We start from the raw sequence: 57671 nt of genomic DNA, 5'->3' as shown, positions 1-57671 counted from the left end.
CCTGTTTATTTTTGGAAGATCGATCGGAGATATTCACATAGACAGCTCTCCAAACATCCAGAGGTCCGTCCCTCCTCACTTCTTCTGCACCCCAAACTGTGCATTCAGCTGGCCTTTGATCATTTTTTTCTTCGCTTCTTTTCTCTCTTTTATGGTGAGTTCATGTTTGATTTCTTTCGTCGTGACCCCTTCTTCACGCTGGTCGGCGATATCCATCAATCGTTCCACATCGGAAAAGGAGTATTTGCGATATCCCCTGTTGGAGCGCTGTGGAAAGATCAGATTCTTCTCTTCGTAATAGCGGATCTTTCTTTCGGTCAACCCGGTCAGTTCGCTCACGACTCCGATTGATATCACTTTTTTATCTTTATAGGAAGGTTCATTATCCACGGCTGACTCATCCTCCTAAGCAGGGAATATCTAGATTATACATGTCCTGCCAGGGGATTTGGACTATTATGTTAGAAAACCTTACAAAGAATTCTAAATTGTAAGAAAAAGGAGAAGAACGAATTATTGGGTTGTCTCCAGTTGATCAGTATCACTCCAAATGTTTCTCATTCTGTCCGTTACTTGCCTTCCTTCACCTACCACCTCTGAAATGATTTCTTTTACAGTTTGAATTTCCCGGATTCTTGCTACGGATTGGCCACATGAAAAGACACCCCCATCGAGGTCTCCTTCGTTGAACACCTTTGCAGACCTCTGGCCAGAAATGAAAGGTAAGAGTTCCTCCAATGTAGCTCCTCTACTTTCCGCTTCCAGCACTTTAAGAGCAACCGAATTTCTGCCCACTCTCGAAGTGGAACCGATTGATTTCTGAATCAATGCCGTATCTATTTCTGAAGCTTGTACCATCCACCTCTTCACATTGTCGTGGACCATTGCTTCTTGTGAAGCCAAGAATCTCGTACCCATTACGATGCCTTCTGCTCCTAAAGCAAGCATCGCAGCCAAGCCGCGGCCATCTGCAATCCCACCACCTGCAAGAACAGGAATAGATACTGCATCCACTGTCTGGGGAACTAAAACGATATTCCCCACATCCTCCATCCCTGGATGACCCCCGGCTTCAAACCCCACTACAGTTACAGCGTCACATCCCACTCTCTCGGCAGTCTTGGCATATTTTACTCCTGCTACTTTATGAATAACTGTTACGTCATTATCTTTTAATATCTTCATATATGGTTCAGGATTTCTTCCAGAGGTTTCCACAATACGTATCCCTTCATCCAGCAATACATCTATGTATGCCTCGTTCGGCATTTTCTTCACGCTGGGAAATAAGTTGATATTTATGCCAATCGGCTTTTCTGTTAATTCTCTTGCTTTTCTTATTTCTTGACGCAGTTCCTCCGCTGTTTCAAAAGTGGCAGAGGTCATGATCCCGAGTCCTCCCGCCTCTGAAACAGCAGCTGCTAATGGAGCACGGCCAATTCTGTATAACCCTCCGCAAATAACAGGGTATTGAATGTTCAGTAGTTCTGTTATACGTGTTTTCATCTTTTTTCCTCCTCTTAAAATTCAATTCTACCTGTCAGCTTTCATAGATCTTTTTACATTAGTCTGTCTTAAAAAGAAGAAGCATGCCCTCATATGGGGCATACTTCCAGGGTACACAGCTGAATCGAGAAACGTTTAAGGGAAAGTTTAAGCCTTCCACGTGTTCATCCGGACGAATCCTTGTTCACGAATACTTAATATTAGAATTTTCTGATAAATTATTATGCAGTTCAACCTTATTTTTGGCTATTGACGGTTTAACAAAAAGTGCAAACAATATTCCAAAAAGCAGAACAAGAACGGCCATAGACATGATTGATAAGTTATAACCTGCAATTTTATTTGCTCCAGCCAGTCCGACTATATAACCAGTCAACATTGGAGCGATGATCCCTGCGATATTGCCTGAAGACGTTAAGATGCTGGTCATCAGTGCACCACGCTCCGGCCACTCATTAATCATAACGGTTGGTCCAATAGGTAAAATCGAATAGGTCAGCCCTTTGGCTAAACACATAGCAACGATGACCCATACCGGATTTTGAAAAATGGTGATCGACGCCAGCAACACGGCTCCAAAGATCATTGCTCCGGCAACGACAAATACCCTTGATACCCGCCAGTTTTCGCTTTTCTTGAATAAATAATCCGACAACATTGACACTCCTGTATAAATAAGGACAGAAACAATTCCAATTACGGCTACGCTGTATCCCATTTCTGCCGGAGACATTTTTACCGCTTCTACTAGATAAATGGGTAACCAAACCGAAAACCAGACCACGAGGATATAAGTTGAAAAATAAGCCAGTGTTGTAAATAAAGCAGAAGGAGAACCAAGAAGCTTTAAAAAATCCTTTACGTTTATTTTACCAAGTTTTTCTTTCTTTTTCTGTTGAACATCCTGATATTTTTTCACAGGACTTTCTTTAGTGAAAAATTGAAATAAGAAGAACCATACGATACTCGCCACCCCAAGGCATGCGAAGGCTGATTTCCATCCTAATTGGGTAATCAAGAAAACGAGCAAGGGTGCTGCAATCATAGCTCCCACAGTTCCACCAGCCACAACAACAGAATTGGCAAATCCCCTTTGTCTTGGTGGAAACCATTTATCCGCGTGATTGTAGGCCACTGGACTGAATGGGCCTTCGAATGCCCCCAATAATACCCGGTATATAACGAGTAGTGGTAAAGCAGCAATCGCTAACACGCCAAACTGAAGGATGGCCCATGTTAACATTAATAATCCAAGGACCTTTTTGGCCCCAATTCGATCGGCCCAAGCAGCTCCAAAGATACCTGTGACAGGATAAAGCCAGTAATAACTGCTCCCAACAAGTCCCCATTCCGCATAGGATAAATCCAGTTCTTTCATAATGGGAAGAGCCGCAAGCCCGATGATTGATTTATCAGCGAAATTTATCACTGCACCGAAAAATAACATTAGAAGAACAAACCACCGCATATGAATCCCTCTTTTCTTCGTTATTATTTATATAGTTCAAAAAAGGAGCTAGCTTTGTAAACGCTTACTGAAAAAAAACCAAAAAAATCACTTATCACGGACAAGCTTGAACGTGCCAATTCCCTTTGCCAGAATATTACCTTGACTATCCTTAATTTCCCCTTCAGTGAAAGCCAGTTTATATCCTTGCTGAAGAACTTTGGCCTCTGCGAAGATTTCACCTTCTGAAATACTGGAAAGATAATGAACGGTTAAATTCGTTGTCACTACTTTTGCCTTCGTAACGGACCGCGTGACCATGCCAAGAATATAATCCAGCATGGTTGCATGAACACCTCCATGAAGGGTTCCATTTATATTTAGTAAATATTCTTTAATATCCAGTTTGATTTTCACATTTCCTTCTTCAAAATGCACGATTTCAAACCCTATATGCGAAAAAAACGGGTTATCTTTAAATTTTTCTCGGATGTCTTCTATTGTATTTGGCAACGTTCGCCTCCCCCTTTTTATCTGCCTTGATACTCTGGTTTTCGTTTTTCCAGAAATGCCGTCGTTCCCTCTCTTTTGTCTTCTGAAGAAAAGAGGACAGCCTGAGCAAGCTTTTCAATCATCAATCCTGTCTTCATATCCACGTCGGATCCCAGATTCACCGCAATTTTAGCTAACTTTACAGCTAAAGGGCCTTTTGACAGGATTTGACCCGCCACTTCTTCTACCTTTTCTTCAAGGTCTTCAGGATTGGATACTTCTGATACAAGACCGATTCGATGCGCCTCTTCCGCATCTATCAACTTGCCCATCAATATCATTTCCAGGGCCTTTCCTTTGCCGACGATCCTGACCAGGCGCTGCGTTCCTCCCGCACTGGGGATGATGGATAGATTAAGTTCCGGCAAACCAAGCTTGGCAGTGGTTGAGGCGACCCGTATGTCACATGCCATCGCTAATTCACATCCGCCTCCCAAAGCATAGCCATTAATCATGGCAATAGTAGGCTTCTCGAAAGACTCTATTAAATTGTACACATCTTGCATTCCGCTTGGACTTAACGCATCAAGCGCCGATTTTTCACGCAGCTGGCCAATATCAGCTCCTGCAGCGAACGATTTATTTCCTTGCCCTGTAAAGATCAAGCATGCTATCGATTCATCTTTCCTTATATCTTCTAAAGCCTCTGTTATTTCTCCTAATGTTTCTTTTGTCAGAGCATTTCTCTGTTCAGGACGATTGATTACGATATAAGCGAGCTGTCCTTTTTTGATCATGTCTATATTTGCAAATGTAATCATACCTATATCCCTCCATTCTTCATTTCTTTATCGTTCAAGTATTAACGCGATCCCTTGCCCTCCGCCTATACAAGCAGCTGCAAGCGCACGTTTTGCGTCACGTCTTTCCATTTCATATACTAACTTTGTAATGAGCATGGATCCTGTTGCTGCGATCGGATGACCGTGAGCAATGGCCCCTCCATTTACATTCACTTTCTTCATGTCCATAGACAGTTCCCTCTGACAGGCAAGCACCTGAGCAGCGAACGCCTCATTAAATTCAATCAAATCGAAATCTTCAAGGGAGAGACCTGTTCTCTGAAGCACTTTTTGAACAGCGGGGACTGGCCCGATCCCCATTATATTTGGATCTACTCCTGCAACTGCCCACTCCTTTACTTTCGCCAATACGTCAATTCCCTTTTCAATAGCTCGATCTTCTGACATAAGAACAACAGCTGATGCCCCGTCATTGACACCGGAAGAATTCCCAGCCGTTACACTTCCCCCTTTTTTAAATACGGGAGAAAGCTTTGATAAATCTTCTAATGTCGTATTCGGACGAACATGTTCATCTTGATTGAAAGAATAGGATTCTCCTTTTCTATTCGTAATCGAAATTGGGACAATCTGTTCCTTGAAATATCCACTATTGATTGCATTGGCCATCTTTTGTTGGCTTTCGTATGCAAATGAATCCTGTTCCTCCCTGGTTACTTCATACTTTTCAGCTAAGTTTTCCGCTGTTATTCCCATAGGAGGGTCACCGATACGTTCTGGCGATAGTTTTCTTTTTACAAATTGAGGAGGCATTCGATCATAGGGTCTGCTTTGGGGTGCAAGTAAATATGGTGATCGTGACATGCTTTCCGTTCCACCTGCAAGAAAGACCTCTCCGCGCCCTGCCCGGATTTGATCAGCTGCAAGACCAATACTGTTAAGTCCTGAACCACATTGACGATCGATGGTCATGCCGGGAATGGACAGAGGTAAACCGGCTTCAAGCAGAGTCAGTCTGGCCATATTCCCTCCCCCGGCAAGACAGTTCCCGAAGATGACATCCTCAATATCCTCTGCCCTTATATGGGCACGCTGAATCGCTTCTTTCATCACAGCAGCTCCATACATGGAAGGATCCATATTAGCAAGAGTCCCTCCTTGTTTGGCAATGGCGGTCCGAACGGCGGATACAATAACAGGTTGCTTCATAACATCCTCTCCTTGTTTAAAATCTATAAAATGGTTTCTAGCATAATCGCCATACCCTGGCCGCCGCCTACACAAAGCGTCGCGATCCCATATCTTTCTTGTCTCTTGATCATTTCATGCAATAGGGTGGTGACGATCCTGGCCCCGGTCGCTCCCACAGGATGACCAAGGGCAATCGCCCCTCCATTTACATTCACTTTGTTCACATCAAGTTTCAGCTCCCGAATGACGGCCAACGCTTGAGAAGCAAAGGCTTCATTGAGCTCAAAAAGCCCGATATCTTCTACTTTCTTACCTGTCCTTTGCAGAAGTTTCCTCACAGCCGGTACCGGACCGATCCCCATCACTTCGGGAGAAACTCCTGTCGTTGCCCAATCTACTACCTTTACAAGCGGTTTAATGTTCAATCGTGAGGCTTCGCTTCTCTTCATTAACACCAATGCCGAAGCCCCGTCATTTCGACCGCAGGCATTACCTGCTGTAACCGTTCCATTTTCTTTGAAAGCGGGCTTTAAACCAGACAACTTCTCAATCGTTGTTTCCGGTCGGGGATGCTCGTCGCGATCGATTGTGAAAGTTCCCTTTTTATGCTGGGTCGTAACCGGGACAATTTCCTCTTCAAACTCTCCTCTTTCCATCGCTTTAGCCGTTCTTTTTTGACTTTCTACTGCAAAGGCATCCTGATCTTCTCTTGAAACATGATATCTTTCCGCAACATTTTCGGCGGTGATTCCCATCCCGAGTCTGTGTCCATAGATATCTTGTGGCTGCTGTCCATTTTCTTTATTTGAATCTACCAAGATGGACCGGTCTCCTCCGAAGCGGGTATTTCTTAGATATAGAGGTGCACGACTCATACTCTCTGTGCCACCTGCTACAACGATTGTCCCCTGGTTGGATTCAAGCTGTTGGACAGCCGAGGCGACGGCCTGCATGCCTGATGCACATAACCGGTTGACGGTAAAGGCTGGTGAAGTCTCAGGTACCCCTACCCTCAATGCCGCTACTCTCGCAACATTCGATGATTCCGTTGATTGTCTTACTTCTCCTAAAATGACTTCACTAACTTGTTCAGCCGCTATGTCCGCTTTCTTTACTGCCTCTTCTATAACAAGACTCGCTAGATGACCGGAGCTGATTTCTTTTAAAGCACCTCCATAGCGGCCAATCGGCGTCCGGACAGCGCTCACAATGACGATTTCCTCTCGCATCTTTTTTCTCCCCCCTGCACTCGTCAGCTATACTCTTTCTTTAATTGCCCAGCTATGATGTTTTTCTGAATTTCAGATGTTCCTTCATATATCCTTGTGATTCTGGCATCCCTGAAAAAACGCTCAATTGGATAATCTGCAATATACCCGATCCCTCCGTGGACTTGAACAGCTTTATCTGCCACGCGGTTGTATACTTCTGAGCCAAAGAGTTTCAGCATGGCCGCTTCCTTAATCACTTTCATTCCTTCATCGACCATCCATGCTACCCGATATGTAAATGATCGCAGTGACTCAACATCCACCGCCATTTCAGCTATCATATGAGATACGGCCTGATGTTCGAAAATCGGAACATCAAATTGAATACGTTCCTGCGCATACGTTGCAGTTAAATCCAGAAGTTTCTGACACGAACCAAGATTGCGGGCTGCCAATCCGGCACGTCCGTTTGCCAGGATCTTTAGTGCGTTAACATATCCCTGTCCTTCTTCTCCCAATACGTTTTCAACAGGTACTTCACAATCTTCTAAAATGATTTCAGCAGAATGTGATCCCCTGAGCCCCATCTTCCGCTCCACTGCCCCGACATGAAACCCCGGGAATTCTTTTTCTATAATGAAGGATGTAATGCCCTTTGCACCCTTATCCGGATCTGTCACAGCCATCACCGTGAATATATCCGCTTCTGTCGCGTTTGTAATATAATGCTTCGTACCGTTTAAGATGTACTTGTCTCCCTTTTTTACAGCCGATGTTTTTAGATTCGTGGCATGAGAACCTGCACCTGGCTCAGTCAGCGCAAACGCCCCGATTTTTTCACCCCTTGCCATGGCAGGCAAATACTTACGCTTTTGTTCCTCGGTGCCCATTTCTACAATACCAACCGTCCCTATCCCCGTATGCGCCCCAATCAGAGTGGTATAACCGTTGTGAGTAGCTCCGATTTCCTCATACAGTGCACATTTTCCCACCATCCCGATCCCAAGCCCATCATAGGCTTCCGGAATGCTTAATCCGAACAGGCCCAGTTCTTTTGACATTTCTTTGATCCGGTCGGGGATTTTATCCTCTTGTTCGATTTGCATTGCCACAGCCTCTACTTCTGTTTGGACAAAATCACGTACACCTTTTTTCAAAAATTGAATGTCTTCGCTAAGACGAAAGTCCATCCTTTTCACCTCTTTCACGATTGTTTGCTATATTCGTAGAAACCTCTGCCCGTTTTCCTGCCTAATCTTCCCGCTTTCACGTACTTTGTAAGGATAGGGCAGGGACGATAGGTTTCACCGAGTGTCTTATAGAGATACTCCATATTACGGAGCCTCGTATCCAATCCGACTAAATCGGCTAACTCCAAAGGCCCCATGGGATGATTCAGTCCCAGTTTCATCGCTTTATCGATATCCCCGATACTCCCTACGCCTTCCATGACCATCTTCATCGCTTCGTTGCCGATCAGGCAATTCATTCGGCTGACGGCAAAACCGGGAAATTCGTTGATCCTGACACATTCTTTTTCGATGGTTTCTCCGAACTGAAAACTTTTAGCCACCGTTTCTTCGGAAGTTTCTAATCCACAGATCACTTCAATTAATTTCATTTTTGGAACGGGGTTAAAAAAGTGAAGGGCGATACATTGGGGAGGTCTGTTCGTTTGAGCTCCAATCTCTGTTGGACTCATGGTAGAAGTATTGGTTGCCAGGATGGCATGCTTAGGCGCGTATTTATCCAATTGCTTAAAAATGCCGACCTTCAGTTCCATTACTTCAAGAACCGCTTCAATGACTAAATCAGCTTGCTCTGCCGCTTCCTGAAGATGTGTCGTATATTTTATTTTTTGGCCATAAGCGTTTGCCTGTTCGGCTGTCAGGAATTCTTTTTGTACTGCTATTTGAAATTGGCTGTCTATATACTCTTTGCATGTTTCAAGGGTATGAGAATGAATATCCTGTACGGTAACCGATAATCCGGCTGCTGCGCAGGTGTAAGCTATCCCCCGCCCCATCGTTCCCGCACCGATGATGGCTATTTGCTTGATCATGTTAACGCCTCCTTTCCGTTTTTGAATTCTTCTGGCCTATACCCGGACTTTAGAATGATCGTAGGTGTAAAATCCTTTTCCTGTTTTCCGTCCCAATTCCCCTTTTTGGACTTTATCTTGCACGATTTGAGCCGGCTTGTCCGCTTCATCTCCACTTTCTTGATATCGTTGCATCCGCACAAAATAATTGACATCAATGCCTGTCAAATCCATGAGGGCAAAAGGGCCAATCGGATGGTTTAACGCTTTTGTACATACCAGATCGATTTCTTCATGATCTGCATATCCGTTTTCCAATAAATACACGGCTTCATCCATTAATTTCCCCAGGATCCGGTTGGCAATGAAGCCTGAAATCTCTTTTTTCAGAAGAACAGGTACTTTTTGAATTTTTTTGACTACCTCCACTGCAAGCTCTGCTGTCTCATCAGAAGTATGAGGTCCCCGTACCACTTCGACCAGTTCCATCACAAGGGCCGGATTAAAAAAATGTACGTTGCATACTTTTTCAGGTCTGTCCGTCACATCGGCGATCTTCGAACTGACAATGGTGGAGCTGTTCGTTGCCAGGATCGCATGCTTCGGAACGATCCCATCCAGTTTTGCAAAGAGTTCCCTTTTAGCCTCTAATTTCTCTACGATTGCTTCAATCACAAAATCCGCCTGCTGAAGATCTTCCAAAGAAGAGGAAAACATCATCCGGCTAAAGGCGTCCGCCACCTCATTTTCTGTTAATCTACCTTTTTGGATCCTTCTATCCATATGACCTTGCAGAGAATGTTTGGCCTTTGTAAGACTCTCATCACTTACGTCATGGAGAATAACCGAATATCCGCCCAAGGCACACACCATGGCAATTTGTGATCCCATTGCGCCAGACCCGACGACACCTATTGTTTTAATCCCGCTCATTTCCACGCTTATTCTCCTCCCTATTCCGTTCCTCTTGAACCAACAACCTCTTTAACAGTTTCCCGACTGTATTCCGAGGGAGCGACTCCCTTATTTCAAACTCCTTTGGCACTTTATAACGTGTCAGCTTCATATAACAATGACCTTTGATTTCTTCTAAATCCACCTGACAATCATCTTTGGGAACAATGTATGCCTTTACAACTTCTCCGTTTGCTTGATCAGGAATTCCGACAACAGCCGCTTCCTTCACATGAGGATGTTCATACAGGATACTCTCTACTTCCTGGGGATAAATGTTGAACCCGCCTACAATCACCATTTCTTTCTTTCTGCCGACAATGTAAAAGTAACCCTCTTCATCCATCGTTGCCAGATCCCCTGTGAAGAGCCACCCATCCCGTAAGGAGCGACTCGTTTCCTTCTCATTGTTCCAATAGCCTTTCATGATTTGGGGTCCTTTAATGAGCAATTCCCCCACACAATTGGTCGGCAATTCCTGCCCATTCTGATCCACGATCATACAATCCGTACCCGGCACCGGGATTCCGATACTCCCTATCTTCCTTACACCGGTAGTGGGGTTGCGATGAGTGGATGGAGACGCTTCAGATAAGCCAAATCCTTCTAATATGGCTGATCCTGTTAAATACTCAAAACGTTTAATAATTTCAATGGGAAGAGGGGCCGACCCACAGGAACACATTTTTATACAATCCAGTCCGTAGTCCTCTACTCCAGGATGATTGACAAATGCACTGTACATTTTAGGAACCCCGGGAAAGTATGTAGGGCGGTATTCACGAATATTGTCCAATACATCCTCTATTTCAAATTTCTTGATCAGGAGCACCGTCCCCCCGATGTACAACCCAAGGTTCATGGCGCTTGTCATGGCATACACATGATACAGTGGTGTCGCAGTCAATACGACTTCCTCTCCCAGGAGCATGTTTCCACCATACATATATTGACTTTGAACGACATTGGCAATCAGGTTGTAGTGGGTCAGAACCGCTCCCTTCATCTTACCGGTCGTCCCTCCCGTGTACTGGATAACCGCCACATCCTCATGTACAGATACAGGTGCGGGCTTATCCAGGGAATGGGAGGAATGTTTTAACTCTTCTAAGCTGTGAAACCCAGATCCTTCACTACTTTTTTCCGCTTGTGAGACAAAGATATGCCGGAATGTATAGATTCCGGATACTTCCTTAACAGCTTGGATTGCCCCCGGATCCACGACTAGATAGGTTACATGAGAATCGCTTGCCAGCTGAAGGAGTTCCCTGGCCGTATACATTGGATTAATCTGCACGACGACCAGCCCAAGTGCCTGAGCAGCATAATAAGAAATGATATAATCTGGATGATTCGAGAGCATGAGACCGATCCGTTCCCCTTTGCTTGCACCGAGACTTCTCCAGGATGCCGCCAAGCGATCCACTCCATCCTTTAATTCACGATAGGTCATCTTTTGATGTTCATAGATGATGGCTGTACGATCTCCGTATTGTTCCGCCGACCTCTCCAAAATGCTATACAGGGGAATTTCCGGCACTTGAAACTCCTTATTCGTTGGATAAAATTTACTCCACGGCCGATCTAACAAGTTTTCCAAAGATTTCACCTTCCTCTTTCATTCAGCCCTATACTTATAGAGACTGGCTTTTTTAACACTCCTGTAAAACATTCCGCGCAATGATCAAACGTTGAATTTCATTTGTTCCTTCATAAATCTTTGTAATCCTTGCATCTCTATAAAAACGTTCCACCGGATAGTCGGATACATATCCCATCCCACCGTGAATCTGTACGGCTTTGTCGGCTACTCTGTTAAATACGTCCGACGCAAATAATTTCGCCATCGAGGCCTCTTTCACCACTTTTTTGCCCTCATCGATCTTTTGTGCTGCCATCATGGTCAACGTCCTTGCAGCTTCCGTTTCTGTTGCCATGTCTGCGAGCATCCATTGAATCGCTTGATTATCAGCAATCGGCTTACCGAACTGAATACGCTCTTTGGCATATCCCGCCGATAATTCAATTAACTTATCACATGATCCGACTGCTCTGGCAGCTAAACCAACACGGCCTTCTCCCAATATTTTAAGCGCGGACATATATCCCATTCCGACTTCGCCGATGACATTTTCTTCGGGGATGATACAATCTTCAAAGATGATTTGAGACGTATATGAACCTCTCAAACCCATCTTTTTGTCTTTTTTCCCAATGATCAACCCAGGGAAGTCCTTTTCCAACAAGAAAGCGGTGATTCCGCCTTTCGCTCCCTTATCTTTGTCCGTTAGAGCAAATACGGTAAATACATCGGCAATCGGACCGTTGGTAATGAAATGTTTGGTGCCGTTCATTACCCAATAATCGCCTTTCTTCTCTGCCCTCGTCGCCAAATTCGTCGCATCGGATCCCGCACCGGGTTCTGATAAGGCAAATGCACCGATCTTATTGCCCGCAGCCATATCAGGTAAATATTTATTCTTCAAATATTCTGATGCTAATTTTACAAGTCCCGTGCTTCCGATACCTGTATGCGCGCTTATTAAGGAAACAAACCCGTTATGAGTCCTTCCCAATTGCTCAAGTACATTGGCCTTTTCTACTGTATTTAATCCGATTCCACCGTACTCCTCGGGAATACTGATCCCAAACAGGCCCAATTCCTTTGCCTTTTCTACTAAATGATCGGGAATCGCGTCTTCTTCTTCGATTTGCTGTGCATAAGGTTCCACTTCTTTTTCTACAAAATTACGAATCATACTTTTCATTTGCTGCATTTCTTCTGTTAATGCTACCGTCATTGGTCATCTTCCTTCCTCAACAAGTTTTCACTAAATGTTATTGCAAGAAGTGTGCCAACTCTTAGAATCGTTGCTTTAAGCGGACTCTTTCAACCGTAAAACCGAAAAAGATTCATTTTTGAATCGAAATAAATCGTTTAGAGGAAAAGTTGCTGTTTCCTTGATTCAATTGTGTATCGTTTGATTTATTTTTGAATCGAAAGATGATTATGTCTATATCTTTTTATCAAAAAAGGCCAATTCAAAGAACTTACTAATCTTTGAATTGCCCTATATCTTTTAAAAGAGTTGGAGCACCTAAAACGATTTCTACTCTTTTATTTTCAATCTATACTTTTTCAATTTTCTAACTATTGTAGGCTGACTTGTTCCTAAAGCCTCTGCTATTTCATATGTGGTATGACATGTATTAACAGCAAGCGAAAGCACTTTTTCTTCTGCTATTTCCACCGCTTCTTTGAGTGTCATCAGCTCTGTAAACACCAAACTTGAATTGTTGGATTCTTTATATTCTATAGGAAGATCCCGTATGGTTAATTCCTTTCCTTGAGTGGTGATTACCATTCGTTCAATCAGATTAGAAAGTTCCCTGACATTCCCCGGCCAATTGTAGCGGTAAAAGAAATCGTTCAGTTTTACATCGATTATTTTATCTTTCCCGTACTTGTGATTCGTCTGCTGTAAAAATAATTGAATCAGTGGCAGAATATCATCTCTTCTCCCCTTCAGCGGAGGGATCGCTATAGGGATCACGTTTAATCGATAATACAAGTCTTCCCGAAACTCACCATTGTGCACCATCTCTTTCAAATTACGATTTGTGGCGGCAATGATCCGTACGTTTACTTTCTTTGATTTGGTGGCCCCCACACGACGTATCTCTTTTTCCTGAAGCGTCCTTAAGAGTTTCACTTGCAATGCCAGCGATAATTCACCCACTTCATCCAGAAATAGAATCCCGTTATCTGCAAGCTCGAGCATTCCCGGCTTTCCATTGGAATTCGCCCCTGTAAACGCTCCAGCTTCATATCCGAATAGCTCTGACTCTAATAGATCTGGCGGAATGGCTCCACAATTAAGTTTAATGAACTCCCCCTGCTTAGCCCGTATACTTTGGCTATAAATAAATTTAGCCAATACATCTTTCCCTACACCCGTTTCACCTAAAATCAATACTGTGGCATCCACATCGGCAATGCGTTCTGCCATCTCATAAATCAGTTTCATTTGATGACTTGCAATCACGACGTCCCCGTCTCTTTTAGTAACGCCTTTTAATCGTTCAATTTCCTTTTTGTAGCTATTGTTTAATTCATTCGCTTTTTTTAAGGCCGTTTGCAACTCATTCAGTTCAGATAAATCCCGTATGTTGGTGACTACTTTTTCTATTTCGCCATCATCATTAATGACTGGATTACCCGTGATCAGAGTTTCTTTCCCTGAGTAATTATATTGAACCGTAGAAACAGACCTCTTTTGTTCGATTACCTTCTGTGTGACGGAACTCTTTAGAATTCCCCTTTTCATCAAAGCATCCACACTTTTGCCTATGTAATATTCTTTTGGGATACCTGTAATCCGTTCTATTGCAGAGTTCGTTTTAAGGGTCACTCCATTTTTATCCGTTATGTAGATGACATCGTACGAGCTTTCAATAATCGCCTCTAGTTCACGATTCAACGTCCTTAGCTCTTTTACTTCCTGTGTGACTTGTTCTAATTCGGATAATTCGGTATTCACGACAACCCCCACCTCTCAATTAACAAGTGAATTTCGATAAATTTAGTTGTATTTCTTCTTATTTCTCCAAAAATCCCAAAATACCTCCCGTATCGATCAATCTATGAGAAATGGCATATAAGAAGAAAAGATGAGGGAGGGAACCAAAAACGGGACCCTGTTATATAAATAGGGCCCTGCGTTTAGGAGTCTCGGATTAAGAATGGATAAATACCCTTGGACTCATTTCAAGTTCAGGGACTTTATCAGCAATGGCTTTCCCTATAGGGAAACATGCTGTAGCTGCAGGTGAGGGGGCATTGCAGACGTGAATGCTTCGTTTACCCGGAACAATGAAGAAATCGTCGACCAATGTTCCATCTGATTGAAGGGCCTGCGCCCTTACACCCGAAGAAGCCGGTACAAGATCTTCTTCCTGAACGGAAGGAATCAGTTCCTGAAGACTTTTGACAAAGGCCTTCTTACTATAGGATCGCCACATTTCCTTGGCGCCTTCTTTCCAATACTTTGAGGCCAGCTTCCAGAATCCTTTATATGTCATCACTTCTGAAAGGTCCTTCACATCAAAATCCGTCTTTTTGTATCCTTCCCTTTTCAAACTGAGCACGGCGTTCGGACCGGCTTCGACCCCTCCCCCGATCATTCTTGTGAAATGGACGCCCAGGAATGGAAAATCCGGATTTGGCACAGGGTATATCAGATTTTTCACAAGATGATGCTTTTCAGGTATTAATTCGTAATACTCCCCTCGAAAAGGAATGATCTGTAAATCGATTTCTACCCCGGCCATCTTTGTCACCCGGTCGCTTTGCAGTCCCGTGCAATTGACTACAAATTTTGTCTGAAAAGTCTTTTTGTCTGTTACGATCTCAACGTTGTGGTCATGCTCCATCACTTGTTTGACTTCTGTATTTAGATGCAGCTCTGCTCCTCGCTTCGTTAAATCATGCACCATCCTCTCACAGACTTGTTTATAATCAACAATACCGGCTTGGGGTACCTTTATCGCTTTTATCCCTTTCACATAAGGTTCTTCTTCCTTAATTTGTTCCTCACCAATCAGCGAAAGGTCCAGCCCATTCGCCCTCCCCCGTTGGAACAAATTCTCAAGCTGCGGAAGTTCAGATGGTTTCGTAGCCACAATCACCTTTCCACATTGATCATAATCCACCCCATGTTCACGGCAGAACTGAATCATTTGTCTGCTTCCCTCCGTTGCAAACTTTGCTTTTAAACTGCCTGGTTTGTAATAGATCCCGGAATGGATGACGCCGCTGTTATTTCCGGTTTGATGCCTGGCCCAGGCGCTTTCCTTTTCTAATACAGCAAGATTCGCATGAGGGAAACGCCTGCTTAATGAGAAAGCCGTTGATAAACCAACAATGCCTCCCCCAATGACAATGATATCTTTCATTCTTTTCCCTCCTAATGGCAACCACTCTTAAACTTTCGCAAAATATCCTCTTTGTCTTAATAATTCACGGTATAAGCTTGGATTTTTTTCAAATGCGGCCCTTCCGTGGAGCCAGAAATGATTGTTGATCATCACGATGTCACCTATCGGTAGAGGCAGGGCGATAGTAGCGGCACTGTTCTCCATGGAATCGGAAAGCTCTTTTAAATACGTTGCTTGTTCTAACGTTGCAGGGTAAGCGAATTGGTCAATGAAGCAGATGCAGGGCTTGCCGTTTTGTTCATAGAAGGTTTGATTGTAGACCGTTTGACTCACGTTTTTACTTGAAGGTGCTTTGTATTCAATACGTGCCGTCGCCAAGGGATGGTTTGAGAATCTCTCTAAGTCCTCCCAATCGTCTAAATGAAGCAACCGGGATTCTCCTCCAACGGCATTCTCTTCAGCGAATTTCATCATCAACAGCCAGTCCGTCGGCTCATCCACAAACGTACCATCTGTATGCAATGTGAATAAACGATAAGCCTGGCGCAGGTATGAATCGCTGCTATCCGTGTCTTTCACGTTGAACCTTGCGTAGTAGGTGCTGGACATGGCATCGAAGTTGACTCCCCCTACAAGATGGGTCAGGGCTGTGGAGAATTTGACATAATCTTGATCAGACACCGTTTGGTTCTGCATCCCAATGGTAAAACCTCCGGACGTTCGATCATGTAAAATGGATCGGATCGTCTCCACAAAGGTTTCCCCTGCAATTTTCTGCAGCCGTTCTGCCAACACCAATCTCATATATGGGACATATTCCAACTGCTGTGCATTTACATCCTGATTCTGTTCCAAAAATGTGCGAAGTACCCCGTTACTCACTTCGATGGAGTAAAGTCGATGATGATAAGGATGCTCCTTCACCTCAAATGTATCGTATTTACCCGTAAACGATTTTAAACCCTCTTGAATCACGTTCATGTTTTCTCCTCCTTTTTATTTAAGCAATAAAAATAGCCAGCTATATCAATCCTTGCACACATGTATGCAAAGAATATGATACAACTGGCTACGGCCTACTTACGGCTTCTGGCAGGAAGTCCGATAGGCTTAACAGTTTATTTTAGTTATGGCTAGTGAAATAAATTACTGATCATGGAAGGGGAACCTTCCTAGGAGTAATCTGATAACTATAGTGTATTAAATCATCAGGGCTTTGTCAATTATTTATTAGAAAATTCTAATTTTTCACTCTGGTTGATGTAAAGATATTGTTTATAAGCATCTTTTACCGCAGCAACCAATGCCGATTGGGCTTTCCCGTGGTAATGTCCCTCAATCTCTTCAATGATAGGTTGGAGACCATCAAGCAAACTATGTCCTTTCAGTAATTGATCCAAGAACTTTTGGGCATGACCGGTCGCTAGTGTACAGGATGCATCGAGAATTACCCAGTATTTTAAATCCGTCTCTAGTGTAATCGTTAATGTTTGATGAATATCACTTGCTGCCATCCCCTGCGGCAGCTTGGCATGACCAGCCAGCATGACTGTTTTTTTCAATGTGAGACCTCCCTGTTGGTATGCTACTCAACTTGAATAAGTATCTTTTATATATGGATTCGTCATTGTACTCTGAATCCCTTTATCTCTGGAAGGAAACTTTACAAAGTAAATGATTTCCTATTCCATCCCCTTTACACTACCCTTAAGAATCCAAAAGGAGTGAACACGCATGCCATTTTTACGTGAAGCCGTTGAACGACAGAGACAGCAGTTTATCCGTCGGTTGGTAGAAGCTGGTGTTTACAAGCCATGTGATGAAGGATTGAAGAAATTGACCCTGTCGGAGTTGGTGTATGTGTTTAACAAGCATAAGAAGAATTGACCCATAAAAAAAGCCTGACGAGAGGGATCCCCTTCCGTCAGGCTTCGTTACATTAACCGTTTTTGACTTTTTCTTTCAGCTCTTCGATGTAGTGCTGAGCGGTTTGCGCGGCGATGCTGCCGTCGCCTGTTGCTGTTACGATTTGGCGAAGTTGTTTTTCACGGACATCGCCTGCTGCAAAGATACCAGGTACCTTCGTTTCCATTTGTTCGTTTGTTTCGATGTATCCTTCAGAGTTGATGATTCCGAGGTTCGCGAATGGCTTCGTCAATGGAAGCATACCGATATAAATGAAGACACCATCCGCCTGGAAGTCTGTTTCTTCTCCATTTTCAGTGGATACAAGAGTAACACTTCCGACTTTACCGTCTTTATCGTTGATTTCTTTTATTGTATGGTTCCAGATGAAATCCACTTTCTCGTTATCAAACGCACGCTGTTGAAGGATCTTTTGAGCACGGAGCTCGTCGCGGCGGTGAACAATCGTCACTTTGTTAGCGAATCTTGTCAGGTAAACCCCTTCCTCAACGGCAGAGTCCCCTCCACCTACGACAACAAGGTCTTTTCCTTTAAAGAATGCCCCGTCACATACGGCACAGTAAGATACTCCGCGTCCACCCAGTTCTTTTTCACCAGGAACACCGATTTTCTTATATTCTGCACCTGTTGTGATGATCACGGCACGGGCCTTGAATTCTTTTGAACCGGTTTTGACGATTTTGAAATCCTCGCCGTCCACGATTTCCTTGATGTCTCCGTACGCGTATTCCGCACCGAATTTTTTTGCATGATCGAACATTTTATTAGAAAGATCAGGTCCAAGAATATGGTCGAAGCCAGGGTAGTTTTCCACTTCTTCCGTATTCGCCATTTGTCCGCCCGGCACTCCTCTTTCAAGCATAAGCGTTGAAAGACTTGCACGTGACGTATAAACAGCTGCAGTCATTCCTGCAGGGCCTGCACCTACAATGATTACATCATAAATTTTTTCTTCAGACATAATGACATTCTCCTTCCGAAACAGTCGTAAGCACATTCTTTATTCAATACTATGGCCAAAGGTTGGAATGGCGTCCAGAAGCCTTCAACCTATAGTATTTACTTCCTACACCTATCCTATAAAAAATAGGTTCATATCGTCCAAAAATATGCTCAGGGCAGGTAACTTTCCACGACCGCTATATATTTTGTCAGGGTGCTTGTGGATAAGTCGAACCTGTCGCAAAGCTGCTTCTTCGTCACCTTTTCATTCCGCAGGCGATTCCAGACGAATTCCGTTGCCGCTGCAAATGCTTTAGCATTCTTGAACGTTTCCCGTTCTTTGATGCCCCGGTAGGCAATCGTGAACCACGTAAGGAATAAGCCGGATTCCACGCTCGTAATCGGGTGATGATCGCCATATAGATGAAGGGCGACCTGATGCATATTCTGGATTTCCTGATTCACTTTGATCGAACTGTTGCCGTTACTATTCAGTACCTGCGCCAAATACACCTTCTCGACGATGGACAGATCCTCTACATCACAAAAATCTGCGTGCGTGAGGATGGCCCTCTGATTATCTGAGATGGAGGTCAGGAATAGGCCGAATAATTTCTCTTCCGTATACTCACTTTGAAGTTTTTTCAAGATGGATGTGACGTGATTTTCAAAACCATCTGCTTGCTTTTGGTCGTTCCACGGCTCGAGCCCTTCTTTTTCCGGGTTGACCTCCAATACCTTTTTCCACGCATTGCGGGCCGTATCTTCATGACCCGTTTCATAAGCGGAATAGGACAACCAGTAATAGAAGCTTGCGTCGCCTTCAAAGCCGATCTTCTGAAGGGACTTCAACCAATCATACGCACGCTTTGAATGCCCCACAAGGGCAAACGTGGCCCCAAGCTTGTAGCGGTGCTCATGGAGCAGGGGACGGACCTTCTCGAGACCCTGGATCAATCCCTCCAGCTCGTCATGGCGCTTTTGATAGAAATAAAAGACCGCCGTATTGCACAGTGCATGAAGATTACCCGGATTCTTCTCAAGCACCTCTTCCAGGGTGGCGGACGCTTTATCCACTTCCCCCAGATAGAAATAGGCAAGGGCGAGATTATTATAAGCGGACCAGAATTCCGGATAGTCACGGATGACTCCCTGTAAAGTATCCACAGCTTTCTGGAAGTGACCGGATTCGAGGAGTTCCCTTGCTTTTTCCTGCTGGACGATGAGCTCATCATGCTCATACAGATCATCGACAATCAAGTCGGAATCGAGTTCCAGAAGCTCCAACAGGTCTTCGGCATCCTCGACGAATTCACCATATTCTTCTTTATCAAGATATGTGGAGACCTGTTCATACGCTTCTTTAAATAAGCCAAGGTGGGCATAGTTATTGGCCAAGAAATAATGGCATTCCGTCATATGGGGATCGAGATCCTCCAGTATATTATGCAATAAATCATTGGAACGCTTGTATTCGCCCAGTTCTGTATACACAATCGATAATTGACAGGCAATCATCGGTTCAATCGGTTCTAATTGAAATGCTCTATTTAAATATTTTAACGATTTCTTAAGTTCACGACGTTGATAAGCTTTCATCCCTTTGTTGTAGTAATACTCACCAGTCGGGACAAAAGACAACACTTTCGCTTCTTGACTACTTAATTTTGACCCTTTTCTCATCAAAGTCCTCCGAAACGTTCATAGTATAACTACAGTAGTATATCATACAATACACCCGTACTAAACTACCATATTTTGAGGGACGGACCTTCGCGCCAGGCGCGAAGGTCCGTCCCTCAAGGGTGTTATTTATTATGACGTTCCACGAGGACATCCAGGACCGTTTCTAGTGGGAGTTTTTGTTCCCTTAATAAGACAAGCACGTGGTAGAAGAGGTCGGCGACTTCCCATTTCAATTCTTCACTGTCCCTGTTTTTGGCGGCAATGATCACTTCTGATGCTTCTTCCCCTACTTTTTTCAGGATTTTGTCCACTCCTTCTTCAAAAAGATAGGTTGTGTACGCTCCTTCAGGACGCTCGATTTCACGATTTTCGATCAGTTTTTCCAGAGTGAGAAGGATATTTTCTTTTGATGATTTCCCCTCACCAAAGACTTTTTCATGGAAACAGCTGTCCTCACCCTTATGGCAGGCAGGTCCTTTCTTCGAGATGAGGACCAGAAGTGCATCTTGATCGCAATCCCACGTGATATTCTCGACCGTTTGTGTATTCCCGCTCGTTTCACCCTTATGCCAAAGTTCTTGGCGTGACCGGGAATAGAACCATGTTTCCCCTGTCTCAACGGTTTTTCTAAGTGAGGTTTCATTCATATAGGCTAAAGTGAGGACATCCTTCGTTGCAGCGTCCTGTACGATGGCAGGCACAAGGCCTTTGTCGTCGTACTTCACGGATGTGATCCAATCAGTGTTTGTCATCGTACGTGCACCTCTTCTTTCCGTAAGTAGCTTTTTACTTCTTCTACACTCGTTTCTTTATAATGAAAAATGGAAGCTGCCAGGGCCGCATCTGCTTTCCCTTCTGTGAACACATCTTTAAAGTGGACGGCATTCCCGGCACCGCCGGATGCAATCACGGGAATCGTCACCGCTTCGCTGACCGCCTTTGTAAGGGCCAGGTTAAAGCCTTTCTTCTCTCCGTCGCTATCCATGCTCGTGAGTAGGATTTCCCCCGCTCCGAGGGCTTCAACTTCCTTCGCCCATTCTACAGCATCAAGGTCTTTCAGCTTCCTGCCTCCGTGGGTGTAAACCTTCCATCCATTGGTTTCTTCGTCATATTTGGCATCGATCGCCACTACGATACATTGGGAACCGAAGTAATCGGCCCCTTCCCGGACCAGCTCAGGCCGAAGTACGGCTGCCGTGTTCAGGGAGACCTTGTCCGCCCCTGCCCGGAGGATCGCTTTCATATCCTCAACCGAATTGATCCCTCCACCTACTGTAAAAGGAATCGCCAATTCCGCTGCCACATGTTGAACGACTTCGACCATGGTTTTCCGTCCTTCGTGTGATGCGGATATATCCAGGAACACCAGTTCATCCGCACCTTGCTCATCGTATACTTTGGCAAGTTCAACGGGGTCCCCCGCATCCCTCAGTTCCACAAACTGGATGCCTTTTACCACCCGGCCGTCATTTACGTCCAGGCAAGGGACGATACGTTTCGTTAACATGACCTCACCTCGTTTACAGCCTCACTGACAGTGAACTTCCCCGTGTAAAGGGATTTCCCGCAAATGGCACCCGATACGCCCCGGGATTCATATTCCTTTAATGTCTTCAGATCTTCCAATGAGCTAATGCCTCCAGACGCAATCACTGATTTCCCCGTTTGTTCGGCAAGATCCACAACTGCTTCAACATTGGGACCAGATAACATTCCGTCTGTGGCAATATCGGTAAATATGAATGTTTCCGCACCGGCTTCAGCGAGTTCCTTTCCAAGATCGACGGCTTTAAGAGCAGAGGTTTCAAGCCACCCATGGGTCGCCACATAGCCATCCTTCGCGTCAAGTCCGATGGCAATCTTATCTCCATATTCCTGAAGCCATTCTTTCACTAATTCCGTGTTGGATACAGCGATGCTGCCAATGATGACACGGTCGACACCCCTGCTCAAATAGTGTTCGATATCTTCTTTGGATCGGATGCCCCCTCCGATTTGAACCTTGGCATCGAGTTTTTCTGCAACGGCAATCACGAATTCATCATTGATCCGGGAGCCTTCCTTTGCCCCGTCAAGATCCACCATGTGAATCCACTCTGCCCCTTCACCGGCGAACTTTTTTGCCATATCGAACGGGGAGTCTCCATAAACCGTTTCCTGATTATAATCCCCTTGCACCAATCGTACGCATTTCCCGCCCCGCATATCGATGGCAGGATAAATCGTAAAACTCATGAGACCCTCTCCTTCACTCGTTTCGTAAAGTTTTCTAACAGCTGCATGCCGAGCTCCCCGCTTTTTTCAGGATGGAACTGCATGCCGTATATATTGTCACGGCTTACAACGGCTGGGATTTCCACCCCAGCGTAATCTGCGCTTGCCACAATCACGTCCTTGGATCCTTCATGCACATAATAAGAATGTACGAAGTAAACATAGCCTTCCGTTAATCCTTCTAAAAGGGTGGAGTTTTTCTGGTAACGGAGAAGATTCCAGCCCATATGAGGAACTTTATAGGCATTTCCCTCTCTGTCTTCTTTCGGGATACGAAGCACTTCCCCAGGCAGCAGAGCCAATCCCTTCGTCGTTCCATTTTCCTTACTTTCCTCAAAAAGGAGCTGCATGCCCAGACAAATGCCAAGGAGCGGTTTGCCGCTTTCCGCAAACGTCAGGATGGTTTCTTTCAGATGGGTGGTTTCAAGTAGACCCATGGCATCCTTAAAGGCCCCGACCCCGGGCAGTATCAACCCATCGGCACTCAATAGCTCTTCTTGAATATCGCTTATAAAGTAAGGGACGTTCAATCGTTCCAGCGCTTTACTGACACTGAACAGATTTCCCATTCCATAATCCACAATTCCGATCATGAATCATAACATTCCCTTCGTTGATGGTACCCCTTTTACCCGGGGATCGATCGTGGTCGCTTCATCCAGGGCGCGTCCCAGTGCTTTGAAGATCGCTTCGATGATATGGTGGGTATTGTGACCGTAATGCACGATGACATGAAGGTTCATCCTTGCTTCAAGGGCCAGCTTCCAAAGAAATTCATGAACAAGCTCCGTATCGAATGTCCCCACTTTCTGACTCGGAAGTTCTGCACGGAATTCAAGATGGGGTCGGTTACTCAGGTCCACCACGACCTGGGCAAGGGCTTCATCCATCGGGACCATGGCCGATCCGTAACGCTTGATGCCTTTCTTGTCTCCGAGTGATTCAAGCAATGCCTGTCCGAGACAGATGCCGATATCCTCTGTCGTGTGGTGATCGTCGACCTCCGTGTCCCCGTTTGCCTCTATCGTACAATCGAATTGTCCATGCTTCGTGAACAGATCCATCATATGACTCATGAACGGGACCCCTGTCTCGATGCTCGAATTCCCTTCCCCATCGATGCCAAAACTCAACCGGATATCTGTCTCATTCGTCTTACGCACAATCTCTGCACTTCTCACCATGATGTCCTCCTTTTTGGAGGGACGGACCTCCCATGGGAAGGTCCGTCCCTCTTCCCTATTTCTTATCGAATCGAATTTCCACTGCCCTTGCATGGGCTTCCAGCCCCTCTAATCGGGCAAGCTTCGCGATTTTTTCGTAGTTTTTCTTCAGTGCCGTTTCACTATAGGATATGACACTTGTCTTCTTCATAAATTCATCCACATTCAACGGACTTGAGAAACGGGCTGTCCCGTTCGTCGGCAGAACATGATTCGGTCCTGCAAAATAGTCCCCGACAGGCTCGGAGCTGTATCGTCCGAGGAAGATCGCTCCCGCGTGGCGGATTTTTGCCATCGTTTCAAAGGGCTTATCCGTCAAGATTTCCAGATGCTCGGCGGCGAGCTCATTGACGAGCTCAATTCCTTCCTCTAAATCTCTCGTCACATAAATGGCACCATAGTCGATGATGGATTGACGGGCGATCTCTTCACGGGGAAGAGTAGCCAATTGACGCTCAACTTCTACGGATACCTCTTCCGCAAGAGCCGATGAATTGGTCACGAGGACGGATGATGCAAGCGCATCATGCTCTGCCTGAGAAAGAAGGTCTGCAGCGATTTCATCAGCCCGCTGATTTCCGTCGGCCAGTATGACGATTTCACTCGGTCCGGCGATCATATCGATATCCACATCACCAAACACTTCCCTTTTCGCCAGGGCAACGTAAATGTTCCCGGGTCCCGTGATTTTATCCACAGGCGAGATGGATTCCGTCCCGTATGCAAGTGCGGCAACGGCTTGAGCACCGCCGACTTTAAAGATTTCCTCCACTCCCGCTACCTTCGCGGCCACGAGAACCCCCGGAGATAATGTCCCATCCTTGCCTGGAGGTGAAACCATTGTAATCCTCTTTACCCCTGCCACCTTTGCCGGCAGTACATTCATCAAGACGGAGGATGGATAGGCAGCAGTCCCACCCGGAACATACACACCAACCGAATCAAGGGGTGTGAGCTTTTGACCTAACATCGTCCCATCCTCATCCGTTGTGAACCACGATGACCTCTTTTGCTGTTCATGGAAGGCACGGATATTATCCGCCGCTTCTTCAATGATGGAGACCATTTCCGGATCGAGAGCGGAGAAAGCTTCCTCTATCTCACGCTCAGATACCTTGTAGTTCTCCAAATGGATTCCATCGAATCTCTCTGTATACTCACGTACGGCACTGTCTCCATTCTGCTTCACAGAAGCAATGATCCCCTGGACCGCCCTGCGCTGCTCCTCCGTACCACTATCCACAGAGCGCTTAATCGACGCCCCGCTTATATCCCTAATAATCTTCACAGAATTCACCAACCTTCAAGAGGGACGGACCTGTGATCAGGACCAGTCTCCATATGTAATCTCTATTTAGAGGGACGGACCTCGTTTTCCACTGATATTCCGTCCCAAAAGCTTCTTAAATGCCTGCCAACGCTACATTCCGGACTCGAACAAGAGAGGTCCGTCCCTCTCACCCGATGATGCGTGTGAGCCGGGTGACGAGGTCTTCGATTTTTTCGTCTTTCATCCTGTAGCTGACGGGGTTGACGATAAGGCGTGAGGTGATGCCGACGATGGTTTCGTATTCGACCAGGCCGTTTTCTTTCAGCGTCCGACCCGTGGATACGATATCGACGATGCGGTCGGCAAGACCGATCAATGGGGCGAGTTCGATGGAACCGTTCAATTTTATGATTTCCACCTGCTCCCCCTGTTCCCGGAAATAGGATGAAGCGACATTCGGGTATTTCGTCGCGATCTTCGGCGCCACATCACTCATCTTCGTGTTCCGCAGTCCCGCTACCGCCAGATAGCATCCGCTGATCCTGAGATCGAGGAGCTCGTAGACGTCCCTTTCTTCTTCAAGCATGACATCCTTCCCCGCAATCCCTAAGTCAGCGACCCCATGTTCCACATAGGTCGGGACATCCATCGGTTTCGCGAGGATGAAACGCAAATCCTCTTCGGGCACTTCGATGATGAGCTTTCGTGAATCATCGAATTCAGGTGGAAGGTTGTAATCGGCCTTCCTTAATAGTTCCACTGCTTCTTCGAATATCCTGCCTTTAGGCATGGCAATGGTTAATGAACTCATGATGTCTCACCGCCTTTCCGGTCCTGTCCCACGACGAAGTGGACGTTGCTGAACCCCTTCGTGAACTCGTCCACATCACCTACACCCTTCCAGTTCTGCAGTACAACCTCTACCCCTTCATTCCTCAAGTCACGCGCCAGGCCGATGGCTTCCTTCCTGCGCTCATCACTGAACAGTACACACTGCTGAAGGGTGGAAGATAATTCAACCTGCATGGCTTCCAATACGTAGTCAAGGCGCAATCCGAAGCCTGTCGCCCCGGAGTTCTTACCGAACTTTTCAAGGAGCTTATTGTATCTACCGCCATTTCCGATGGCAAACCCGACATTCTCCCCGTAGACTTCAAATAAAATCCCGGAATAATAGCTCATATGGCTGACAAGGCTCAAGTCGAATTTCACATATTTCTCCACTTCATAATCTTTTAAAATACTCCACAGATCTTTCAGTTGCTCCAGTGCACCAAGTCCTTTTCCTCCCTCTAGGAGGCTATGCGCTTCACCGAGTACATCTTCCGATCCCCGTAATTGCAGGAACCTGAATAGCCGCTCTTTATCGATGGATGACAGGGCCAATTCGTCGACATGCTGACGGTAGCCCACGTAATTTTTTTCATATAAATATCGTCTTAATGTGTCTGCCCGTTCTTCGGTTCCGACGATTTGAGTGAACAGTTCCTGTACGAACCCGATATGCCCGATGGAAATCTTGAAATGCTCCAAGCCTGCTTCTTTGAGGACCGATACCATAAGGGCAATCACTTCGGCATCGGCACTGACGGAATCATCCCCGATGCATTCGATCCCCACCTGTTCGAATTCTGCCGGCCGTCCGCCTTCCCGCTGCTGTGCCCTGAAGACTGAATTGGAATAGGCAAGTCTGAGAGGCGCTTCTTCTTTCAATAACTTTGACGCTGCAACCCGCGCGATCGGGGCTGTCATATCGGGCCTCAACACGAGTGTATGCCCCTGTTGATCCAACAGCTTGAATAGCTGTTGATCGAGGATTGCCGATGCTTCCCCGACGGTTTCATAATACTCCAGGCTCGGGGTTTCGATGAACCGGTACCCCCACAGCTTCATGGCCTGTTCCATTTTCTTCTTCGTCTGATCTTTGATTTCATATAAATCAGGAAATGTATCTCTCATTCCCAATGGCTTCTCGAACATAAATAAATTCGTCATAAGAACCACCTTTGGCGTATTAATTCATCTATTTTTCCCTTAAGGAAGGATTGTTACTACTTCTCGATTATTCAGAAATCCTTTAGTTCGCTAATGTGCTAATAAAATAAAGTTATTTGTAGTGTAGCGTTTCTTTTTTTATTCGTCAACCGTTTTTGGGGGTGACTGGTCGGGGAAGTGTTCCGGGAGTTGAATGGTGATGAGGGGGATGGGTTATCTGTCGTTTACACGATACATTTGCCATTCGACAAATTCCGTTGTACTTCCTGCCCACTTTCACAAAAATAAAAAAGGCAAAGACAGAATTCACTCTATCTTTGCCTTTTCCCTTATTTTTCTTTATTCAATCCATAGATGCTATCTTCCCGCCATCTTTCGGCCAATTCGTCTTTCGTATAGATGACTTTCATCGGGTTCCCACCGACGAATGCCCCTGCCGGCACGTCTTTATGTACAAGGGTACCTGCCGAGACGATGGCACCGTCACCGATTTTCACGCCCGGTAAAACCGTCGTGTTGGCACCGATCATCACTTCCGATCCGATCTCCACCTCACCCAGGCGGTACTCTTTGATCAAATATTCATGGGCAAGGATCGTCGTATTATAACCGATCACCGTATTTCGACCCACGGAAATCTTCTCCGGAAACATTACATCCAGCATCACCATCAGGGCGAATGACGTGTGTTCTCCGATCTTCATTCGGAGAAACGTTTTATACAGCCAATTCTTCATTCCTAAAAATGGCGTGTAACGGGCGAGCTGGATGACGATGAAATTTTTGACGACCTTCCCGAATGATACGGTTTTGTATACGTGCCAGAGGGAATTTGCTCCTTCAACAGGATAGCGGGTCGTCCGTCTCATGCAGTCGGGGCTCCCACGATCGCTAATAAATCCCTCATGTTTTCAAGCATGAAGTCCGGCTCATAATGGGCAAGATGCTCTCTTCCCTTGGCACTCCAGGCAACACCGGCCGACAGGACGCCTGCATTTTTCCCGGCTAAAATGTCGTGGTGATTGTCTCCGATCATGATGGCTTCACCTGGGGAAGATCCCAATGCCACCAATGCTTTTTCGATCGGTTCCGGATGGGGCTTCGCGTTCTCCACCTCATCCAGGGTGATGATGACGTCAAAGAACGGGCGTAGATTCATCAGATCCAATCCCTTCAATACCACATCACGGACCTTCGTCGACACGATCGCTAATTTGTATCCATTGTCGTAAAGGGTCTTCACGGTTTCATAGACTCCCTCAAACTCTGTTACGAGGGAATCATGGTGCTCGTGATTGTAGGCGCGGTAGTGAGCGCACATTTCTTCCATCTTATCGGGATCCAACCCGCCGAAGGACTCTTCAAGAGGCGGTCCCATAAATGGGTGTACGTCTTCTTCCCCGTATTGCCCCGGATAATAATGATTCAATGTATGCAAAAAGGATGAAATGATCAGATCATTCGTGTTGATCAATGTCCCATCCAAGTCAAATAGAATTGTTGTAATCCTGCTCATAATGCAGCTCCTTTTCTTTCTTAGCATCAACTTTATTCCAGATATACGCCACCAGCATAGTTAACAGGATCGCAGTCACCAGCCTGATCAAAAGAAGTGGCAGTACAGGGATGCCAAGGGGGATGAAGATCACGGTATCCTCCACCACTGCGTGACATGCCACTAGAAAGAGGAAAGCGATCGTGACATCTTTCTTACTGACCCCATCTTCCTTGACCGCCTGAATCATGACACCCGCACCGTAGGCGAGACCGATGACGAGACCCGCCACCATCGTCGTCGACGTATTCTCATTCATCCCGAGGGCCCGTGTAGCCGGGGACATCCAGCGGGAAAATGCGTCCATCCATTTCAAATCTTTCATCACCTGGATGATGATCATCAGAGGAATAACGATCAGGGCCAATTGCAGGACACCGAATCCAGCTTTTTCAAGGCCAAGCAAGACGATTTCTCCCCATCCATCGGGCTCCGCCTGCTGTGGGGGCATCATGCCATACTTGGCAATGTCAGATCCCCCGTTCCATACGAGATTGATGATGATGGCAGACAGGAGAGCAAGTCCGATCCTTACGGTGACAATCAGCCAGATCTTTACGCCCACTTTTGAGGCGACCGTCGATTCAATGAACAAATTATGTGAGAAAGACAACATCACCGCAATGATGAATACTTCCTTCACCGTTAAATCAAGGGACAATATCCCACCGATCCCTGCGTATAGGTTAAGAAAATTCCCAAGGACAAGGGGAATCGCCGCATCACCGGAAAGACCGAGAAGCCTCATGAACGGCGAGATCTTCTCCATGATCCACGGCAGGACCGGTGTGTATTGCAGCAAAAAGACGATCAGCGTGATGGGAAAAATGACTTTCCCCAGCGACCACGTCGTTTTCAATCCTGTGAGTCCGCCATTTTTCAAAGATGACATCCACATAGTTCCCTCTCCCTTTTTGTTATGCGTTCACCGTATCTGTCTTTTCATCGTATGCCTTTTGGGCAAGACCCGCTTTTCTTCTGTAAACGAACACAGCGATCGCGGCAATGATCAGGACGATGGAAATCACTTGAGCGAACCGTAAAGATCCGAGCATCAGACTATCCGTCCTCAGCCCCTCTACATAGAATCGCCCGATTGAGTACCAGATCACATATACGAGGAACAATTCTCCCCGTCTCAGCCAGTCAGCTTTTCTTCTCAGCACCAGCAGCAGGATCAACCCTGCGAAACTCCAAAGAGATTCATATAAGAAGGTAGGCTGGTAATACGCCCCGTCAATGTACATTTGATTGATGATAAAATCAGGAAGCTTTAAACTTTCAAGGAATGAGCGCGACACTTCACCACCATGGGCCTCCTGGTTCACAAAGTTCCCCCAACGTCCGATCGCTTGACCGAGGATGATGCTTGGTGCAGCGATATCCGTCAGCTTCCAGAAAGACAAACCTTTTATTTTTGCAAAAACAACCGTGGTGAGGACGGATCCGATCAACGCACCATGGATGGCGATCCCGCCATTCCATACTTTGATGATATCCCCGGGGTGGTCCGCATAATATTCGTCCCACTCAAAGGCAACATAATAAATCCTGGCACAGATAATGGCGATGGGAATCGCCCAGACGAGCAAATCGATGAAGGTATCGGGATGAAGACCTAAACGCTTGCTTTCACGGATGACTAAGTATAGTCCCAGTGCAATTCCAAGTCCGATGATGACTCCATACCAGTGTACCTGGATCGGACCTAGGGAAATGGCAATAGGATCGATTGGCGTAATATTCTCGTTCATTGTGTCTCTCCTTTTTTATTATATGTAAAGCTTAGATATCTTCATTCTCCCCGTCTTCAATCACATCAGCCAGACGGTTTGTAAATTGTTCGGCGGCATTGACGCCCATCCGTTTCAGGCGGAAGTTCATGGCAGCCACTTCGATGATGACGGCAAGATTTCGTCCCGGGCGGACCGGCACGGTATATTTCGTAATATCCGTATCGATGATTCTCATTGTCTCTTCTTCGAGTCCAAGGCGGTCATATTGTTTCGTTTTATCCCACAGCTCAAGATTGATGCACAGGGTAATGCGTTTGTAGTTTCGCACGGCTCCGGCACCGAATAGCGTCATCACATTGATGATGCCGAGTCCCCGGATCTCAAGGAGATGTTCGATCAACTCAGGAGAGCTGCCGATCAACGTATCCATGTCTTCCTGTCTGATTTCCACACAATCATCGGCGACAAGGCGATGCCCTCTTTTTACTAGCTCAAGGGCGGTTTCACTTTTCCCGACGCCGCTTTTTCCGGTGATCAATACACCGACCCCATAGATGTCGACCAATACACCGTGGATGGCCGTCGTAGGAGCAAGCTTACTTTCCAAATAATTCGTCAGTCTGGAAGAAAATCGTGTCGTTTTCATGGATGAACGCATGACAGGGACATCATATCGATTCGCTGCTTCCACCAGCTCATCCGGTATCTCCAGGTCTCTTGATATAATGATACCAGGGGTGATATCTGTACAGAGCGCTTCCATCCTGCGCTTGCGTTCTGCTTCATCCAGCAATTCGAGGAAGGATAATTCGGTTTTCCCCAGTAATTGAATCCGTTCGGCGGGATAGTAGTTGAAATACCCGGCAATTTCGAGTCCGGGACGGGAAATATCACTCGTCGTAATCGGTCTATGTAAACCCTCTTCTCCGCCGACAAGGTCCAATTTAAACTTCTCGACGATATCTTTTGTGCGAACTTTAGCCAAAAGTAGCTCCTCCTTCACGTTACACTCGCTTCATATTTATAAGCGTACTCTAACCTATTTTAGCAATAATGGAGAAAAGCGCAAGGAGGCTTGCTTGGTCAAACCCATGAAGAAAAGCGCAGCACAGGCTACGCTTCTGAGAATGCTTTGATGATCGACATGATCTCTTTATGGGTGGAGATGGAATCGAGTACCCTGAAGCCATGTTCAAGGCTATGGTTGACCCCTTTGACCAGATGCATCTCCAGACGTTGATTCCTTTTAAGTTCATTGAATCGTCCCTCATCATAATGACGATCCTCATCCCCGATGATACAAAGCCCCTCCTGCTTACTATCCAACATGGCCTGAAAGATTTCATCGTCTTTCAGTAAGGGGGTCAACCAGATGAACTTGGCATCCTGCAGGAACTCCCTTGCTGCTTCATGACATAACGCTAATGTCCCGAACGACTTGGCCACTATGTGGATATGTGGATAGGCATGATCCAGCAATACTGCGTCGACGATTTTATTCACATCGTGCTTCAAAGCATCATCGACCTCGTCTACAGAAAATCTTTCGTAGTCCGCACCCGTATATTGATAGTTAACATGCAGCACGTCATATCCATTCTCCAGATAAATGCCTGTCGAATAGTGAAGCAAAGGTGCCTGCACGGTGTAACCGAGCCCCGGCAAGAGGATGGCGATCCCTTCAGCGTTTTCTCCCTGGGATAATCGTGTGTACGCTACATCTATTTCCCCATACCCCTTGATCACACCTGATGTAATTTTCATATGAACCTCACTCCCCTTTCCAAGTATTTCTATTTCAAAATAGAAAACCCCTTTTTTGATCATAAAAAAACTCCGGCTAGAGAAAACCGGAGTCCTTTTGTATTCATTTCTCTTTCATCGGGTCGAGCACCGCTTTCTGGATCACCAAATTGGCAAGTGACAAAATGATCGATGCCAGAAAGGCCATGCCGAAACCTGATAGTTCAAAACTGCTTCCCATCAGTCCATCCGTCAGTAATAACGTAATGGCGTTGATGACGAATAGAAACAGTCCCAGTGATAAAATTGTGACCGGCAATGTCAGGATGATCAAAATCGGTTTCACGAGCACATTCAGAATCGACAGGATAAAGCTCGCTCCAATCGCCGCTCCGATCCCCGACACTTCAAACCCGTCAAAAAAGCCGGCTAATGCAATAAAGATCACTGCATTGATTAAAATCCCAATAATCCATCTCATTATCTGATGGCTTCCTCCTCATGTGGCAGCACGAAGGCCAATAAACCATATACAACAGCCAGAGGGAAAAATCCCGTTGGAATGAGCAGGATGATGAAGATCACCCTAAGGATCGTTGAATCAATCCCTACATAACGGGACAATCCTCCAATCACCCCGGCAAGCTTTCGGTCAGACCTTGATCGTGCTAATCGTTTTTTCATCATTATTCCTTCTTTCTCATCTTATGCGTTGTCCTTATTAACATTCTTCTGTTCATGTTTTTTTATGAGGACAGATCCCGCTTTTGTTTCCGCAAAAAGATGAAGCTTATCCGCTGAATCCGTCTTACGGCTGAAACGGATCGATTTCTGTACCACTTCATTTTTTTCCTCTAATACATCAATACCCTGCAGTTCGACCTTGAAACTACCGAAATTCGATTTGGCTTCACCGGAAATATTGATGTTTTCAGGAACATACAAATCGATATTCCCCGTCACTGTTTTTGCATGTACCGTATCGGATTTCTCTCCGGTCAGGGCACATACGATATTTCCATTCAGGGATTGAACGTCTGAGTACGAAATATCTCCTTCCACGTGCACCTTGCCGTTAATGGATTCTGCCTCCACATGATCCGCTTTCGCGTTCAAAATGGAGATCGCGCCGTTGGACGTTTCGACTTCCGCTTTCTTAGCAGTCAGGCGGTCGATCTGGATCTTCCCATTGGCTGCCTTGGCACGGAGGTCTTGAACATCTAAATTCCCCGCTTTTAACCCACCGTTGAACAAACGGACAGAAATCCTTTTATACTGGTGTTTCGGGATATATAGCTTGGAGTCCACCTTCATCCACTTTAATTGCGTCGAGTAATAGAGCGTATCCCCGTCAACGGCAAACGACGTATTCTCCATAAACTGCTTTCTAGCTTCTTCATGGTCTTCCGTGCGATACACCTTTGCTTCACATTCCACCCGAACTTCCTCACCATCCCATGGAATCATCTCCACCTTCCCATTGGCCACATCGATATCAATTTTTTCAAACTCCGTATTGGGCTGCTGGTAGACATGGGACAATTCCACCGACTGATTCCATTGAAAGTCGAAGTCGAAATTCTTGATCTTAGAGAGGGCCGAATTCATGAAATCAAGGAGCTTATCTTTCGGGTTCCCCGAATGGGATGAGTGCTCTTTTTCACCCTTTTTTTCGTCTTGAAAAATTGATACAAACTCATCAAGGAAATCCTTCTCTTTTTTCGGTTTAGATGCATGCGGCTTTTCTTCAAGTGCTTCCAATAATGCCACTGCTTCCTGTGCCGATATCGTTCCGTTTTCCAACATATCCAAAATGCGTTTACGTTCTTCATTCATACTCTTTCATCCCCTTTATTGATTATAAAAGTACTTTGATGCCCTTATACACATTCCAAATGACCACGACAACACTAAGTAATATGGCTAAACCGATCATGATGACGGTAAAGACAGGCAACCCCGCCCCACTTGCGAAAACCCCCATATCCATAACCAAACCTGCGAACACAAGGGGAACCGCTACGACCGGTAACAAGTGAGATAAAAACGCTGATTTGGCATCCTTTTTCACGTGTGGATTGTCTGATACGAAATAGACGATCAGGGGAAAAAGGAAGCCGGCAAAAAATATACTAAAATAGCATAGAGCGGACAGAACCTTATTGGTCTCCATCTTCATCATCTCCTCTACTATTATTTACGATACGCTGGGCAAAAAGTTTCAATGCATTTGTTATAATCTTATTTTCTCATATGGGATGTGTGCCTAGACTCCATCTGAAGGCTGAGTTTGGGTAGGTATGGGGAGGTGTTTTTCTATATTCCCCGTTTGGATGCGAGCATGAAGTAAAAGAGAGATGCTCGATGCATCTCTCTTTTGGATTAATTGGTGACTTCTTCTTTTTCGCGGATTTTCTTTTTCATCCGTTCACGATCGCGTTCAAGGACCGGTTTCAGGTATTTCCCTGTGTAGGAGCCTTGTACTTCGGCCACTTTTTCAGGGGTGCCGGTTGCGACGATTTTGCCGCCTTTGTCCCCGCCTTCCGGACCAAGGTCGACAAGGTAGTCGGCTGCCTTGATGACATCGAGATTGTGTTCGATGACAAGGACGGTGTCCCCGTTTTCAACGAGTCGTTGAAGGACGACAAGGAGACGGGCGATGTCATCGACATGAAGTCCAGTCGTCGGCTCATCAAGGATGTAGAGAGAGCGGCCTGTCGAACGGCGATGCAATTCAGACGCCAGTTTCACACGCTGGGCTTCCCCGCCCGATAGCGTGGTGGCCGGCTGCCCCAATGTGATGTAGCCTAGACCCACATCAAAGATGGTCTGCAGCTTACGCTTGATCTTAGGGATGTTTTCAAAGAATTTCACTGCATCTTCGACGGTCATTTCAAGGACGTCGGAGATATTTTTATCTTTGTATTTCACTTCAAGGGTTTCGCGGTTGTACCGCTTTCCATGGCAAACCTCACAAGGCACGTACACATCCGGCAGGAAGTGCATTTCAATCTTGATGATCCCGTCTCCGCGACATGCTTCACAGCGGCCACCCTTGACGTTAAAGCTGAAGCGTCCTTTTTTATAACCACGGACCTTTGCTTCGTTTGTGGTGGCAAAGACATCGCGGATATCGTCGAACACACCTGTATAGGTCGCCGGGTTGGACCTCGGCGTACGGCCGATCGGTGATTGATCGATATCAATGACTTTATCCAGATGCTCTATGCCCTTCACTTCTTTATGCTCACCAGGCTTTGATTTTGCGTTATGAAGCTTTTGAGCCAGTGACTTGTGGAGAATTTCATTGATCAGCGTACTCTTCCCTGATCCTGATACCCCGGTCACAGCTGAGAAGATCCCTAAAGGAAGCTTGACTTTGACATTGTTCAAGTTGTTTTCCTTCGCACCCACAATTTCCAGGTAACGGCCGTCTGGCTTGCGTCTTTCCTGTGGAAGGGGGATGAATTTCTTCCCTGATAAATACTGGCCGGTCAATGAGTTTGAATCATCCATCACTTCCTGTGGCGTTCCGGCTGAAACCACTTCCCCACCATGAACCCCGGCTCCAGGTCCGATATCAATCAGATAGTCCGCCGCCATCATCGTATCTTCATCATGCTCTACAACGATCAACGTATTACCGATTTCACGCATATTCTTTAACGTATCAATCAGTCTATCATTATCCCGCTGATGCAAGCCGATGGACGGTTCATCCAGGATATATAGCACCCCGGTCAGACGGGATCCGATCTGAGTGGCCAGGCGAATCCGCTGTGCCTCCCCGCCTGAAAGCGTCCCTGCCGCACGGCTGAGTGTCAGGTATTCAAGACCTACATTTACAAGGAAGCCAAGTCGTTCACGGATTTCCCTGAGGATCAGGTTGGCAATCTTCATATCTTTTTCGGAGAGTTGGAGTTTTTGGAAGAACTCTTCTGCTTCTTCAATCGAAAAAGCTGTCACTTCGCCGATATGAAGGGAATCCACCTTCACGGCGAGGCTCTCTTCTTTCAAACGATGGCCGTTGCAGGCAGGACAATCCTGCTGCGCCATGTATTTTTCCATCTGCTCCCTGATATAATCCGAGCTCGTTTCACGGTAGCGTCTTTCCACATTCGGAATGACCCCTTCGAAACGAAGATAGTTCTCCCGGACCTGGCCGAAATCGTTCTCGTAACGGAAATAGATTTCATCCTTACCGGATCCATAAAGGATCTTATCCATCTGATGTTTCGGGATATCCTTTACCGGGATGTCCATGGGAATCTCATAATGGTCACAGACCGCTTTCAACAGGGATGGATAATATTGAGAACTTGTCGGTTCCCACGGGGCGATCGCATGCTCATCAAGGGTACGGTCCCAATTGGGGATGACGAGTTCTTTATCCACCTCAAGCTTGGTCCCCAGTCCGTCACAACTTGGGCATGCCCCGAATGGACTGTTGAACGAAAACATCCTTGGCTCAAGTTCCGTGATGGAAAATCCACAGTATGGACAGGCATGATGTTCACTGAATAGAAGCTCATCTTCCCCGATGACATCGATGATCACCTGACCATCCGCCAGTCTCAGTGCCGTTTCAAGGGAGTCGGAGAGGCGGGCTGCCACTCCTTCCTTCACAACGATACGGTCGATGATGACTTCGATGGAGTGCTTTTTATTTTTCTCCAATGAGATTTCTTCACCAAGGTCCTGTACCTCGCCATTGATGCGAACACGTACGAACCCCTGCTTCTTGATGTCTTCCAGTGTCTTTACGTGGGTGCCTTTCCGGCCCGAAACAACGGGTGCCAGTACTTGCAGCTTCGTTCTTTCAGAATATTCAAGGACCCTGTCCACCATCTGTTCAATCGTCTGGGAAGTGATTTCGATCCCGTGATTCGGACAGATCGGTTTTCCGACCCTCGCAAACAGCAGACGAAGATAGTCATAAATCTCCGTTACGGTCCCAACCGTTGAACGGGGATTGCGGCTCGTCGTTTTTTGATCGATGGAAATCGCCGGGGATAACCCTTCGATGGCATCGACATCTGGCTTATCCATCTGACCGAGGAATTGACGGGCATAAGCAGAAAGGGATTCGACATATCGTCTCTGTCCCTCTGCATAAATGGTATCAAAGGCAAGGGAAGATTTCCCCGAACCAGACAGTCCGGTCAAGACGACCAGTTGATCCCTAGGGATGTTGATATCTATATTTTTTAAATTATGAGCCCTTGCTCCTTGTACGATGATTTGATCCTGCGCCATAATTCGTTCATCCTTCCGCCTTGAGCTCAAGAATGGTATCACGAAGCTGTGCTGCACGTTCGAAGTCCAGTGCCTTGGCCGCTTCCTTCATTTCCACTTCCAGGCTAGCAATAAGTTTTTGTCGCTCCGGTTTAGACATTTTCGAAACCTTTGTCTGTTCTCCTTCATAAACCCCTGCTTCTTCAGCGGCATGGGTCGCCCGGATGACATCCCTGATTTCTTTCTGAATCGTCGTCGGGGTCACGCCGTGCTTTTCGTTGTATTCCTGTTGTATCGTACGGCGACGTTCGGTTTCATCCAATGCTTTTTGCATGGAGTCGGTGATTTTGTCTGCGTACATGATGACTCTTCCGTTACTGTTACGGGCTGCACGTCCGATCGTCTGGATCAGGGAACGCTCCGAACGCAGGAAGCCTTCTTTGTCAGCATCTAATATGGTGACAAGTGACACTTCAGGTATATCCAGACCTTCACGGAGTAAGTTGATCCCGACTAACACGTCGTATTTCCCCAAACGCAGATCCCGGATGATCTCGATACGCTCCAACGTCTTGATTTCAGAATGGAGGTATTGAACTTTGATCCCGATTTCCTTCAGGTAGGCAGAAAGATCCTCTGACATTTTCTTCGTTAGCGTCGTCACGAGAACCCGTTCGTTTTTCTCGATCCGTTCATTGATTTCACCTAAGAGATCATCAATCTGCCCTTCAATCGGACGCACTTCGATGACCGGATCAAGAAGTCCCGTCGGCCGGATGATCTGCTCGACCATCTCAGGACTATGCTCCAACTCATAAGGTCCGGGAGTTGCTGAAACGTAGAGAAGCTGCTGGGTTTTCTTTTCGAACTCTTCAAAGCGAAGAGGACGATTGTCCATGGCTGAAGGCAGACGGAATCCATGGTCCACGAGCACTTTTTTACGTGCCTGGTCCCCGTTGAACATTCCCCTGATCTGAGGAAGCGTCACATGGGACTCATCCACTACGATCAGGAAGTCATCAGGGAAATAGTCCAGAAGCGTATAGGGGGTCGATCCTGCCGGTCTTAATGTCAGGTGGCGTGAATAGTTCTCGATCCCTGAACAGAACCCCATCTCCCTCATCATTTCCAGGTCATAGCGGGTACGCTGTTCCAGCCGCTGAGCTTCCAGCAGCTTGTTCTCTTCCTTCATGATCGCCAGCTGTTCTTCCAGCTCTTTTTCAATATTCTTGATGGCAACCTGTAATTTCTCTTCACGGGTTACGAAGTGGGAAGCCGGGAAAATCGCGATATGATCACGGTCACCCATGATTTCGCCGGTGAGGGCATCCACTTCACGGATCCTGTCGATTTCATCCCCGAAAAATTCCACACGCATACAGTGTTCATCACGGGAAGCCGGGAAAATTTCCACGACGTCTCCGCGCACACGGAAAGTCCCGCGCTGAAAGTCGATGTCATTTCGTTCATATTGGATATCCACAAGCTTGCGAAGCAATTGGTTCCGTTCAATTTCCATCCCGGTCCTGAGGGATAGGACGAGCTCACGATACTCTTCCGGATTACCTAAACCGTAAATACAGGACACGCTGGCAATGATGATGACATCTTTCCGCTCAAACAGGGAAGATGTGGCAGAGTGTCTCAATTTATCGATTTCATCATTGATGCTGGCATCCTTTTCAATGAAGGTATCCGTTTGCGGAACGTATGCTTCCGGCTGATAATAATCATAGTAACTCACAAAATATTCAACGGCATTGTCGGGGAAAAACTCTTTGAATTCACTGTAGAGCTGTCCCGCCAATGTTTTATTATGGGCGATGATGAGGGTCGGCTTTTCAACCTGCTTGATCACATTGGAGACGGTGAAGGTCTTCCCTGTCCCTGTCGCCCCAAGTAACGTTTGATGCCGTTTTCCTTCATTTATGCCCTGTACCAGCTTCTCTATGGCAAGGGGCTGGTCCCCCTCTGGTTTATATTTGGATTTGAGCTCGAATTGATCTTTCACCGTGAAACCTCCTATAATAAAGGACTGCTACCTTGTATTTACCTACTTATACCCATCTTAAACACTGCACATTCATTTATACACATTCTACCACATTTCCTTCCTTATTAACCAATAATAAGCGAACAAAAGTTCGTTTTTCTTTTTGAGGGACGGACCTCCAAATCTATCAACACTGTGGATAACTTTCCATTTTGAGAAAGAAACAGCTGAGAATTTTACATTCGACAGAGCCGAGAGTTATGACCATCTTTTTTCGACACCATTCGAACATTTCTATGCACAACCTGTGTATAACCATGTGCATAAGTTAGCTTTGCTTGTGGAAAATACGTAATCTTATACACATTTCGTCAAATTTCTTGTGAACAAATCCCCTGTATTCGATTTCAAACTGTGAATAACCATGGGAGATGCTTTGTTATTCACATAATTCACTCTTTATCCACAATTCAATCATTTCTCCCCTCATTTCCACTTTCATGAATTATTCATCTAGGCATATATCCAATAATTGATTGACTATTCAGTCTATTATTCTATAAGCTTTTTAATAGATTCAGCTAAACTACATAAGCACAGGAGGAATGTATGAAAAAATCAAAATGGTTGAAAGTTGCAGGCAGTCTCAGTTTAACGGGGTTCTTACTAGGTTCCGCCATGACACCATTGTCCCCATCCCTTTCTTCTCAAGGAATTGCACGTGCGGCCACGGTGGATTCATCCGAATTACAGAAGGCATTCCGACAAGCCGCTCAAGAATTTGACGTACCCGTTGAAATACTCCTTGCAGTGGGGTATAACATGTCGTTATGGGAGCATCACGGCGGTAAGCCAAGCGCTTCCGGCGGCTACGGGTTGATGCATCTGACGGATGTCAATGTGGACAACTTGGAAGGTCCTGACACATCGGACAATCCGCTTCATATGTTTCTATCAGGAAAAGAAGACGCTCCCATGCAGGGTGTTGTGCCAACTGGGAAGCAAGCAGATATTTCTCTTTCAGATCCTTCCCTTCACACATTAACCGCAGCGGCGGACCTGCTCTCCCTCCCATCCGGGGATCTAAAAAAAGATCAAAAACAAAACATCCGCGGAGCTGCGGCCTTACTTGCAAAATATGCGGATCAGACGGTCGGTAAAAAGCCGAAGGGCCTTGACGATTGGTACGGGGCCGTGGCGAAATACAGTGGTTCTTCCGACGAGGCGGGAGCAAGGGATTTTGCCGATCGAGTGTATGAAACGATCAACAATGGAGCGGCGAAACAGACAGAGGATGGCTCTTCCATCCATCTCGCTCCAAAACAGATCACTCCCGATAAAGAAACCATCAATCCATTACACTTAAAATCAGACGGCGAAGAAAACAAGGCCGATTGTCCGAAAGGCCTTGCCTGTCATTATGTCCCGGCAGCTTACAAGAAAATCAATCATGACGGAACATTCTATGAGTGGTCTTACGGCAACTACGACAAAGCCAACCGTCCACATGATAACCAGGAGATCAAGTACATCGTCCTCCACGATACGGAAATCAGCTATGATCTAACCAAAACCGTGTTTCAGCGGGAAACGACCCAGGCTTCCGCCCACTATGTGATCCGCTCTTCAGATGGCGATATCACTCAAATGATTGATAATAAAGATGTAGCATGGCATGCGGGCAACTGGTATTTCAATTCGAAGAGTATCGGGATCGAACATGAAGGAATCGCCATTGAAGGGGCAGACTGGTACAACGAGCAGCTGTATCATGCCTCCGCACGTTTAGTAAAGCATCTGGCCAGGGAGTACAATATCCCATTGGACCGGGATCATATCATCGCCCATGATGAAGTGCCGGGTACATCCGCAGCCAGACAGTCCACCATGCACTGGGATCCGGGCCCATTCTGGGATTGGGCACATTATATGAAGATTTTGGGGGCACCACTTGAGTCGGGGAAAAAGCAAAAAGACGTAGTTCAGATCAATCCAAACTTCAACAAGAACATGCCGGATCTTCAGACACCGACCGGTGAGCCCGTTCCAAAGCAATCGGCAAACTTCGTCTATCTGTATAGTGCACCAAGCTTTGATGCTCCCCTTATCAAAGACGCGGCACTTCCGAATGCCCATCCTTTAGATGCGTCGAATTGGGGAAATAAGGCCGTAACAGGTCAAACGTTTTATAAGGCTGAAGACCAAGGGGACTGGACAGCGATCTGGTATGGAGCCCAAAAAGCGTGGTTCTACAATCCAAAAGGAAAAAACACGACAAAAGGTTCAGGGATCGTCATCACTCCGAAAGAAGGGAAAACAGAAATCCCTGTTTACGGATTGGCTTATCCCGAAGCAGAAGCCTTTCCTGACGGCATTCCGGTTAGAGGGATGGATGTCCTTCAATATACACTCACGCCGGGACAGAAATATGTCGCCACCGAGAAAGTGAAAGGAAGCTATTACAGCGCACCTGTTTATACGTACAATCCGGAGACGACCCACAAGATCGTCTGGGGAGACGATGAATTTTATCTGATTCACCTCAATCACCGTCTTGCCTTTGTAAGAGCGGAAGATGTGGATGTTGTGGAGAATCCCAAACATCAGCATCACCATAAACGATAAAAAAACAAGGCCGTCCGAAAAGGATGGCCTTGTTTTTTGTCGTGCCTATGCACTTCTCTTCGCTTTTTTCATCATCCGGTCACTATACCAGAATCCGGCGGTGAGCGATGCCGCGTCTATGACTATGAGCAACCAGGAGTCCGTATATCCCTTCGACACCGAAGCCGCTATGAGGGCAACGGTCAGGATCAAGCCGACATAATGATTATACGTCACCCGTGTGAACAGAACGACAAGCAATCCCGGTAAAAATAAGCCTAAAATAATTTTGGACACGTTCAACTCTCCTTGTAAATAAGGGAATAACACATATTCTACCGAAGTTTCCCCTATCTGGAAAGGGGGTTCTTATTCTTCAGCATCCCGGATCAGTTTCTGTGTCCGTTCTTTCAGCTCATGATGGGGGATGAATTTCTCGGACAGCATATCAGGAAGGATGTATTCTAAGAAGTATTGAACGCAATCCATGTCCTTATATTTTACGATGGTGGTCAGTGCCTCCTGATAGATTTCAATAAACAATGGTTCAGGATTTCCTTTTTGGATTTCACCAAAAGACTCATATAAAAGGTCGATTTTATCTGCGACGGATAAAATCCTTCCTTCCAGTGTCTCATCCTTCCCCTCTTTAAACCGTTCCCGGTACACTTCCTGGAATTGCGGCGGGAACTCCGTTGTGATGAATTTATTCACCATCTGATCCTCCACCTGGCTGAAGAGCTCCCGTAATTTTCCCGAAGCATATTTCACAGGTGTTTTGATATCTCCGGTGAACAGTTCTGCATAATCATGATTCAATGCTTTTTCATAGAGGGCTTTCCAATCCAGTTCTTTTCCGTTCTGTTCCTCCACCGTCCCAAGAAACTGGGCGATTTTTGTTACTTTAAAGGAATGGCTGGCCACATTATGCTCGTGGTATTTGAAGCGACCCGGACAGCGGATGAGCGTCTCGAGGTCTGATAAGCTTTTAAAATAATGATGAATTCCCATGGTATTCTCCTCTCACTGATTATCTTTATTTTATGAAAATAGTATCAAGGAGAGTCGGCCGATGCAACGATTGGTGGCTTATCCTTTTCTACTTCTCTTACTAATATGGTATTTTACGGAGGAATGATACGTGAGGATTGCCTGTCCACATTTTTTTAAGATAGTAAGGTTGATAAAAACACTCCCTCATCACGCGAGGGAGTGTTTTTCACTTTATATGAGACGCACGGAAACGACGCCGGTGATGTTCTTCATTTTTTGTTTCACTTCGGCCTGTTCATCGTCCGCCAATTTCTGGTCAAGGTCGATCATGGTGTATGCCCACGTGTTCTTACTGCGGTTGATCATATCGGCGATGTTGACTGCGTAACCTGAGAGGACCGTGGCGATTTGCCCCACCATGTTCGGGATGTTCTGATGCATGACCGTCACTCTCATCTTTCCGCTGTACGGAAGCTCGACGTCCGGGAGGTTGACGGCATGCTTGATATTCCCGGTTTCAAGATAGGTTTTCAGCTGTTTGGTGGCCATGATGGCACAGTTTTCTTCCGATTCGACGGTAGAAGCACCTAGATGAGGGACCGGCACGACATTTTTCATGGCAAGGACCTTTTCATTCGGAAAATCCGTCACATATTTTCGCACGATTCCTGATTCCAATGCAGCGGCCATGGCATCTTCTTCCACCAGCTCACCCCTTGAAAAGTTCAGGATCGTCATTCCTTTTTTCATTTTCCCAAAGGCACCTTCGCTTACAAAGCTTGCCGTTTTGTCCGTGAGAGGGATGTGCAGCGTAACGAAATCACATTCTGCCCACACTTCTTCAATCTGATGAGCCCGCTTCACATCCTGGGATAAACGCCATGCAGCATCGACGGAGATAAATGGATCGTAAGCGACTACATCCATCCCGAGGGCAAGGGCATCGTTGGCGACGAGGACACCGATCGCCCCCAAGCCTACGACCCCGAGCTTCTTGCCTTTGATTTCACTTCCTACGAATTCCTTTTTCTTCGCTTCCACGACACCCGGGACATCACCTTCCGAATCTCTTAACGAGTTTGTCCAGCCTACGGCAGAATACAGATTACGGGAGGAAGCAATCAGATTGGCAAGGACCAGCTCCTTTACGGCATTCGCATTGGCCCCGGGTGTATTGAAAACGACAATCCCCTTTTCCGTACAGAGATCGATGGGGATATTATTGACTCCCGCTCCTGCACGGGCAATGGCCTTGACGGAAGCGGGGAAATCGTAATCATGAAGGTTTTTCGATCTGACGAGGATTCCATCCGGGTCCCCGTTTCCATTCAAATGATAGTTCAGGTCGTCCTCGATCAGTGATAATCCGCTTTGACTGATGGCGTTGTACGTATTGATTGAAATCATTCTCAACATCCTCCTCGATCAGATTCAAATTTTTTCATGAAATCGACCAGCGACTTCACTCCTTCAAGTGGCATGGCATTGTAAAGACTCGCCCTCATTCCACCAACGGATCGGTGACCTTTTAAAAATTCAAACCCCTCCGCTTTGGCTCCCTTTAAAAAATCCGCATCCAGTTCATCATTGCCCGTCGAAAAAGGAATGTTCATCAAGGAACGATTTTTCTCCGGTACGGGATTGTGAAATAATGATGATTCATCAATACAGTTGTAAAGAAGGGCAGCTTTCCTCTCATTATGCTCCTGCATCCCTTCCACTCCCCCGTTCTCTTTCACCCATTCCAGTACTAGTTTCAGAACGTAGATGGAAAAGGTCGGTGGCGTATTGAAGAGAGAATCATGCTTCACATATGTTTCGTAGTTCATCATGGTCGGACAAGTATCGGGTGCCTTCCCGATCAGACTGTCGCGAATGATGGCCACGGTCACACCGGATGGACCAAGGTTCTTCTGGGCACCGGCATAAATGAGCCCGAAAGAGGAAACATCTATTTTTTCAGACAGGATATGGGATGACATGTCGGCTATAAGGGGAATACGCCCTGTATCAGGGTATTTATGAAACCGTGTCCCTTCGATTGTATTATTAGATGTGATATGTACATAGCTTGATTCCGGTGAAAAATCTTCTGGTGTATAGACCGGGATCTCAAAGGGTTCTTTGAGAGACAGCGTTCGGATATCCCCGACTTTCTCCGCCTCTTTAACGGCTTTCTTCGACCAGCTTCCTGTCACGATGTAATCCGCTCCCTGTCCTTCACCGAGAAGATTAAGAGGAATCATGGAGAACTGAAGGGAAGCTCCCCCCTGCATGAAGACAACTCTATAATCGTCAGGAATCGAAAGCAGTTCACGGAGTAAGCCTTGTGCTTCTTCTATTATATTTTGGAAAGGGGCAGACCGATGACTCAATTCCATCACGGACATGCCCGTTTCCCGATAATTCAATAATTCATCTTGAACCTTCTTTAACACGGGCTCAGGCAACACAGCAGGACCAGCAGAAAAGTTATACACACGCTTCAACAATAGCACCACCAAAAGTTCAGAATTTTTCAACAGTATAATCCCGTGCAACGCTTTCGTCAATGTCAGTAACCCATGATGAAAACGCTTAATAAGATGGTTTTTAGCCTCATGCGTGGTCATGGATGAATTCTTGCTGGTTTTATAAAAAAATCGACTTCCCCGCTTCACCCAATAAAGGTAAAACGGACAAGCCGATTTTATTCTTTTTAACCTGTTAATATATCTTCTTTCGGATACCGGATCTTCTCTTTGTCAGGTCGTGACAGGGAGAACGCAAGTGTAAGGGGTCCGAGTTTACCTGCGAACATCACAACGATGATAATCCACTTTCCAATCGCAGAAAGGGAACCCGTAATCCCCATGGACAAGCCCACCGTACCGAAGGCAGACACCACTTCAAACACAAGGGACAGGAACGATGCATCATGTTCCGTCATTTCCAGGAAAAAAAGCGCGGTGAACACCAGCAGCACACTGATCATCGACAGAGCCAAAGCTTTGAAAATATGAGCTTGATCAATTGTACGCCTGAAAATCCGAATTTCTTTTTTTTCTTTTAAAAAGGCAATCATACTCAATGAGATGACCACAAAGGTTGTCAGCTTGATCCCCCCGCCTGTGGAGGCACTTCCGGCTCCTATAAACATTAATAAAATCGTAAAGAGCAGCGTGGAACGCTCCATGTTTCCGTAATCAAGGGAGTTGAATCCCGCTGTACGGGGGGTGACCGCTTGAAAGTAGGAAGCGAATATCTTATCGGAAAGCGACAGCTGAGCCAGGGTGTTCGGGTTATTGAATTCCAACACGAATATCATCATGAAGGCGATGACATTGATCAGGAAGGTTCCAATAACCATGATTTTTGTGTGGAGGGATAATTGACGGATCGTTTTCGATTTCCATAAATCAACCAAAACCGTGAACCCGATCCCCCCTAATATAAATAGGAACGAAATGGTCAGGTTGATGATCGGACTTCCCACATATCCCATCAGACTGTCGGAAAACAGGGAAAAACCGGCATTGTTGAACGCAGATATAGAGTGAAAGATACTGACATACAAGCCCCGTTTCCAACCAAACTCCGGCACCCATTCCGTCGCTAATAAGAGAACGGCAAAACCCTCAACGATAAAGGAAAAAATAAATAAATATTTCACAAGCTTGATGACCCCGCCTACGGAAGTCTGATTCAGTGCCTGTTGCAGGAGTAACCGTTCTTTGAAGCCGATCTTCTTCCCAAGCATCATGAAAATCAAAACCGCGAAGGACATGATCCCGAGCCCTCCGATCTGGATCAGGCTCATGACGACCACTTCCCCGAACAGAGTGAAGGCCCCTCCCGTATCCACCACGGCAAGCCCCGTCACCGTCATGGCGGAAGTGGTCGTAAACAATGCGTCGAGCCATGAGATCTGTTCAGTGGTGGCAAAAGGAAGCTTTAAGAGCCCCATTCCCAGTATGATGAAAAATAGAAAGGTCACAACAAGAAGTTGCGGCGGACTTAACCGGATGACCTTTTGCTTCATCTTTATACACCTTCTTTTTCAAATCGATTGATATCCCGGTTGTGTCCTATGACGATCAGAAGATCCTCTATTTCAACCACCTCGTCGGCAGAAGGAGAGACAATGACTTCTTCCCCCCGATGGATGGCGATGATATTACAGCCGAATTTCGCACGGACGTCGAGCTCATTCAACGTTTTATTGGCTACCTTCTTGGAAGCATAGACCTCTACGATGCTGTGTTCTTTTGAAAGCTCGATATAATCGATGATCTTTTCAGACGTGATATGATGAGCGATCCTTCTTGCCATGTCCCGCTCCGGATGAATGACCTTATCTGCACCGATCCGGTCCAGTACTTTCTGGTGGTAGGAATTCGATGCTTTCACCCACACTTCCTTGACCCCCAATTCCTTGAGAAGGAGCGTGGTGAGGATACTTGCTTCGATATTATCCCCGAAGGATACGATCACATGATCGAAGTTCCTTAAACCAAGTGATTTCAAAACCGACTCATCCATGGCATTGGCCTGCACAGCGTGGGTGGCGATGTCGATGTAGTGCTGTACGACATCATGATGAATATCGATGGCCAACACTTCCACATCCAGATCAGCCAGCTCCTGAACCAGATTCCCTCCAAATCTCCCTAATCCAATAACGGCAAACTGCTTTTTCATGATGAAATCCTCCAAAACCTTTTTTATAGCTTAACCAATTACTGCCTGACTTTACTACCATATTAAACAACGCAAAAAGACCACCAGGAACTAAGCCTGTGGTCATGCATAACAGATCACAAGTATCATCCTCTCCCAATACGCTTACGGAGTTAGCTGACGGATTCGGGTCATGGAAGTGGCCCTACCTTTCAATAGAAAGGATTCACCCCTGAAACTAGTGGGTCCCCCGCTTCAATAATTGAATTAAGCGATAAAGAATATTCATTTGATGATAGATATATTACTCCTCTCCACAGGGGTTGTAAATAGGTTTTTCGTAAAAAAAACCTAAAGAAAAAAAGGCAAAATTATCTCAATCACCCCAAGATTTACTGTTCGTTAAAAAGGTTTGTGTCGTCGTTTTTCAGGGAATAGCATACATTAGTCATACGAAATTCGAATCAGAAAGGAAGAAGCGTTCATGGCAGGAATCTCATCCATTACTTCATCAACGGAAAGCAATGAAAGTTCATCCGTTTCATCTAATGATATAAAGCCCTGGATCAAGGGATTTGCACGAATCGGTTACATCTCAAGAGGAATCGTCTATATGCTCATCGGGGCATTAGCTGTGATGGCGGCACTCGGGATAGGAGGAAGCACATCGGACTCGAGCGGTGCTTTTACGGCTGTTGCCAGCAAGCCGTTCGGGGAAGTCCTTCTTTGGATCCTCGGAGTGGGCTTGATCGGAATCGTCCTTTGGCGTCTCATTCAAGTCATCAAAGATCCTGAACATGTAAATAACGGCGGAAAGTCCATGTTCAGAAGACTGGCCAATCTGATCAGCGGAATCGCCTATGGTTCCTTAACCTATAACGCCTTTGCCATCGCTATGCACGCCAAAAGCTCTGGATCCGGTTCGGGTTCCAAGCAGACCCTGTCAGCCAAATTATTGGCACAGCCTTTCGGACAATGGATCGTCGGGATTGTCGGACTCATCATCATTGGATTCGCACTATATGAAATTCATAAAGCTTATACGGAAAAATACACCGATAAATTCAAACGCCATGAAATGACGGAAAAAGAATGGGAACTTGGACGAAAAACAGGAAAACTTGGATTATATTCACGCGGGATCGTCTTCCTGCTGATCGGATACTTCTTCATCCAGACTGCGATCACGGCGGATCCGGATAAGACGAAGGGACTTGACGGGGCGTTATCCAAACTCGCTCAGCAGCCTTTCGGACAATGGCTTCTCGGAATCGTTGCAGTAGGATTGTTTTTATATGGTGTCTTCCAGATTTTAAAAGGAAAGAACCGTCATTTGACGATTTATTAAGATGTAAAAGGAGCTGCCGATTTGGCAGCTCCTTTTAGTGTTATTTTTTCCCTATTCACTGATCCTACGGAAAACCTCCACTATCAGAAGCCACCTCTTTAAATTGCATCATCATTGCAAGCACAGGTTTTGACAGTTCAATCGATCTGTTGTATCTTATGACTCTAAATCCTCATTAAACCTATCAGATTTATATAGATGTTATGTTTAAGATTTTTTGGGGAAATCTACTAATACTATAAGGAGGCGGCAAACAATGAAATCTCTTTGGAGAGGTTACCTCAATACATCCCTTATCATGAAAATAACCGTGGCTCTCGTACTTGGGATTGCCGTCGGTGTGATATTTGGCAAGGATGCATCTGTCCTTTCACCCCTTGGCGATATTTTGATTCGCCTGCTTAAGTTCCTGATCATCCCCCTCATTCTATTTACCTTGATGGTCGGTGTGAACCAGACCAGTGTAAACAAACTTGGAAGAATGGGCGGAAAAACGTTTTTATATTACTTATTCTCATCGGCTTTAGCCATTATCGTCGGGATTGCTGTTGCCAGTATCTTTCAACCCGGCACAGGGATGACCCTTGATACGACGGAAAAATTTAAGGTACCGGAAAATCCGGGGGTCACCAGTGTCCTTCTGAATATCATTCCAGATAATATCGTCACGGCATTCACAGATATGAATCTCCTGGGGATCATCTTTACAGCGATTGTATTTGGCATTGCGATTTCATATTTACGGTCTTCAGCGGAATACCACGAACTCGGTGAACATGTATACAAAGTCGTGAATGGCTTGAATGAAGCCACCCTGTCGATTATGAAGGTGGTACTTCAATACGTTCCCATCGGAATCTTTGCGATCATGGCCAATACGGTCGGGAATCAGGGACTCGACACATTAGTGTCCTTGGGGAATATGATTCTCGTTCTTTATATTGCTTTGTTCGTCCAATTGGCTATCTATATGATTGCTCTGGTTGGATTCAAGATCAGTCCCGGCAAGTTCTTTGCTCAAGCACGTACACCAATGGTTACAGCCTTTGTAACCCAAAGCAGCTCTGGCACACTGCCACTAACATTGAATGCAGCAAAAAACCTCGGATTGCCAAAAAGTTTATACGGCTTCAGCCTGCCCCTCGGCTCCACAATTAATATGGATGGGGCTGCGATTCGGATTGCCGTATCCGCAGTGTTTGCCGCCAATGTCGTCGGTAATCCATTGAGTCTGACCGATATGATGGTCGTTGTCCTTGTAGGAACATTGGCTTCCATCGGAACAGCAGGTGTTCCTGGAGCAGGAATCATCATGATCGCTACCGTATTTGCCCAGCTTGGTCTGCCGATGGAAACCGTGGCCCTCCTGACAGCAATAGATGCTTTAGTCGGCATGGGATGTACGGCCCTGAATGTGACAGGGGATCTGGTTGGTACGTCGATTATTGATAGGACGGAGAAGGATGTGGAGGACACATCCAAGGCCTATTAATAAAAAAACAAGCCTCAAGTCTATCTTGAGCTTGTTTTTTTATTTTTACTTTTTAAATTCTACGAGCATTTTTATTACTCTTAAGCGACCGAATTTTACCGAGGTCCTTCCTTTATCTGCGGGGTTGGGTAAGTTTAAACACCCAGAAAGCATGCTCCATAAAGTAAAGCTCCTCCAATTACGTATGCGGGACTCACTTTCATTTTCTGAAGCAGAACATAGCTGCATACTGCAATCAACCCGGTTTGCACAATTCCGATCCCCTCATATGCATTCATAAAAAATCCAAGCGTCATGATCCCTAACAAAACGGCGATGGTTGGCCGAACCAAACTTGTCATACGCTTTACCTTTGGTGAATCCTTGTATTTCATTAATAATCCAAGAAGCATGATCATCAATATCAAGGACGGGGCAACAGTCGCAAACACCCCTATACCTGCGCCAAGAATCCCCCCCTGCTGATAACCTATATAACCGGCCATTTTAGTGGCTATAGGTCCAGGCAGCGCATTTCCAAGCGCAAGGACTTCACTGAATTCGTTAACAGTCAGCCATTCATAGCGATCAACTACCTCATTTTCCACAAGTGGAATGGAGGCTGGTCCCCCTCCATACCCCAATATCCCGGGAATAAAAAAGGCTAAGAAAATATGGATATATATCATGATGCTTTCACCTGCTTTTCTTTACTTGGATTTCGGGCAAGTAGGGCAAACCCCAGTAATGCTCCAATCACGATAGCCGGGTGAACTCCTAAAACAGAAAGTAATAGTATACTTCCCGCCAACAGAACAATGGTCACTTTCCACCCCATATTTTTTTGGGATTTTTTCACAAAGTCCCACGTCAATACTCCAAGCATCACGCCTACTACAGGAACCACCGCACTTGCCATCCCCTGCACCCAGTTCTTGTCTTTATAGGTGTTCAGAACCGTAAGGAGTAAAACCATCAATATAATGGTGGGAATGATCGTCGCTAACACGGCATTCATCATCCCCAGGAATCCACCGACCCGAAATCCGATATACCCCGCCATCTTGGTTGCGATTGGTCCCGGCAGGGCATTCCCCAGCGCCAGGACATCAGAGAATTCATCATCATTCATCCATTTGTACTTCTCCACCACTTCTTTGTGTACTAGAGGAATGGAGGAAGGTCCCCCTCCGAATCCCAACATTCCCACTCGAAAAAAAGCAAGAAATATATGCAATTGCTTCATGATGCCACCCCCTCTTCCACTCAATCAATCAATATTCATCACCAAGCTGAAACCGCTCCATCTGTTCTCGACTCGGTACCACCCATCAGAACCCCTGAAACGGGATTTCGCCAAATGATTTGCCCCCTTCCGAAAGCCCCTGAATCTGTCGCCACTTGAATATGATGCCCCCTCCTCGCTAATGCCTGAGCAATGTGATTCGGAAAATCCGGTTCAACGATTACTTCCTTATCCTTTACCCATTGCCACCTCGGTGCATCCAGTGCAGCCTGCGGATTCAAGTGGAAATCGATCGTATTCATCACTACTTGGAAATGTCCTTGGGGCTGCATATATCCACCCATTACGCCGAATGGGCCTATCGGCTCTTCTCCTTTCGTCAGAAATCCTGGAATGATCGTATGGTATGTTTTCTTTCCGGGTTTGAGTGCATTTGGATGTTCTGCATCCAGTGAGAAATCATGCCCCCTGTTCTGCATGGAAATACCGGTACCCGGAATCACAATACCGGAACCGAATCCCATATAGTTACTTTGAATGAAAGAAACCATATTTCCTTCCTCATCAGCTGTAGCCAGGTAGACCGTTCCGCCTTTTTGGGGCTGATATTCTTTTGGGGTGATTGCGTCTTCTTGAATCATTTCCCTCCGCGAGATTGCGTAGTCTTCAGATAACAAGTGTTCAACAGAAACCGGCATTTCTTTTTCTTCCGTAATAAAGGCTTTTCCATCAGTAAAGGCAAGTTTCATGGATTCGATTTGTTTGTGATATGTATCAACGGCATCTTTTTCTGATAAATGGAAGCCCTGCACGATATTTAGTCCCATCAAGGTCACAAGTCCTTGACCGTTAGGGGGAATCTCCCAAACATCGTAGCCTTTGTAGTTGGTTGATATCGGGGTCACCCATTCGGCTTTATATTCAGAAAGATCTTCCTTGGAGAGGTAACCGCCACACCTCTCGACATAGGAAGAAATCTTTTCTGCAAGCTCTCCCCTATAGAAACTCTCTCCATTTGACTCTGCAATCAGTCTGAGAGTCCGGGCATGCCCCGGTGATGACCATATCTCTCCAATAAGAGGGGCCCTCTCATTTGGGGCAAATGTATCGAACCAGGGCTGGAATTTTTGATCATCTTTAAATAGTTCCCTGAATCTCTTATAAGCCAACCCCCAATACTTCCCTAACACAGGACTGATTGGATACCCTTCTTCAGCATATCGAATCGCTGGTGCCAGCACTTCACTTAATGGAAGCTTACCAAATTTGTCTGAAAGCTCCGCCCAAGCTGAAGGGGCACCCGGCACGGTTATAGGGACAGCTCCATGGACAGGCATTCCGTGAAGCCCTTTCCTCTTAACATCTTCAATGGAAATACTTTTTGGAGAAGGCCCGCTTGCATTTAAACCATGAAGTTTCCCCTTTACCCAAACGAGGGCAAATGCATCACCGCCAATTCCATTGGATGTAGGTTCAACGACTGTCAGCGCAGCCGCAGTGGCAATCGCAGCATCTACCGCATTTCCACCATTTTGTAAGATTTCCAGTCCTGCCTGAGATGCAAGCGGCTGAGAAGTTGCCACCATTCCTTTCTTCGCAAAAACAGTATTTCGTATAGAAGAATACGGTTGATATAAATGATCCATTTTCATAGAACTTCCCTTCCTTTTTCCACATGATGACATGCTACATAATGTTGATCTCCCATATCACGCCAAACGGGCTTCTTTTGCTTACATATCTCTGAGGCAACCGGACAACGTGTATGGAATGTGCATCCAGAAGGAGGATTTGCAGGATTCGGTATTTCCCCTTCCAACCGGATTCTCTTCCTATTCCTCTCGATCGAGGGTCGGGGGATGGATGATAAGAGTGCTTTCGTATAAGGATGCAATGGGTTTTCATAAAGCTGTTTGGCAGTCGCCAGTTCAGCAGTGTTCCCTAAGTACATGACCATTACCCGATCACAGAAATAACGTACCACCCCGAGATCATGAGAGATGAATAAATAGGTCAGCCCGTATTTGGACTGAAGAGTCTTTAATAGTTTCAAAACTTGCGCCTGTACGGATACATCCAGGGCAGAAACGGCTTCATCACAAATAACAACAGAAGGATTCAATGCTATGGCACGGGCGATTCCTATCCTTTGACGCTGTCCCCCACTGAATTCATGCGGATAACGATCATAATGCTCTTCTTTCAACCCGACCTCTTTAAGCAACTCGGTTACCTTTTCTTTACGACTCTTGCTAGACAATTTCGTATGCATGATAAACACTTCTTCAAGAGCATCCCCTATACGCTGCCTTGGATTGAGGGAAGCATATGGGTCCTGAAAAATCATTTGCATTTGCCTCTTGAATGGCAGCCGATTACGTTCAGATAAATGCTGAAGCTCCTGTTCGCGAAAGATCACCTTCCCTTCCGTCACAGGCTCCAATCCCAGGACAGTGCGGCCTAATGTAGATTTCCCACAGCCTGATTCCCCGACTACACCTAAACTCTCACCCTCAAACATTTCTAAACTGACATCTTCTACTGCTTTGACATGGCCTTGAACTCGTTTGAGTAATCCACCTTTGATGGGATAATATTTTTTTACACTTTCTAATTTAAGTATGGACGATTTTTTGACGGTTGTCGGCACCTTCGTCTACCTCCTGTAGCCAGCATTTCACTCTATGGTCTCCGGGCAATTCAACATCTTTCGGAATTTGGACGGCACACTTTTCCATCGCATAAGGACATCTTGGATGAAAGCGACATCCATTGATTTCTTCATTTATATTAGGTAGTGAACCAGGAATCGCCTCAAGTTCAAAGTCGGGTTCATCCAAATTGGGTACAGAATTCAATAATCCTTTTGTATAGGGGTGTTGCGGGTTTTCAAAGATGGATTCTACTGATCCCTCCTCTACTTTTTCCCCCGCATACATGACCATCACCCGATCTGCAACCTCTGCGACTACCCCCATATCATGAGTAATCATCATGACCCCCATGCCAAGCTTATCTTTCAAGTCCTGTATCAAATCCAGAATCTGAGCTTGAATAGTGACGTCCAGCGCAGTGGTGGGTTCATCCGCTATAAGTAACTGTGGGTGGCAAGCGAGTGATATGGCAATCATGACTCTCTGCCTCATTCCCCCGCTTAGCTCATGGGGATATTGTTTCATTCTTTTTTCAGGATAAGGGATCCCTACTTGCTTTAACAATTCAATCCCCTGTATATGAGCCTTTGACTTATTTAGCTTATGATGTAAAATGAGTGGCTCCCTCAATTGGTAACCGATGGTCAAAACAGGATTCAACGCCGTCATCGGTTCCTGAAAAATCATTGATATATCTTTTCCCCGCACTTTTCTTAATTCCTCTGGAGACAACCTGTTTAAATGTCGATCCTTAAATTCAATGCTCCCTTCCTTGATGAAACCGTTGCTTGGCAGGAGACCCATGACGGAAAGTGAGGTAATGCTTTTTCCGCAACCCGACTCCCCCACGACACAAAGGGTCTCCCCTTCTTTAATCGAAAATGATACCCCTCGAACAGCAGACACTTCACCATCTGCTGTTCGAAAAGCTGTGACCAGGTTCTTTACAGATAATAGATCTGTTGTCATCCTTACCCCTACTCTCTGTAAACGTTGTATAACGACCATTGACCAGTCGGATCCAATGTAAGACCTTTTACTGATTGATCCGTCGCTGCCGTTACCACTCCATGATTCATGACGATGACCGGTGCATCCTTGACAATTAATTTATTTGCTTCGTCGAGTTTCTCAGCACGTACATCTTGATCAACATTTTCTCTCGATTCATTAACGAGTTTATCGAACTCAGGATTACTGTACCGGACTCGATTGGACGAACCTACGTTATCTGAATGAAAGTTTGGATACAATAGCTCACTTCCATCTGACGTTGTATTAGACCAGCCAAGGAACGTCATATCATATTTACCATCACGGGCGGTATCTAAGAACGTTCCCCACTCCATCGTCTCAATGGATACGTTTAAACCAGCCTCCTGGAGCTGAGATTGAGCAATCTCTGCCATCAGCATATAACTATCACGATTTGCTACTAATATCGTAAGCTCTTTATCTGCAAAGTTATTCTTCTTCACAAGCTCCTTCGCTTTTTCCAAATCATGTTGATACCCTGCTTCGTTTGCTGACTCATCATATCCGAAGACCTTTGGACCGATTACACTGTTCCCTTCAATGCCAAGTCCATTCAACTTTTTCACGTATGCTTCACGATCGAGTGCATAGGCAACCGCTTGGCGAAACTCGGGATTGTTCATTGGCTCTTTTTCCATATTGAATCCCATATAGTAAACAGGTGTCCCTTCCTGCTTCGAAACCTCTACATTCTTTAAAGACTCCACACGTTGTAATTGTTCAGTCGGAATGGCGTCAATGAATTGAACCTTCCCAGTTTGAAGCATAGAAATCGCCGTCGTCACTTCAGGTACCACTTTGAAAACGACTTTCTTAAGCTTTGGTGCATCCTGCCAATAATCTTCATTTTTCTCGATTACAACCTGATCTCCGGGTGTCCAACTTACGAATTTAAAGGGGCCGGTTCCGACAGGTTCCTTCATTAAGTCTTGAGATTTATCTGCAGACGGACTGACGATCGATGAATTTGTATGTGACAATGCTGCCAATAATGGGCCATATGGATATTTGGTTTTAATTTCAACCGTATAGTCATCCACAACATTCACAGACTCAATAGGCTCCAATAGTGACGCACGGGGTGCAGCTGTTTCAGGATCCATAAATTTATCGAATGTATACTTAACTGCTTCTGCATTAAAGTCCGTTCCATCATGGAATTTAATATTTTCTTTTAGTTTAATCACCCATGTTTTATCGTCTGGTGTATCATATGATTCAGCCAGCAGCGGCTCCATTTCCATTGTCTCTGGATTCCTTGTAAAGAGAGTTTCATAGACTTGTTCAATGACGTTGGAGGAAACTGAGTCGTTTGTTAATATTGGCGAAAGCCCCACAACATCAGAGGTTGTTGCATAGGTCAACTCTTGAGAGACTTCTCCGCCATTTTTGTCACCACTTCCACTTGAACTGCTTGAACATGCCGTCGTAAAAACAACTAATAATCCTACCAATGCAATAAGCCACTTCTTCATTTTATTTCCCCCTCTATTTTTATTGATTTAAATTCATGTTTGGATCAAGTGCATCTCTTAAACCGTCTCCGACCACATTAAATGCGAATACGATCAGCATGATGGCAATTCCCGGTACAATCGTCATATGTGGTGACGTCCACATGAAATTCTGTCCTTGGGCAATCATTGCTCCCCATTCGGGTGTCGGCGGCTGTGCCCCTAATCCCAGATAGCTGAGGGCAGCCGTTGATAAGATGGCCGTTGCCATTCTCATGGTCGCGAAAACAATGATGGGTGCTATACAGTTAGGCAGAATATGCTTCACCATGATACGGAGATCGCTCGCCCCGAGTGATTTCATCGCTAGAATATACTCTTGTTTCTTCACCGATAATACTGATCCCCTTACGATACGGGCACATGTCGGTATCGACCAAATACTTATCGCAATCGCCACGTTCACTAGACTCGTTCCAAGAACGGCGATGATCAGCATAGCTAGGAGGATTCCAGGAAAAGCAAAGAGTAAATCCACAATCCTCATGATGAACCCATCCAGCCTGCGGTAATAACCCGAGAGAAGACCAAGGGTTACCCCTCCAATCAGACCAAGACTTACAGCGGTGATCCCTACGACAAGGGAGATTCTCGCTCCATACACGATCCTGCTCCACATATCACGGCCGTAGTTATCCGTTCCCAACCAGTGTCCTTCTGAGAATAACGGCAACTCACTTGCCGCCAGATTCTGTTTAAGCGGTCCGTGAATCGTAATAAGTGGTGCTGCTAGAGCCAGGAATATTTGTAGAGTGATAATGATCAATCCCATTACAGCCAATTTATTTCTAAGCAAACGCTTTCCGGTTGTGACCAGATATTTTTCCTTTTTCTTCAATGGAACAGAATTTTTCACAGAGTTAGTTGTCACTACTTCAGCCGCCATTTCCCTCTCATTCCTCCCTTCTATTAATCGTAGCTAATTCGTGGATCGATAAAGACATAAATGATATCAACTAACAAATTCACAAGCACAAAGAGCGTGGC

Annotated in this window: 56 protein-coding genes and 1 riboswitch (1 of these 57 cut by a window edge); of the genes, 4 read left to right on the top strand and 52 right to left on the bottom strand. The window is 45.8% G+C overall.

All coding sequences use genetic code 11. The features are described from left to right. Nucleotides 1-75: 75 nt before the first annotated feature. The 16 genes from N5C46_RS17915 to N5C46_RS17840 all read right to left on the bottom strand — a co-directional run bounded on the left by N5C46_RS17915 (nucleotide 76) and on the right by N5C46_RS17840 (nucleotide 17144). Nucleotides 76-390, bottom strand: a complete 315-nt coding sequence (locus tag N5C46_RS17915; RefSeq protein ID WP_034764248.1) for a MerR family transcriptional regulator — start codon at nucleotides 388-390, stop codon at nucleotides 76-78. Nucleotides 391-513: 123 nt separating this feature from the next. After that, on the bottom strand, nucleotides 514-1506 hold the full coding sequence (locus N5C46_RS17910; protein WP_261749664.1) for an NAD(P)H-dependent flavin oxidoreductase: 993 nt from the start codon (nucleotides 1504-1506) through the stop codon (nucleotides 514-516). 184 nt (nucleotides 1507-1690) lie between these two features. Next, entirely contained in the window at nucleotides 1691-2974 is a 1284-nt protein-coding gene (locus N5C46_RS17905; protein WP_261749663.1) for an MFS transporter, read from the bottom strand. A gap of 87 nt (nucleotides 2975-3061) precedes the next feature. Next, nucleotides 3062-3466, bottom strand: a complete 405-nt coding sequence (locus N5C46_RS17900; protein WP_261749662.1) for a PaaI family thioesterase — start codon at nucleotides 3464-3466, stop codon at nucleotides 3062-3064. Nucleotides 3467-3483: 17 nt separating this feature from the next. Next, complete coding sequence (locus N5C46_RS17895) at nucleotides 3484-4263, bottom strand: enoyl-CoA hydratase/isomerase family protein (protein WP_406688093.1); 780 nt, start codon at nucleotides 4261-4263, stop codon at nucleotides 3484-3486. 30 nt (nucleotides 4264-4293) lie between these two features. Next, nucleotides 4294-5457, bottom strand: coding sequence for a thiolase family protein (locus N5C46_RS17890; RefSeq protein WP_261749660.1), 1164 nt, complete (start codon nucleotides 5455-5457; stop codon nucleotides 4294-4296). Nucleotides 5458-5480: 23 nt separating this feature from the next. Then, nucleotides 5481-6668, bottom strand: coding sequence for a thiolase family protein (locus N5C46_RS17885; protein ID WP_261749659.1), 1188 nt, complete (start codon nucleotides 6666-6668; stop codon nucleotides 5481-5483). 23 nt (nucleotides 6669-6691) lie between these two features. Next, nucleotides 6692-7840, bottom strand: a complete 1149-nt coding sequence (locus tag N5C46_RS17880) for an acyl-CoA dehydrogenase family protein (protein ID WP_261749658.1) — start codon at nucleotides 7838-7840, stop codon at nucleotides 6692-6694. Nucleotides 7841-7854: 14 nt separating this feature from the next. Beyond that, nucleotides 7855-8709, bottom strand: a complete 855-nt coding sequence (locus N5C46_RS17875) for a 3-hydroxyacyl-CoA dehydrogenase family protein (protein WP_261752372.1) — start codon at nucleotides 8707-8709, stop codon at nucleotides 7855-7857. A 39-nt stretch (nucleotides 8710-8748) separates the two neighbouring features. Beyond that, nucleotides 8749-9630 carry a 3-hydroxyacyl-CoA dehydrogenase family protein gene (locus N5C46_RS17870; RefSeq protein ID WP_420720422.1) on the bottom strand — a complete coding sequence of 294 codons (882 nt, stop codon included), beginning with the start codon at nucleotides 9628-9630 and terminating at the stop codon, nucleotides 8749-8751. Then, nucleotides 9611-11245 carry a long-chain-fatty-acid--CoA ligase gene (locus tag N5C46_RS17865; protein WP_261749656.1) on the bottom strand — a complete coding sequence of 545 codons (1635 nt, stop codon included), beginning with the start codon at nucleotides 11243-11245 and terminating at the stop codon, nucleotides 9611-9613. Before N5C46_RS17865 ends, N5C46_RS17870 begins: the two co-directional genes overlap by 20 nt. A gap of 52 nt (nucleotides 11246-11297) precedes the next feature. Then, the gene (locus N5C46_RS17860) at nucleotides 11298-12446 is read right to left on the bottom strand and encodes an acyl-CoA dehydrogenase family protein (RefSeq protein ID WP_226676206.1); all 1149 of its coding nucleotides are present in this window, start codon (nucleotides 12444-12446) and stop codon (nucleotides 11298-11300) included. A 309-nt stretch (nucleotides 12447-12755) separates the two neighbouring features. Then, nucleotides 12756-14186: a sigma-54 interaction domain-containing protein gene (locus tag N5C46_RS17855; protein WP_261749655.1), complete on the bottom strand. Its 1431-nt coding sequence runs from the start codon at nucleotides 14184-14186 to the stop codon at nucleotides 12756-12758. 196 nt (nucleotides 14187-14382) lie between these two features. Further along, the gene (gene lhgO, locus N5C46_RS17850; protein ID WP_261749654.1) at nucleotides 14383-15600 is read right to left on the bottom strand and encodes an L-2-hydroxyglutarate oxidase; all 1218 of its coding nucleotides are present in this window, start codon (nucleotides 15598-15600) and stop codon (nucleotides 14383-14385) included. Between the two features lie 27 nt (nucleotides 15601-15627). Then, nucleotides 15628-16563: a glutarate dioxygenase GlaH gene (glaH, locus tag N5C46_RS17845; RefSeq protein ID WP_261749653.1), complete on the bottom strand. Its 936-nt coding sequence runs from the start codon at nucleotides 16561-16563 to the stop codon at nucleotides 15628-15630. Between the two features lie 242 nt (nucleotides 16564-16805). Beyond that, nucleotides 16806-17144, bottom strand: a complete 339-nt coding sequence (locus N5C46_RS17840; RefSeq protein WP_420720421.1) for a DUF3870 domain-containing protein — start codon at nucleotides 17142-17144, stop codon at nucleotides 16806-16808. Between the two features lie 172 nt (nucleotides 17145-17316). Between N5C46_RS17840 and N5C46_RS17835 the strand changes: the two genes are divergently transcribed. After that, nucleotides 17317-17469 carry a Fur-regulated basic protein FbpA gene (locus tag N5C46_RS17835; RefSeq protein WP_082386330.1) on the top strand — a complete coding sequence of 51 codons (153 nt, stop codon included), beginning with the start codon at nucleotides 17317-17319 and terminating at the stop codon, nucleotides 17467-17469. Nucleotides 17470-17521: 52 nt separating this feature from the next. Here the strand turns inward: N5C46_RS17835 and trxB are convergent, their stop codons facing one another. The 22 genes from trxB to uvrB all read right to left on the bottom strand — a co-directional run bounded on the left by trxB (nucleotide 17522) and on the right by uvrB (nucleotide 39178). Then, the gene (trxB, locus tag N5C46_RS17830; protein ID WP_034764251.1) at nucleotides 17522-18469 is read right to left on the bottom strand and encodes a thioredoxin-disulfide reductase; all 948 of its coding nucleotides are present in this window, start codon (nucleotides 18467-18469) and stop codon (nucleotides 17522-17524) included. 152 nt (nucleotides 18470-18621) lie between these two features. Then, nucleotides 18622-20133, bottom strand: a complete 1512-nt coding sequence (locus N5C46_RS17825) for a tetratricopeptide repeat protein (RefSeq protein ID WP_261749652.1) — start codon at nucleotides 20131-20133, stop codon at nucleotides 18622-18624. Nucleotides 20134-20258: 125 nt separating this feature from the next. Further along, on the bottom strand, nucleotides 20259-20888 hold the full coding sequence (gene hisIE / locus N5C46_RS17820; protein ID WP_261749651.1) for a bifunctional phosphoribosyl-AMP cyclohydrolase/phosphoribosyl-ATP diphosphatase HisIE: 630 nt from the start codon (nucleotides 20886-20888) through the stop codon (nucleotides 20259-20261). Continuing rightward, entirely contained in the window at nucleotides 20885-21643 is a 759-nt protein-coding gene (hisF, locus tag N5C46_RS17815) for an imidazole glycerol phosphate synthase subunit HisF (RefSeq protein ID WP_261749650.1), read from the bottom strand. Before hisF ends, hisIE begins: the two co-directional genes overlap by 4 nt. Continuing rightward, a complete protein-coding gene (gene hisA / locus N5C46_RS17810) occupies nucleotides 21637-22371 on the bottom strand; it encodes a 1-(5-phosphoribosyl)-5-[(5-phosphoribosylamino)methylideneamino]imidazole-4-carboxamide isomerase (RefSeq protein WP_261749649.1) in 735 nt (244 codons plus the stop codon). Before hisA ends, hisF begins: the two co-directional genes overlap by 7 nt. Then, nucleotides 22368-23003 (bottom strand): imidazole glycerol phosphate synthase subunit HisH, encoded by a 636-nt coding sequence (hisH, locus tag N5C46_RS17805; protein ID WP_261749648.1) that lies wholly within the window; start codon nucleotides 23001-23003, stop codon nucleotides 22368-22370. The genes hisA and hisH overlap by 4 nt, the downstream gene beginning before the upstream one ends. Nucleotides 23004-23006: 3 nt before the next feature. Beyond that, nucleotides 23007-23591: an imidazoleglycerol-phosphate dehydratase HisB gene (gene hisB / locus N5C46_RS17800; protein WP_261752370.1), complete on the bottom strand. Its 585-nt coding sequence runs from the start codon at nucleotides 23589-23591 to the stop codon at nucleotides 23007-23009. Nucleotides 23592-23649: 58 nt separating this feature from the next. Next, nucleotides 23650-24921 carry a histidinol dehydrogenase gene (hisD, locus tag N5C46_RS17795; RefSeq protein ID WP_261749647.1) on the bottom strand — a complete coding sequence of 424 codons (1272 nt, stop codon included), beginning with the start codon at nucleotides 24919-24921 and terminating at the stop codon, nucleotides 23650-23652. Between the two features lie 169 nt (nucleotides 24922-25090). After that, nucleotides 25091-25714, bottom strand: a complete 624-nt coding sequence (hisG, locus tag N5C46_RS17790) for an ATP phosphoribosyltransferase (protein WP_261749646.1) — start codon at nucleotides 25712-25714, stop codon at nucleotides 25091-25093. Continuing rightward, nucleotides 25711-26898 (bottom strand): ATP phosphoribosyltransferase regulatory subunit, encoded by a 1188-nt coding sequence (locus N5C46_RS17785; protein WP_261749645.1) that lies wholly within the window; start codon nucleotides 26896-26898, stop codon nucleotides 25711-25713. The genes hisG and N5C46_RS17785 overlap by 4 nt, the downstream gene beginning before the upstream one ends. Nucleotides 26899-27227: 329 nt before the next feature. After that, the gene (locus N5C46_RS17780; RefSeq protein ID WP_261749644.1) at nucleotides 27228-27767 is read right to left on the bottom strand and encodes an acyltransferase; all 540 of its coding nucleotides are present in this window, start codon (nucleotides 27765-27767) and stop codon (nucleotides 27228-27230) included. Then, nucleotides 27764-28414 carry a pyrophosphatase PpaX gene (ppaX, locus tag N5C46_RS17775; RefSeq protein WP_224521932.1) on the bottom strand — a complete coding sequence of 217 codons (651 nt, stop codon included), beginning with the start codon at nucleotides 28412-28414 and terminating at the stop codon, nucleotides 27764-27766. Before ppaX ends, N5C46_RS17780 begins: the two co-directional genes overlap by 4 nt. Next, nucleotides 28386-29351, bottom strand: a complete 966-nt coding sequence (locus N5C46_RS17770) for a nucleoside recognition domain-containing protein (RefSeq protein ID WP_261749643.1) — start codon at nucleotides 29349-29351, stop codon at nucleotides 28386-28388. Before N5C46_RS17770 ends, ppaX begins: the two co-directional genes overlap by 29 nt. A gap of 19 nt (nucleotides 29352-29370) precedes the next feature. Next, complete coding sequence (lgt, locus tag N5C46_RS17765) at nucleotides 29371-30207, bottom strand: prolipoprotein diacylglyceryl transferase (RefSeq protein WP_261749642.1); 837 nt, start codon at nucleotides 30205-30207, stop codon at nucleotides 29371-29373. Between the two features lie 31 nt (nucleotides 30208-30238). After that, nucleotides 30239-31174 carry an HPr(Ser) kinase/phosphatase gene (gene hprK, locus N5C46_RS17760; protein ID WP_261749641.1) on the bottom strand — a complete coding sequence of 312 codons (936 nt, stop codon included), beginning with the start codon at nucleotides 31172-31174 and terminating at the stop codon, nucleotides 30239-30241. 128 nt (nucleotides 31175-31302) lie between these two features. After that, nucleotides 31303-31953 carry a lipase family protein gene (locus tag N5C46_RS17755; protein ID WP_261749640.1) on the bottom strand — a complete coding sequence of 217 codons (651 nt, stop codon included), beginning with the start codon at nucleotides 31951-31953 and terminating at the stop codon, nucleotides 31303-31305. A 103-nt stretch (nucleotides 31954-32056) separates the two neighbouring features. Next, on the bottom strand, nucleotides 32057-32413 hold the full coding sequence (locus N5C46_RS17750) for a phage holin family protein (protein WP_034764302.1): 357 nt from the start codon (nucleotides 32411-32413) through the stop codon (nucleotides 32057-32059). Continuing rightward, nucleotides 32413-32616, bottom strand: a complete 204-nt coding sequence (locus N5C46_RS17745) for a PspC domain-containing protein (RefSeq protein WP_061810172.1) — start codon at nucleotides 32614-32616, stop codon at nucleotides 32413-32415. Before N5C46_RS17745 ends, N5C46_RS17750 begins: the two co-directional genes overlap by 1 nt. A 21-nt stretch (nucleotides 32617-32637) precedes the next feature. Continuing rightward, entirely contained in the window at nucleotides 32638-33768 is a 1131-nt protein-coding gene (locus N5C46_RS17740; RefSeq protein WP_261749639.1) for a DUF4097 family beta strand repeat-containing protein, read from the bottom strand. A gap of 22 nt (nucleotides 33769-33790) precedes the next feature. Then, complete coding sequence (locus tag N5C46_RS17735) at nucleotides 33791-34105, bottom strand: magnetosome magnetite crystal formation protein family (protein ID WP_261749638.1); 315 nt, start codon at nucleotides 34103-34105, stop codon at nucleotides 33791-33793. 209 nt (nucleotides 34106-34314) lie between these two features. Continuing rightward, nucleotides 34315-37188: an excinuclease ABC subunit UvrA gene (gene uvrA, locus N5C46_RS17730; protein WP_261749637.1), complete on the bottom strand. Its 2874-nt coding sequence runs from the start codon at nucleotides 37186-37188 to the stop codon at nucleotides 34315-34317. A gap of 7 nt (nucleotides 37189-37195) precedes the next feature. Next, on the bottom strand, nucleotides 37196-39178 hold the full coding sequence (uvrB, locus tag N5C46_RS17725; RefSeq protein WP_224521925.1) for an excinuclease ABC subunit UvrB: 1983 nt from the start codon (nucleotides 39176-39178) through the stop codon (nucleotides 37196-37198). A 591-nt stretch (nucleotides 39179-39769) separates the two neighbouring features. Here uvrB and N5C46_RS17720 point away from each other — a divergent pair. Further along, on the top strand, nucleotides 39770-41785 hold the full coding sequence (locus tag N5C46_RS17720; RefSeq protein WP_261749636.1) for an N-acetylmuramoyl-L-alanine amidase: 2016 nt from the start codon (nucleotides 39770-39772) through the stop codon (nucleotides 41783-41785). A gap of 45 nt (nucleotides 41786-41830) precedes the next feature. Here N5C46_RS17720 and N5C46_RS17715 read toward each other — a convergent pair whose 3' ends face one another. The 6 genes from N5C46_RS17715 to N5C46_RS17690 form a co-directional block, all read right to left on the bottom strand. After that, on the bottom strand, nucleotides 41831-42061 hold the full coding sequence (locus tag N5C46_RS17715; protein ID WP_034764322.1) for a CsbA family protein: 231 nt from the start codon (nucleotides 42059-42061) through the stop codon (nucleotides 41831-41833). Between the two features lie 72 nt (nucleotides 42062-42133). Further along, complete coding sequence (locus N5C46_RS17710; RefSeq protein ID WP_261749635.1) at nucleotides 42134-42775, bottom strand: HD domain-containing protein; 642 nt, start codon at nucleotides 42773-42775, stop codon at nucleotides 42134-42136. 213 nt (nucleotides 42776-42988) lie between these two features. Beyond that, nucleotides 42989-44164 (bottom strand): phosphoglycerate dehydrogenase, encoded by a 1176-nt coding sequence (locus N5C46_RS17705; protein WP_261749634.1) that lies wholly within the window; start codon nucleotides 44162-44164, stop codon nucleotides 42989-42991. 2 nt (nucleotides 44165-44166) lie between these two features. Further along, entirely contained in the window at nucleotides 44167-45246 is a 1080-nt protein-coding gene (serC, locus tag N5C46_RS17700; protein WP_261749633.1) for a 3-phosphoserine/phosphohydroxythreonine transaminase, read from the bottom strand. Nucleotides 45247-45455: 209 nt separating this feature from the next. Then, on the bottom strand, nucleotides 45456-46778 hold the full coding sequence (locus tag N5C46_RS17695; RefSeq protein WP_261749632.1) for a TrkH family potassium uptake protein: 1323 nt from the start codon (nucleotides 46776-46778) through the stop codon (nucleotides 45456-45458). Between the two features lie 2 nt (nucleotides 46779-46780). Continuing rightward, on the bottom strand, nucleotides 46781-47437 hold the full coding sequence (locus N5C46_RS17690) for a potassium channel family protein (protein WP_034764346.1): 657 nt from the start codon (nucleotides 47435-47437) through the stop codon (nucleotides 46781-46783). 125 nt (nucleotides 47438-47562) lie between these two features. After that, nucleotides 47563-47700, bottom strand: a riboswitch (cyclic di-AMP (ydaO/yuaA leader). A gap of 200 nt (nucleotides 47701-47900) precedes the next feature. Between N5C46_RS17690 and N5C46_RS17685 the strand changes: the two genes are divergently transcribed. Both N5C46_RS17685 and N5C46_RS17680 read left to right on the top strand, forming a co-directional pair. Next, nucleotides 47901-48764 carry a DUF1206 domain-containing protein gene (locus N5C46_RS17685; protein WP_261749631.1) on the top strand — a complete coding sequence of 288 codons (864 nt, stop codon included), beginning with the start codon at nucleotides 47901-47903 and terminating at the stop codon, nucleotides 48762-48764. A 256-nt stretch (nucleotides 48765-49020) separates the two neighbouring features. Then, nucleotides 49021-50256, top strand: a complete 1236-nt coding sequence (locus tag N5C46_RS17680) for a dicarboxylate/amino acid:cation symporter (protein WP_261749630.1) — start codon at nucleotides 49021-49023, stop codon at nucleotides 50254-50256. 134 nt (nucleotides 50257-50390) lie between these two features. On the opposite strand, the gene N5C46_RS17675 is transcribed toward N5C46_RS17680, so the two are convergent. The 8 genes in view from N5C46_RS17675 to nikB are tightly spaced (at most 38 nt apart) and all read right to left on the bottom strand, a layout consistent with a single transcriptional unit that may run on beyond the window. Continuing rightward, nucleotides 50391-50924 carry a chromate transporter gene (locus N5C46_RS17675; protein WP_261749629.1) on the bottom strand — a complete coding sequence of 178 codons (534 nt, stop codon included), beginning with the start codon at nucleotides 50922-50924 and terminating at the stop codon, nucleotides 50391-50393. Further along, nucleotides 50921-51481, bottom strand: coding sequence for a chromate transporter (locus N5C46_RS17670; protein WP_061810163.1), 561 nt, complete (start codon nucleotides 51479-51481; stop codon nucleotides 50921-50923). Before N5C46_RS17670 ends, N5C46_RS17675 begins: the two co-directional genes overlap by 4 nt. A gap of 38 nt (nucleotides 51482-51519) precedes the next feature. Next, complete coding sequence (locus tag N5C46_RS17665) at nucleotides 51520-53133, bottom strand: gamma-glutamyltransferase family protein (RefSeq protein ID WP_261749628.1); 1614 nt, start codon at nucleotides 53131-53133, stop codon at nucleotides 51520-51522. Next, the gene (locus tag N5C46_RS17660; protein ID WP_261749627.1) at nucleotides 53130-54131 is read right to left on the bottom strand and encodes an ABC transporter ATP-binding protein; all 1002 of its coding nucleotides are present in this window, start codon (nucleotides 54129-54131) and stop codon (nucleotides 53130-53132) included. The genes N5C46_RS17665 and N5C46_RS17660 overlap by 4 nt, the downstream gene beginning before the upstream one ends. Then, entirely contained in the window at nucleotides 54097-55104 is a 1008-nt protein-coding gene (locus tag N5C46_RS17655; RefSeq protein ID WP_261749626.1) for an ABC transporter ATP-binding protein, read from the bottom strand. Before N5C46_RS17655 ends, N5C46_RS17660 begins: the two co-directional genes overlap by 35 nt. A gap of 8 nt (nucleotides 55105-55112) precedes the next feature. After that, nucleotides 55113-56645: a glutathione ABC transporter substrate-binding protein gene (locus tag N5C46_RS17650; protein ID WP_261749625.1), complete on the bottom strand. Its 1533-nt coding sequence runs from the start codon at nucleotides 56643-56645 to the stop codon at nucleotides 55113-55115. A 19-nt stretch (nucleotides 56646-56664) separates the two neighbouring features. Continuing rightward, nucleotides 56665-57570 (bottom strand): ABC transporter permease, encoded by a 906-nt coding sequence (locus tag N5C46_RS17645; protein ID WP_261749624.1) that lies wholly within the window; start codon nucleotides 57568-57570, stop codon nucleotides 56665-56667. 23 nt (nucleotides 57571-57593) lie between these two features. Further along, nucleotides 57594-57671, bottom strand: the final stretch of a protein-coding gene (gene nikB / locus N5C46_RS17640) for a nickel ABC transporter permease (RefSeq protein WP_261749623.1). 864 nt of this gene lie beyond the right edge of the window; only the last 78 of its 942 coding nucleotides appear in the window; its start codon lies beyond the right edge, outside the window — the gene reads right to left on this strand; its stop codon occupies nucleotides 57594-57596.

This window comes from Rossellomorea vietnamensis (genome assembly GCF_025398035.1).
GTDB lineage: Bacteria > Bacillota > Bacilli > Bacillales > Bacillaceae_B > Rossellomorea > Rossellomorea vietnamensis_B.
This window is presented reverse-complemented; position numbering and strand designations above follow the sequence as displayed.

Coding starts and splice junctions, on each gene's coding strand:
- N5C46_RS17910 (WP_261749664.1), bottom strand. CDS start 1,506: ATGAAAACACGTATAACAGAACTACTGAACATTCAATACCCTGTTATT.
- N5C46_RS17905 (WP_261749663.1), bottom strand. CDS start 2,974: ATGCGGTGGTTTGTTCTTCTAATGTTATTTTTCGGTGCAGTGATAAAT.
- N5C46_RS17890 (WP_261749660.1), bottom strand. CDS start 5,457: ATGAAGCAACCTGTTATTGTATCCGCCGTTCGGACCGCCATTGCCAAA.
- N5C46_RS17885 (WP_261749659.1), bottom strand. CDS start 6,668: ATGCGAGAGGAAATCGTCATTGTGAGCGCTGTCCGGACGCCGATTGGC.
- N5C46_RS17880 (WP_261749658.1), bottom strand. CDS start 7,840: ATGGACTTTCGTCTTAGCGAAGACATTCAATTTTTGAAAAAAGGTGTA.
- N5C46_RS17860 (WP_226676206.1), bottom strand. CDS start 12,446: ATGACGGTAGCATTAACAGAAGAAATGCAGCAAATGAAAAGTATGATT.
- lhgO (WP_261749654.1), bottom strand. CDS start 15,600: ATGAAAGATATCATTGTCATTGGGGGAGGCATTGTTGGTTTATCAACG.
- glaH (WP_261749653.1), bottom strand. CDS start 16,563: ATGAACGTGATTCAAGAGGGTTTAAAATCGTTTACGGGTAAATACGAT.
- N5C46_RS17835 (WP_082386330.1), top strand. CDS start 17,317: ATGCCATTTTTACGTGAAGCCGTTGAACGACAGAGACAGCAGTTTATC.
- trxB (WP_034764251.1), bottom strand. CDS start 18,469: ATGTCTGAAGAAAAAATTTATGATGTAATCATTGTAGGTGCAGGCCCT.
- N5C46_RS17825 (WP_261749652.1), bottom strand. CDS start 20,133: ATGAGAAAAGGGTCAAAATTAAGTAGTCAAGAAGCGAAAGTGTTGTCT.
- hisIE (WP_261749651.1), bottom strand. CDS start 20,888: ATGACAAACACTGATTGGATCACATCCGTGAAGTACGACGACAAAGGC.
- hisF (WP_261749650.1), bottom strand. CDS start 21,643: ATGTTAACGAAACGTATCGTCCCTTGCCTGGACGTAAATGACGGCCGG.
- hisA (WP_261749649.1), bottom strand. CDS start 22,371: ATGAGTTTTACGATTTATCCTGCCATCGATATGCGGGGCGGGAAATGC.
- hisH (WP_261749648.1), bottom strand. CDS start 23,003: ATGATCGGAATTGTGGATTATGGAATGGGAAATCTGTTCAGTGTCAGT.
- hisG (WP_261749646.1), bottom strand. CDS start 25,714: ATGAGTTCATTAACCATTGCCATGCCTAAAGGCAGGATATTCGAAGAA.
- N5C46_RS17785 (WP_261749645.1), bottom strand. CDS start 26,898: ATGACGAATTTATTTATGTTCGAGAAGCCATTGGGAATGAGAGATACA.
- N5C46_RS17780 (WP_261749644.1), bottom strand. CDS start 27,767: ATGAGACGGACGACCCGCTATCCTGTTGAAGGAGCAAATTCCCTCTGG.
- ppaX (WP_224521932.1), bottom strand. CDS start 28,414: ATGAGCAGGATTACAACAATTCTATTTGACTTGGATGGGACATTGATC.
- N5C46_RS17770 (WP_261749643.1), bottom strand. CDS start 29,351: ATGTGGATGTCATCTTTGAAAAATGGCGGACTCACAGGATTGAAAACG.
- lgt (WP_261749642.1), bottom strand. CDS start 30,207: ATGAACGAGAATATTACGCCAATCGATCCTATTGCCATTTCCCTAGGT.
- N5C46_RS17755 (WP_261749640.1), bottom strand. CDS start 31,953: ATGAAAATTACATCAGGTGTGATCAAGGGGTATGGGGAAATAGATGTA.
- N5C46_RS17750 (WP_034764302.1), bottom strand. CDS start 32,413: ATGAGATGGATTATTGGGATTTTAATCAATGCAGTGATCTTTATTGCA.
- N5C46_RS17745 (WP_061810172.1), bottom strand. CDS start 32,616: ATGAAAAAACGATTAGCACGATCAAGGTCTGACCGAAAGCTTGCCGGG.
- N5C46_RS17740 (WP_261749639.1), bottom strand. CDS start 33,768: ATGAATGAAGAACGTAAACGCATTTTGGATATGTTGGAAAACGGAACG.
- N5C46_RS17735 (WP_261749638.1), bottom strand. CDS start 34,105: ATGGAGACCAATAAGGTTCTGTCCGCTCTATGCTATTTTAGTATATTT.
- uvrA (WP_261749637.1), bottom strand. CDS start 37,188: ATGGCGCAGGATCAAATCATCGTACAAGGAGCAAGGGCTCATAATTTA.
- N5C46_RS17720 (WP_261749636.1), top strand. CDS start 39,770: ATGAAAAAATCAAAATGGTTGAAAGTTGCAGGCAGTCTCAGTTTAACG.
- N5C46_RS17710 (WP_261749635.1), bottom strand. CDS start 42,775: ATGGGAATTCATCATTATTTTAAAAGCTTATCAGACCTCGAGACGCTC.
- N5C46_RS17705 (WP_261749634.1), bottom strand. CDS start 44,164: ATGATTTCAATCAATACGTACAACGCCATCAGTCAAAGCGGATTATCA.
- N5C46_RS17695 (WP_261749632.1), bottom strand. CDS start 46,778: ATGAAGCAAAAGGTCATCCGGTTAAGTCCGCCGCAACTTCTTGTTGTG.
- N5C46_RS17690 (WP_034764346.1), bottom strand. CDS start 47,437: ATGAAAAAGCAGTTTGCCGTTATTGGATTAGGGAGATTTGGAGGGAAT.
- N5C46_RS17685 (WP_261749631.1), top strand. CDS start 47,901: ATGGCAGGAATCTCATCCATTACTTCATCAACGGAAAGCAATGAAAGT.
- N5C46_RS17680 (WP_261749630.1), top strand. CDS start 49,021: ATGAAATCTCTTTGGAGAGGTTACCTCAATACATCCCTTATCATGAAA.
- N5C46_RS17675 (WP_261749629.1), bottom strand. CDS start 50,924: ATGATATATATCCATATTTTCTTAGCCTTTTTTATTCCCGGGATATTG.
- N5C46_RS17670 (WP_061810163.1), bottom strand. CDS start 51,481: ATGAAGCAATTGCATATATTTCTTGCTTTTTTTCGAGTGGGAATGTTG.
- N5C46_RS17665 (WP_261749628.1), bottom strand. CDS start 53,133: ATGAAAATGGATCATTTATATCAACCGTATTCTTCTATACGAAATACT.
- N5C46_RS17655 (WP_261749626.1), bottom strand. CDS start 55,104: ATGACAACAGATCTATTATCTGTAAAGAACCTGGTCACAGCTTTTCGA.
- N5C46_RS17650 (WP_261749625.1), bottom strand. CDS start 56,645: ATGAAGAAGTGGCTTATTGCATTGGTAGGATTATTAGTTGTTTTTACG.
- N5C46_RS17645 (WP_261749624.1), bottom strand. CDS start 57,570: ATGGCGGCTGAAGTAGTGACAACTAACTCTGTGAAAAATTCTGTTCCA.